This is a genomic window from Citrobacter sp. CK198 (genome assembly GCF_030333295.1).
Lineage (GTDB): Bacteria > Pseudomonadota > Gammaproteobacteria > Enterobacterales > Enterobacteriaceae > Citrobacter_B > Citrobacter_B koseri.
The window spans coordinates 288,017-345,687 of the sequence record NZ_JAOWGE010000030.1 but is presented as its reverse complement, the minus strand read 5'-3'; the positions used below and the strand labels follow the sequence as shown (position 1 = coordinate 345,687).

41 protein-coding genes and 1 riboswitch (2 of these 42 running past the window's edge) are annotated in these 57,671 nt (G+C 56.5%); of the genes, 15 read left to right on the top strand and 26 right to left on the bottom strand.

Annotation, left to right across the window (positions count from 1 at the left end):
* The 8 genes from OGY62_RS10415 to ybtA form a co-directional block, all read right to left on the bottom strand.
* On the bottom strand, positions 1-480 hold the beginning of the coding sequence (locus tag OGY62_RS10415) for a zinc-binding dehydrogenase (protein WP_115614277.1). The gene continues 636 nt to the left of window position 1, outside the view; the window shows 480 of its 1,116 coding nt (coding positions 1-480); the start codon lies at positions 478-480; the stop codon falls past the left edge of the window.
* 412 nt (positions 481-892) lie between these two features.
* The gene (fyuA, locus tag OGY62_RS10410; protein ID WP_286459745.1) at positions 893-2,914 is read right to left on the bottom strand and encodes a siderophore yersiniabactin receptor FyuA; all 2,022 of its coding nucleotides are present in this window, start codon (positions 2,912-2,914) and stop codon (positions 893-895) included.
* Between the two features lie 130 nt (positions 2,915-3,044).
* Positions 3,045-4,622 carry a yersiniabactin biosynthesis salycil-AMP ligase YbtE gene (gene ybtE, locus OGY62_RS10405; protein ID WP_286459744.1) on the bottom strand — a complete coding sequence of 526 codons (1,578 nt, stop codon included), beginning with the start codon at positions 4,620-4,622 and terminating at the stop codon, positions 3,045-3,047.
* Between the two features lie 3 nt (positions 4,623-4,625).
* Positions 4,626-5,429, bottom strand: a complete 804-nt coding sequence (gene ybtT, locus OGY62_RS10400) for a yersiniabactin biosynthesis thioesterase YbtT (protein ID WP_286459743.1) — start codon at positions 5,427-5,429, stop codon at positions 4,626-4,628.
* Entirely contained in the window at positions 5,426-6,526 is a 1,101-nt protein-coding gene (ybtU, locus tag OGY62_RS10395; RefSeq protein WP_286459742.1) for a yersiniabactin biosynthesis oxidoreductase YbtU, read from the bottom strand. Before ybtU ends, ybtT begins: the two co-directional genes overlap by 4 nt.
* On the bottom strand, positions 6,523-16,014 hold the full coding sequence (irp1, locus tag OGY62_RS10390; RefSeq protein ID WP_286459741.1) for a yersiniabactin polyketide synthase HMWP1: 9,492 nt from the start codon (positions 16,012-16,014) through the stop codon (positions 6,523-6,525). The genes ybtU and irp1 overlap by 4 nt, the downstream gene beginning before the upstream one ends.
* Positions 16,015-16,101: 87 nt before the next feature.
* On the bottom strand, positions 16,102-22,209 hold the full coding sequence (gene irp2, locus OGY62_RS10385) for a yersiniabactin non-ribosomal peptide synthetase HMWP2 (protein ID WP_286459739.1): 6,108 nt from the start codon (positions 22,207-22,209) through the stop codon (positions 16,102-16,104).
* Positions 22,210-22,399: 190 nt separating this feature from the next.
* The gene (gene ybtA / locus OGY62_RS10380; RefSeq protein ID WP_000140406.1) at positions 22,400-23,359 is read right to left on the bottom strand and encodes a yersiniabactin transcriptional regulator YbtA; all 960 of its coding nucleotides are present in this window, start codon (positions 23,357-23,359) and stop codon (positions 22,400-22,402) included.
* A 457-nt stretch (positions 23,360-23,816) separates the two neighbouring features.
* On the opposite strand from ybtA, the gene ybtP reads away from it, so the two are divergent.
* Genes ybtP through ybtS form a run of 4 tightly spaced genes read left to right on the top strand, consistent with a single transcriptional unit; the run spans position 23,817 to position 29,935 of the window.
* Complete coding sequence (gene ybtP / locus OGY62_RS10375; protein ID WP_286460000.1) at positions 23,817-25,529, top strand: yersiniabactin ABC transporter ATP-binding/permease protein YbtP; 1,713 nt, start codon at positions 23,817-23,819, stop codon at positions 25,527-25,529.
* Entirely contained in the window at positions 25,516-27,318 is a 1,803-nt protein-coding gene (gene ybtQ / locus OGY62_RS10370) for a yersiniabactin ABC transporter ATP-binding/permease protein YbtQ (protein ID WP_286459737.1), read from the top strand. Before ybtP ends, ybtQ begins: the two co-directional genes overlap by 14 nt.
* Positions 27,311-28,591, top strand: coding sequence for a yersiniabactin-associated zinc MFS transporter YbtX (gene ybtX / locus OGY62_RS10365; protein WP_200023422.1), 1,281 nt, complete (start codon positions 27,311-27,313; stop codon positions 28,589-28,591). The genes ybtQ and ybtX overlap by 8 nt, the downstream gene beginning before the upstream one ends.
* Before the next feature lie 27 nt (positions 28,592-28,618).
* Entirely contained in the window at positions 28,619-29,935 is a 1,317-nt protein-coding gene (gene ybtS / locus OGY62_RS10360; protein ID WP_286459734.1) for a yersiniabactin biosynthesis salicylate synthase Irp9/YbtS, read from the top strand.
* A 95-nt stretch (positions 29,936-30,030) separates the two neighbouring features.
* On the opposite strand, the gene ychF is transcribed toward ybtS, so the two are convergent.
* Positions 30,031-31,122, bottom strand: a complete 1,092-nt coding sequence (ychF, locus tag OGY62_RS10355) for a redox-regulated ATPase YchF (RefSeq protein ID WP_012132142.1) — start codon at positions 31,120-31,122, stop codon at positions 30,031-30,033.
* Positions 31,123-31,238: 116 nt separating this feature from the next.
* Positions 31,239-31,823, bottom strand: coding sequence for an aminoacyl-tRNA hydrolase (pth, locus tag OGY62_RS10350; protein ID WP_286459732.1), 585 nt, complete (start codon positions 31,821-31,823; stop codon positions 31,239-31,241).
* A gap of 275 nt (positions 31,824-32,098) precedes the next feature.
* On the opposite strand from pth, the gene ychH reads away from it, so the two are divergent.
* Positions 32,099-32,377: a stress-induced protein YchH gene (gene ychH / locus OGY62_RS10345; RefSeq protein WP_012132144.1), complete on the top strand. Its 279-nt coding sequence runs from the start codon at positions 32,099-32,101 to the stop codon at positions 32,375-32,377.
* Between the two features lie 51 nt (positions 32,378-32,428).
* Here ychH and OGY62_RS10340 read toward each other — a convergent pair whose 3' ends face one another.
* From OGY62_RS10340 to lolB, 12 genes are all read right to left on the bottom strand, one after another.
* Complete coding sequence (locus OGY62_RS10340) at positions 32,429-33,247, bottom strand: cytochrome c1 (RefSeq protein ID WP_286459730.1); 819 nt, start codon at positions 33,245-33,247, stop codon at positions 32,429-32,431.
* Between the two features lie 5 nt (positions 33,248-33,252).
* Positions 33,253-34,425: a cytochrome b gene (locus OGY62_RS10335; RefSeq protein ID WP_286459728.1), complete on the bottom strand. Its 1,173-nt coding sequence runs from the start codon at positions 34,423-34,425 to the stop codon at positions 33,253-33,255.
* Between the two features lies 1 nt (position 34,426).
* On the bottom strand, positions 34,427-34,978 hold the full coding sequence (petA, locus tag OGY62_RS10330) for a ubiquinol-cytochrome c reductase iron-sulfur subunit (RefSeq protein ID WP_071258452.1): 552 nt from the start codon (positions 34,976-34,978) through the stop codon (positions 34,427-34,429).
* A 32-nt stretch (positions 34,979-35,010) separates the two neighbouring features.
* Positions 35,011-35,451, bottom strand: a complete 441-nt coding sequence (locus OGY62_RS10325; RefSeq protein WP_047463413.1) for a pseudoazurin — start codon at positions 35,449-35,451, stop codon at positions 35,011-35,013.
* An 18-nt stretch (positions 35,452-35,469) separates the two neighbouring features.
* Positions 35,470-36,291, bottom strand: coding sequence for an ABC transporter ATP-binding protein (locus OGY62_RS10320; protein ID WP_286459726.1), 822 nt, complete (start codon positions 36,289-36,291; stop codon positions 35,470-35,472).
* Complete coding sequence (locus OGY62_RS10315) at positions 36,288-37,352, bottom strand: FecCD family ABC transporter permease (RefSeq protein WP_024130289.1); 1,065 nt, start codon at positions 37,350-37,352, stop codon at positions 36,288-36,290. The genes OGY62_RS10320 and OGY62_RS10315 overlap by 4 nt, the downstream gene beginning before the upstream one ends.
* A 66-nt stretch (positions 37,353-37,418) precedes the next feature.
* Positions 37,419-38,468 carry an ABC transporter substrate-binding protein gene (locus OGY62_RS10310; protein ID WP_286459723.1) on the bottom strand — a complete coding sequence of 350 codons (1,050 nt, stop codon included), beginning with the start codon at positions 38,466-38,468 and terminating at the stop codon, positions 37,419-37,421.
* 199 nt (positions 38,469-38,667) lie between these two features.
* Positions 38,668-38,893: riboswitch (cobalamin riboswitch) on the bottom strand.
* A gap of 200 nt (positions 38,894-39,093) precedes the next feature.
* Complete coding sequence (locus OGY62_RS10305; RefSeq protein WP_130028832.1) at positions 39,094-39,654, bottom strand: GNAT family N-acetyltransferase; 561 nt, start codon at positions 39,652-39,654, stop codon at positions 39,094-39,096.
* A gap of 113 nt (positions 39,655-39,767) precedes the next feature.
* Positions 39,768-41,447, bottom strand: coding sequence for a C4-dicarboxylic acid transporter DauA (gene dauA / locus OGY62_RS10300; RefSeq protein WP_286459721.1), 1,680 nt, complete (start codon positions 41,445-41,447; stop codon positions 39,768-39,770).
* Between the two features lie 124 nt (positions 41,448-41,571).
* Positions 41,572-42,519: a ribose-phosphate diphosphokinase gene (gene prs, locus OGY62_RS10295; protein WP_001518537.1), complete on the bottom strand. Its 948-nt coding sequence runs from the start codon at positions 42,517-42,519 to the stop codon at positions 41,572-41,574.
* Positions 42,520-42,669: 150 nt separating this feature from the next.
* Positions 42,670-43,521, bottom strand: coding sequence for a 4-(cytidine 5'-diphospho)-2-C-methyl-D-erythritol kinase (gene ispE, locus OGY62_RS10290; protein ID WP_286459719.1), 852 nt, complete (start codon positions 43,519-43,521; stop codon positions 42,670-42,672).
* Positions 43,518-44,141 carry a lipoprotein insertase outer membrane protein LolB gene (lolB, locus tag OGY62_RS10285; RefSeq protein WP_058669240.1) on the bottom strand — a complete coding sequence of 208 codons (624 nt, stop codon included), beginning with the start codon at positions 44,139-44,141 and terminating at the stop codon, positions 43,518-43,520. Before lolB ends, ispE begins: the two co-directional genes overlap by 4 nt.
* A gap of 262 nt (positions 44,142-44,403) precedes the next feature.
* Between lolB and hemA the strand changes: the two genes are divergently transcribed.
* From hemA to kdsA, 6 genes are read left to right on the top strand one after another with little or no spacing between them, the layout of a single operon-like run.
* Complete coding sequence (gene hemA, locus OGY62_RS10280; RefSeq protein ID WP_012132157.1) at positions 44,404-45,660, top strand: glutamyl-tRNA reductase; 1,257 nt, start codon at positions 44,404-44,406, stop codon at positions 45,658-45,660.
* Between the two features lie 40 nt (positions 45,661-45,700).
* Positions 45,701-46,783, top strand: a complete 1,083-nt coding sequence (gene prfA / locus OGY62_RS10275) for a peptide chain release factor 1 (protein ID WP_012132158.1) — start codon at positions 45,701-45,703, stop codon at positions 46,781-46,783.
* Positions 46,783-47,616: a peptide chain release factor N(5)-glutamine methyltransferase gene (prmC, locus tag OGY62_RS10270; protein ID WP_134769365.1), complete on the top strand. Its 834-nt coding sequence runs from the start codon at positions 46,783-46,785 to the stop codon at positions 47,614-47,616. Before prfA ends, prmC begins: the two co-directional genes overlap by 1 nt.
* Entirely contained in the window at positions 47,613-48,005 is a 393-nt protein-coding gene (gene sirB2, locus OGY62_RS10265; RefSeq protein ID WP_047463430.1) for an invasion regulator SirB2, read from the top strand. Before prmC ends, sirB2 begins: the two co-directional genes overlap by 4 nt.
* 3 nt (positions 48,006-48,008) lie before the next feature.
* Positions 48,009-48,818, top strand: a complete 810-nt coding sequence (gene sirB1 / locus OGY62_RS10260; RefSeq protein WP_012132161.1) for an invasion regulator SirB1 — start codon at positions 48,009-48,011, stop codon at positions 48,816-48,818.
* Between the two features lie 35 nt (positions 48,819-48,853).
* A complete protein-coding gene (kdsA, locus tag OGY62_RS10255; protein WP_012132162.1) occupies positions 48,854-49,708 on the top strand; it encodes a 3-deoxy-8-phosphooctulonate synthase in 855 nt (284 codons plus the stop codon).
* 105 nt (positions 49,709-49,813) lie between these two features.
* Here the strand turns inward: kdsA and chaA are convergent, their stop codons facing one another.
* Positions 49,814-50,914 carry a sodium-potassium/proton antiporter ChaA gene (gene chaA / locus OGY62_RS10250; RefSeq protein ID WP_012132163.1) on the bottom strand — a complete coding sequence of 367 codons (1,101 nt, stop codon included), beginning with the start codon at positions 50,912-50,914 and terminating at the stop codon, positions 49,814-49,816.
* Between the two features lie 271 nt (positions 50,915-51,185).
* On the opposite strand from chaA, the gene chaB reads away from it, so the two are divergent.
* Positions 51,186-51,416, top strand: coding sequence for a putative cation transport regulator ChaB (gene chaB / locus OGY62_RS10245; protein WP_012132165.1), 231 nt, complete (start codon positions 51,186-51,188; stop codon positions 51,414-51,416).
* Between the two features lie 168 nt (positions 51,417-51,584).
* Positions 51,585-52,280, top strand: a complete 696-nt coding sequence (locus OGY62_RS10240; RefSeq protein ID WP_049010648.1) for a gamma-glutamylcyclotransferase — start codon at positions 51,585-51,587, stop codon at positions 52,278-52,280.
* A gap of 30 nt (positions 52,281-52,310) precedes the next feature.
* Here OGY62_RS10240 and OGY62_RS10235 read toward each other — a convergent pair whose 3' ends face one another.
* From OGY62_RS10235 to OGY62_RS10225, 3 genes are all read right to left on the bottom strand, one after another.
* Positions 52,311-52,556 (bottom strand): DUF1883 domain-containing protein, encoded by a 246-nt coding sequence (locus tag OGY62_RS10235; protein ID WP_012132167.1) that lies wholly within the window; start codon positions 52,554-52,556, stop codon positions 52,311-52,313.
* Between the two features lie 210 nt (positions 52,557-52,766).
* Positions 52,767-54,551: a methyl-accepting chemotaxis protein gene (locus OGY62_RS10230; RefSeq protein WP_286459717.1), complete on the bottom strand. Its 1,785-nt coding sequence runs from the start codon at positions 54,549-54,551 to the stop codon at positions 52,767-52,769.
* 160 nt (positions 54,552-54,711) lie between these two features.
* Positions 54,712-55,065 carry a DsrE/DsrF/TusD sulfur relay family protein gene (locus tag OGY62_RS10225; RefSeq protein ID WP_049010651.1) on the bottom strand — a complete coding sequence of 118 codons (354 nt, stop codon included), beginning with the start codon at positions 55,063-55,065 and terminating at the stop codon, positions 54,712-54,714.
* 74 nt (positions 55,066-55,139) lie between these two features.
* Here OGY62_RS10225 and nasR point away from each other — a divergent pair, with 74 nt between their 5' ends.
* On the top strand, positions 55,140-56,336 hold the full coding sequence (gene nasR / locus OGY62_RS10220) for a nitrate regulatory protein NasR (RefSeq protein WP_286459715.1): 1,197 nt from the start codon (positions 55,140-55,142) through the stop codon (positions 56,334-56,336).
* 240 nt (positions 56,337-56,576) lie between these two features.
* Positions 56,577-57,671, top strand: partial view of a CmpA/NrtA family ABC transporter substrate-binding protein gene (locus OGY62_RS10215; protein WP_286459713.1) — the 5' portion only. 165 nt of this gene lie beyond the right edge of the window; only the first 1,095 of its 1,260 coding nucleotides appear in the window; the start codon lies at positions 56,577-56,579; its stop codon lies off the right edge, out of view.

The following is a 57,671-nucleotide window of genomic DNA, read 5'->3' as shown; positions in this document are numbered from 1 at the left end:
CGTCTCCACAAAACCGAGTGCGGTGAGTGGATTAATAAAAATAGAGGCGCCATCGGCTGCTTCCACGCCCTCGGGCAGCACAATCAGATTGTGCATATCTGTCCTGCGGTAATCGGCGTACATACCACCACCGGACATCCCGACACGTTTACCGATAAAGGCTTGTGCATTTTTCCCTGCGGCCACGACGGTACCCGCGCCTTCGTTTCCAACAGGCATGGGTTGTCCCAGGCGGCCAGCGATAGCCGCCAGACGTTCTGATGGGACAGTCATCGTGACACGGCTGTCGAATTCCCGAATATCAGATAGATCCGCCGGGCCTAACAGCATGCCGCTGTCGCTGGGGTTAACCGGGGTCGCCTCGATCCTGACGATCACCTCATCGTCGCCCGGTTCGGTCAGTTCGACCTGCTCCAGAGACAGCACAAGTTCACCGCTTTTATCAATCGTCGAGCGTATTGCACGTCCACTCCAGCTCATACTCATCTCCTGTCGTTATTTATCGAAAACGTTTTCGTAAAGAGTGTACACTTAAATTTAAGTAAAAGTGTAGTTTTTAGTCACCATAAGCGCACATTTAAGGAAATCGTTTTCGAAACAAGGAAAAGACATTGCCTGGTTTTACTGAGTAATCAGGTTTAGCTTGAATGGGTAAAGATCAATTGTTATTTGCATCGCAAATGAGGGGCGATAGACGGGATGTTCCAGGGATAACACCTTCCAATACTACCTTTTCAGGCGAAGATTTCTGTACACCCATAGCATCCTCTTAAACGTACATCATAGACAAAGAGGCAGGGGGGATGTGGCAATTGATAACCTGGGCGGAGCTGCCCTGGGCGGGATAAGCGCGTCAGGGATGCTGTGACGGCATCCCTGTTTATTTAAAGGATCAGAAGAAATCAATTCGCGTATTGATACCGACGGTGCGCCCCATATTGACCTGCGCGACGGCGCTGCTGCCGTTCATGTAGCCATAGGTACGGTAACGACGGTCAAACAGGTTATCGACATAGACGGAAATGTTCATCCGTTCAGTCGCCTGCCAGCCCAGGCTGCTGTCCAGGGTGGCATAGGTGCCTTGCCGCAACTGGTTGTCGCCATCGAAATAATGCGGCCCGACCAGATTAACCGCCAGTCGGGGCATCAGTGCGCCATAGCGCGTATCAATCACGCCGTTCACGCTGCTTCCCGCGCCATAACGTGGTACGAACGGCACCCGGTTGCCGTGATACAACTCACTGTCATTGGTGAATTCGGAACGGATCACGTTGCCATTGATATCCCATGACCAGCCCGGCGCAAACCGCCATTTCGCTTCAAGCTCAACGCCGGTGGCGTCGGCTTTACCTGCATTGCTTAATGTCTGCATCCCGACCGGGCCAGAGTAAAGCTGCATGTCTTTGGTGTGGGTATAAAACGTCGCGGCTTGCAGCGTGACGTCAGCGGTTTCGTAGCGGGTGCCAAGTTCATAGTTGATGGATTTCTCGGCGACGAACGGTTTGGCATCAAGACCCGCAGTAGGCACGATGTTGTACCCGGAAGGTTTATATCCCTGGGCTACACGGGTATACACTCTCCAGTCGTCGGTCAGCATATAGCCTGCCGATAGCTGTCCGAGCACCTGATCGTCATTGCTCTTACCCTGGTCGCCAAACGGGTTGCCGAGCATGCTGCCGTGATATTGTGTACTGGATTTATCATGCGAGAAGCGCACGCCGCCGCCGATATCAAAACGATCGGTTAAATGCCAGGTCAGGTCACTGTATGCGGCCAGCGTTTCAGCGGTGGTATAGCCGGTACTGCTTAAATAAGGCATTGTCGGCATGTCGTAGGCTGAATTTAACTTCTCGCGGGTGTTCTGCCGGTACAGCCCAAACACCATATCAACGGTACGCGCATCGCCCAGGGTTGCGGCGCGCAGCTCCTGCACATCCTGATTCCAGCGCTGAGGCATATTGACGATTAACGAACCGGAAGGGAAGGTGCGCGAATAATGCTGCTGCTGCCAGGCGCTGATCAGGTTGAAAACCCAGTCATCGGTGGTGTATTTCCCACTCAGGGTCTGGCTGTCAGTGCAGCGCCGCATGTACGGGTCTGGTGAACCATCGCTGATCGACAGCTTACGGCCCTTAATATCATTCCATCCCACATAGGCGTCCTGGGTGGCGCGGGTACATTCGCGTGAGGCGGCAAAGCCCATTTCCCAGGGCTGGTCGTCCGGCGCCAGACGCAGTTTCACATTCCCTATGCTGGCGCGGGTGCCGCCTAAATCATCGCTTCCCGTCGCGGGGTTAATCATGTCGCCGTCATCAACCTGACGTAACAGGGTGACGCTGCCGTACAGCAGTCCATCCTGAATGGGGCCGCTCAGGTTGAACTTACTTCGATAACTGTCGCGGCTGCTGACACCGCCTTCAATATAGCCGCGCGGCGTGCTGTCCGGCTGCTGGGTGACGATGTTGATGATCCCGCCCTGAGCGCTTTTGCCATATAACGTTCCCTGTGGGCCTCGCAGCAACTCCACGCTTTGCACATCGGTAAGCGCCTGGATGGTGTTGGTGGAAAGCTGAGGGACGCCATCGACATACAGGGTGACGGCGGGGTTATAGAAGTCCTGCGCCGAAGAGACGCCGCGTAGCGAGATCGTCGAAAAAAGCATGTTTCCGCTATTTTCAATATTAAGCCCGGGCAACACTCTGGGGAGTTTGTCGCTGGCGGTAACGCCGGCGTCGCTTAAATCCGGCGCGCTGACAACGGTAGACGAGACATTGTTGGCTGATGCCGAGCGGGAAGATTGTTTACTGGCGGTAACCACCAGCGTGCTTTCGTCTTGCTGTGAAGTCTGGGCATTAGCAATGGCGGGGAGCAATAATCCCCCCAAGGCCAGAGGATAAAGCCGTGTCATTTTCATTGTTGTGAGTCCCTGTAAGACGGCGAAACGCCAAAAATACCGACAATGGTGAATTGAAAATGATAACTATTTCTAATAGTGGTGCTACCCGAAACGGGTTTATTTCAACCTGTTTCGGGTCGGTTTGCGCTTATTGGGCTGAATGGCGATAACGGTCGACGGCGAGAGCCGTCAGGCGTTTTTTGTCTATCTTGCCGACGGCGGTGAGCGGCCAGTGGTCCAGATACTCGATTTGGTCAGGAATTTTCCACGCGCTGAGTCCCATACGGGTCAGTTGTTGACGCAGTTGTTGGTAGTCAGTTGGCATCTGCTGCGCGATGATAAACGCGCAAATCCGCTCGCCAAGCAGCGTGTCCGGCGCGGCGACCACCGCGCAATCTTGCACTTCCGCTAAACGCATCAGTGCCGATTCCACTTCAGCCGCGGCTATTTTTTCTCCGGCGCGGTTGATCTGCTCTTTTATGCGCCCCTCAACGTGCAGGTTCCCCGCCTCATCCAGCCTGACATTGTCGCCTGTGCGGTAAAACCCTTGCGCGGTAAAAGCCTGCGCGTTGTGGGCAGGGGCGCGGTAATAGCCCGAAATGGTATAAGGGCCGCGCGTTAACAATTGCCCGGTTTCGCCCGGCGCGACGTCGTTCTCGTCTTGATCAACGATGCGGATTTCATCCCGAGGGGATAACGGGCGCCCCTGGCTGTGGAGAATGGTGGTATGCGGATCGTCCAGCCGGGTAAAACAGAGCAGGCCTTCCGCCATACCGAAGACCTGTTGCAGGGTACAGTCAAAGGTGGCGATAACCTGCTCAGCAAGCGTCGGGTCGAGCCGGGCGCCGCCCGCCTGAATGACGCGCAGCGACGAAAGGTCGCTGTCTTCCCACTCCCTGGCCTGCACCCATAATTGCGCCAGCGCCGGAACCAGGGCGACGTGAGTCACGCCTTCCTGCGCGATTAAAGGCATCACCTCATCACAGCTGGCGCTGTCGGTCAGCACCACTTTTCCGCCGCAGGCAAGCGTTCCCAGAATGCCGGGGCAGGCCAGCGGAAAGTTATGCGCCACCGGGAGGACGGCGAGATACACGCTCTGTTGGCTGATGCCGCACAGTTCAGCAGAAGCGCTGAAGTTATAGCTATAGTCGGCATGTCGGCGCGGGATGAGTTTGGGTGTGCCGGTTGTGCCGCCTGAAAGCAGCAGCAACGCGGTGGTGGAAACATCAGGCTGCGGCCACGCCTGCCGCTCACCGTGAAGGGAGAAGAGCGGCGTAAAATCGTCGCTCACGGTCTCTCCAGCGACCAGAACATGACGCAAGCAGGCGTGTTTGTGCGCCATCTGTCGGGCCAGCTCTGCGTGGTTTTCCCCGTGAATAACGTAAGCGACGGGTTGCGCCAGCTCAATCAGCGCGTCGATATCCAGCGCCCGTTGCGAGGGCATCGCCAGCACGGGGATAACGCCCAGTCTTAACAAGGCGAACAGCAGGGTAACAAACGCGTTGTCGTTGGGAAGCTGCACAATTACATGCTCCCCCGAACGCAAACCCAGTGATGACAGACCTGCGGCAAGTTCGTCGACCCGTGCATCAAGCGCGCTGTAGGTTAACGACCCCTTTGCATCAACGACGGCAATTCGCGAGGCATAACGGGCCGCCCAGTGGCGCAATTGTTCGGCAATGGGTAAGGGATACTGTTCAATCAGAGATTCAAAGGAAGAATTCATGCGTCACCTTTCTGAAGTGCTGGGCTGTTTTTGCAAAGCGGTCATTGCAGAAAATGCGTGGGGAAAATGGCGGACAATCTGCGTAAAAAAGGACCGGGCTTGTTGAATGGGGTAGAAATGATCGCCGTCAATCACCACCGGGCCTGTAACGTGGCTCAGCCACTGACGCCAGGCATCGACCTGCTGCCAGGAGGCTTCGCGATCGTGGCTGCCGCACAATAACAGCGCAGGCGTGCGCAGCGGCGGACAGACGTCGGGCGAGTCGTAGTAATAGCTCTCGGTGGCGTAAAAATCAGCGCGCAGAAGAGGAAGAAACAGTGACATTAATTCCTGGTTTTCCCGCAGTTCAGGAGAACATCCGCCAATGTCTATCAGTTCAGCGATAAAGTCGGCATCATCGCGATGGCTGAGCTGGCGTTCAGAATGCAGATGCGGGGCATGGCACCCGGAAATAATCAGTCCTTGCGGCGCATGCCCCCGTTGCTCCAGAAGTCGGCAGGTTTCAAACGCCACCTGCGCTCCCATGCTGTGCCCGACGAGTAAAAGCGGCGTGTCAGGCGATACGGATGCTTCCAGTTCGTTCGCCAGCAGTGCCGCCAGTTGTGTAATGCTTCTGAGCGGTTCCAGATGGCGAAGGCGATCGCGCCCCGGCCAGGTCACCAGAGAAAGCGCGCAATCAGCCAGTTGCTCAGCTTGCCAGTGGCGAAACGCGCTACTGCTGCCGCCAGCGAAAGGGCACATGACCAGATGTGCAGTATTGCCGTTCCGGGCGGGCCATAGCGGGATGCACATTGCAGATTGCGTCACAGCGCCTCCTTATCATCATCGTTGTAGAAACCGGCTAACCGGTCGTGGTGTGGCGGCGTCAGGCGTCTGATCTCCGCATTGCCGGTCTTACGTAAAATCTGCTGCCATAAACGTGATAACGCGATCTGATGTACGCTTTGACAGGCCGCTGGTGGATGTTCGCCCGCCAGATGGCTGCGCAACTGGTGTAGCAACCAGCTGACGCCCTCCGGCCCGACGGTTTCGCAGCAGTCACGCCAGCTCAGGGGCGCCACGCTGCGCGTCAGACCCGGCGGATCGCGCAGGATCTCCGGTCTGCGGTAGAGACTGTGGACGTTCTCCTGATGGTCTGCGACAAACAGGCTGGATGACCAGATGACGGGGCCGTAGCTCGCCTCCAGCGAAAGATGACCTTCCGGCCAGCCCAGCAGCAGGCGGTGCATGATAAGGCTATGCATATCTGGATCGTCAGGATCGAGATAGCGCTGAAGCAGCAGACAGGCTTCTCCCTCCGGCCAGAAGAGTCTCAGGCAGTGGAAATCGCTAAAGCTGCCAACCACGTCGCACTCCACGGCGGCGGCATCAACGCCCAGAGCCAGCAACAACAAATCCAGCGTGGAGTAGAGCAACTGTCGGCTGGTGGTGACGTGGACTACCGGCGGCGTCTTAGCCAGGCAGCGACGCAGCTGCTGCGCATCGCGAAGCCATGCGCGTCCCGCGCGCGTATGCGGATAAAACGTGTTTACCCAATAGCAGCAGCCCTGTTCCTGCGCCAGCGTTTGTAAGGAACTGATGTCATCCGGGTGGAGGGGATGCTCCTGAATGACGTGTACGCCGCGCGTCAGAAAGTGTCTGGCAAGCTGCGTACCGGTTCCTCCGGCGACGGTCGAACGCACGACAATACAGGCGATATCCGGCATCCTGGTTATCTGTTCCGGCGAGGTATACAGCGGAATGCCAAACGCATGGGCCAGCTCTCTTGAGCGGGCGCTTCCCTGCGCCAGCAGGCCGACCAGTTCCAGCCCCTCCGGGGGCTGCATAAAGGCATTCAGGTACATTTCGCCAAATTTGGCGCCCACAATCAGTACGCGTTGTTTTGGGGAGGCGGACGGCATCATAACGTGTTCTCCGGTTGCGTTGAGGTTGCGCAAAGCCAGCGCGTAATGTGTTGCGCACAAGCCTGAACGTGGGGGGCTTCCATCATGATTTGCCAGTGGCTGGCTTCAATCACAGCGTCGTCGGCGTTGTTTATCCAGCCCTGCCACTCGGTTTCTGCTGGCGTCCAGCGCGCGGGTCTCCCGGCGGCATACACCATGAAACAGGGGACCGGAACGCTTTCGCCCAGCGTATGCTCAGTCAGTAAACGCAGCAGATGCGCGATGTTGTCGAGCCACGTTTCTGCCGCTTGCAGCGTCAGGTTTTGCGACACCATACCGGCCGTTTTAGCGAGGCTGATAAAGTCGGCAAGCTGGCTGTCGGGCGTCTGCTGGTCGAAATGTTCGGGCAATGCCAGAGGCGTTTGTCCTTCGGCTAACAGGCGCAGCAGGGCCGCCCGGTTTTCGCAACAGAAATCCTGTCGGCACACGGGATCGATTAACGCGATCCGAACCTGCTCGCCTTTGGCGTACAGGCGCTGTGCGGCGCCCGCCGCGAGAAACGCGCCATACGACCAACCCGCCAGCACATAAGGGCCGTGAGGCTGCTGGCGACGGATGCACCCGACATACTCATCGATCATCTGGTCGAGCGTGGCAAAGCGCTGCGGCGATTTTGCTTGCAGGCCGAAAACGCGCCTGTTCAGCGCGCTGGCGAGCGGCAGCCAGGCGCTGATATCGCCGTCCGAAGCGTGGAAGACGAACAGGGTTTCGTCGCCGTCGCCCTGGCAAAGGGGTATCGGGTTGTCCTCTCCTGACGTCGCCGCCTGTAGATGGGCGCAGAAGTCGCTCAGCGTCGAATGGCTGAACAGATCCTGAAGGTTAGCCCTGGCAATCCCTCTCCGGTTTAGCTGCGCGACCATCCTTGTCGCCATCAGGCTGTCGCCGCCCAGTTCGAAAAAGTCGTGATGCCTTGCCACGGGGCGAGACAGCAGCGATTGCCAGAGTTCAGCCATCTGTTTTTCCAGCGCCGGATTCCCCCCGGCAACTGGCGTGGGTTTGGCTGGCTCAATCAGCGCATCAGACGGGGCATGCAGCGGCGTAAATAACGCTTCTCTTTGCCGGATCTGTAAAACGGGCAGACCGGTGCCAAAGCGCTGCTGTAAATAGCGGCTCACGGCTTCTTTATCCGGGCGATTTACGCCAGGCGAACGCGCCACCAGCAGATGCTGGCGCAGCGGCGACGATTCCTGCGCGGGCCACGCCAGCTCGTTTGCAAACCCGGCCTGAACGAGAACTTCCTGCCATGCGGAGCGGGTGAGCATCGGTTTCTCATCCCGGCGGCGGAAATCGCGGTATCCGCTTAATCCCTCAATAAAGCCCACGCTCGCCAGCTGGAATACGCTGTTTCGCTCCGTCGCTTCAACGATCAGCAAACGTCCGCCGGCTTTCAGCAACAGTTTTAATCTGCGCAACGTCTGGACGACATGGCTGGCGTCGTGGAGCACATTGACGGCAACGATCAGGTCGTAACCCGCCTCCGGGTGGGCGGTGAAATCCAGCGGCTGGTTGATGTCGAACAAGGCATAAGACACCTGCGATTCATCATGGAAACGGGCTCTGGCGTCATTGAGGAACTGCGCGGAGACGTCCGTGAAGTGGTACGACTGCCGCGTGTTCCGCGTGGCCTTCAGCACCGGCGCGGTAGTGGCTGCGGTTCCGGCGCCAACCTCCAGAATCCGTTCTGCGCTGCACAAGGCGGCAATCTGCGCGGTATAGCGATTCAGACAGGCGCTGGCGGGGTTGTCGCGATACAGCGCGTCAGTCACGCGATGCTGCTCGTTGAACAGCAATTCCAGCGGTGAACACTGCCCGGAGAAGAGGGCGTCGTGCCGGGCGATGCAGGTTTCCAGATACTGCGCCAGCGCCTGGCTCCATTGGCTTGGCGGGCACGCTTCCTGAGGCTCAGGAATCTCGCTGAGCGGAACGCGGCAGCGCCAGCTTTCACCCTCGCGGATTAACCACGCTCTTTCCGTCAGACACTGTAGCCACTGGCGCAGCAGACGCTGGTGAGACGCTTGCGCGGACAGCGCCTGTACTATTGCGCTAAAGCGATGGGCGATCTCCGGCGTGGTAAACAGGCCGTGACGATTTAGCGTAGCCGCGATCCCCTGTAGCGCACGCGCCTCCAGCCAGCGCCAGGTCGCCTCCAGCTCATCAAGCTGCGCCTGCTCAGGCAACGACAGCGCCAGTTGGGTAAGTTCGTGCTCATCAGGCGTCGCCGCTGATGGCGACGGATCGTCGGCCATTACGATATCCAGCGTCAACGCGCCCTGTTCGGTCATTTCCGCTCTGGCCTGCCGGATGCCGGGGTATTCGAGCGTCGCCTGCTCAATATCCCGCAGGTCGTAGTCCGCCTGCGCGTTCAGCGGCCAGCGTCGGCGGGGAATGTGCCCGGCGATGCCGCTGGCGAGAGTCTTCAGGCTTTCAGGGGCGGCGATGACGGCTTGCAGGATGGCGCAGTAGTCATTAAACATCGCCCCGGCAGCGCCGGGTTCCAGCACGTTGTCCATGCAGTACCAGCTAAACATCAACTCGCCGTCGCTCTCCATGACCTGATGATCCAGCCAGACCTGCGGCGTTTGCGTGAACACATAGCAGGGTTCGCCGAACAGATGGCTCATCGCCTGATCGATAGTCATGCCTTCCAGCGTCATCCCCAGCATACTGGTAAACACTACCGGCATCAGCGGTTGACGTTGTGACCCGTGCAGGCGGCCCAGCTCACGGATCACCTCAACACCGTTCATTTCACTGTGCGCCATGTTTTGCCAGAGGCGCTGTTGGGTCTGCTGCATCTGCTCTTGCAACGTCACCGGCGTTGAGAAGTTAAAATCAACCAGCGTGACGGAGGTAAAATCACCAATCAACTGGTTGATTTGCGGATGGATCGGCTGGCGATTGAAGAACGTCAGGTTCAGCGTAAATGCCGTGGTGCGGCTCCAGCGCTCAAGGGTGGCGGCAAACAGCGTGAGCAGCGCGGCAGACGGTGTGACGCCTTGCTGCTGCCAGCGCTGTTTCACGGCCTGCCATTCTGTCTTGCCGATCGTCGATTTGAAGGTGGTGAAGTGTGGCGTTTCCGGGGGCGTCTCAACCACCGGCAGCTCTGGCGCTAAAGGCAGTTGCGGCAGTTTTTCCTGCCAGTAATCCCAGGCATCGTGCCATGCCGATGTCTGTCGGCGCGCCTGTTCAGCCATCACATAATCACGGAAGGTAATAGCGAGCGGCGCCAGCGTTTCACCGCGCCAGACCTGCGCCAGATCGTCCATCATGACTTTAAAACTCTGCACATCGAACTGCAAAAGGTCGAGGTTCATGTGCAGACGGTAATGGCAATCGTCGATTTCGCTGACCACCAGTTCAAAGAGAGGCCACTGGTCGGCAGGCAAAACACGATAGCTCAGTTCATGCCGCCGTTTTTCCAGCGCGATGCGCTGTTCTTCCGGGGAAAGCGCGCGCAGATCGTCACGCTGGATGTGATACTCCGGCGTTGTCGCCAGGATTCGCTGTTGCCCGTCGGCATCAACCACCATGCGCAACATATCGTGGCGTGCGATGAGCTGGTTCCATGCTTTCTCCAGTATGGCGAGATCGAACTCATCGTGGCGTTTATCCCACTCAAACAGGACGTGACAGGCGACGCCGCCATAGCCAATGAGGTGGGTTCGCCCCAGCCAGTAGGCGTGCTGAATGGGCGTCAAAGGGAAGGGCGCATAACGCTCGTCGGCGTCGTGCTGCAACACTTCCGGCTGCGAAGCGGCAGGCGTCGTCTCTGGCTTAGAACAGATAAGCTGCGTGATTCCATGAGGAGACAGATCCTGCCACGCCCGTTCCGCATTGATGCGTACGCCCAGGTAGTGCTGAATATCGCTACTGAGTTCAAGGAAGAGCAGCGAGTCCATGCCGAGTTGCAACAGATCCTGGTTTGGATGCAGTGACGCCGGATCGCTCAGCCTTAGCTGAATCGCAATCCGCTTTTTCAGCCATGCCATCACCGCCGTTTCATCGCTCAGGCTGCCGTTAAAGGCGTTGTCATCAGCAGGAGGAATGATCGGCGTTGCGGCTTTTTCTGTGGCGCTGATGTTAAACAGAGCCTGTTGTAATGGGGGCATTTTGTCGGTAAAAACGCGCATCGCCAGTCGCCACGGGGCACCGCGCATCACCGCCTGTTCCAGGTGCCAGCAGCCTTCGGCATCGCTTAACGCGCCCATACCACGGCTGGCGAGCGTCGCCAGCATTTCCGGCGTGGCCGCCCGACCGCTTTCTCCCCATGCGCCCCAGGCGACAGAGAGCGTTTTCGGCGCATCAAGGGTGGAAAACTGCTGGGCCAGCCCGTCCAGGTAGCCGCAGGCCAGCGCATGGGCGCTCTGACCCGGCGCGCCGAGGGTGGCGGCAGCGGAAGAGTAGAGAATAAGATAGCGTCCGTCGTGGTTGCGCAGGGTTTGCAACAGCTGGTTTGCCGCCTGCGCTTTTACCGCAAAAACGGTGGCCAGCTGGTGGTCATCAAGCTCCTGCAAGGGCGCGTCAGCCAATACGCCAGCGGCATGAATCGCTCCGGCAATGCCGCCGTTGGCCGCCAGATCGTCAAGAACCGTGGCCAGTTGCCCGGCATCGCCCACATCACAACGGCAGACGCGCGTCTGCCCGCCCTCCACATCGCGTAGCCATGACTCATCCACGCGCGGCGCCAGCAGGGCGATGCGTCGCGCCCCTTTTTCTCTGAGCCAGTTCACGGCAAGGCGGCCTAATCCGCCAAACGCTCCGGTCACCAGATGCCAGCGGTTATCGCCGGTAAACACGTTTGCCGGTAATTCGGCGGCGCATCCCGTATTGGGCGCCAGTGAAGGGAGCCAGAGGGTGTCACCCCGCGCGGCAAGCCAGCGCTGTGATAGTGAGACTGTGCTCAACCCTTGATGCAGCGTTTCCCACGGGGTGTTTTCGGCGAGATCGATGGCGGCAATCAACCGTTCCGGCTGTTCGTTGGCCGCGACGCGAAGCAAGGCCCATAGCGCGTGATGGGACGCAGAGAGTGCCTCATTTTCCTCGACTCGCCACGCGCGGCGGGTGACCACAATCAATCCGGTTGCGCTGGCGGTGAGCGCTGCTATCACTTTCTCCGCTAAGGCCAGCGTATCCTCGCTCTCCTCAACAATCATCAGTCGCGAAGAGGCGTGCGGATCGTGAATGATGCCGTATTGCGCCAGCTCGTCGCTGCGCGCAAGCGTACCGGCGCTGAAGCTGAAGGTAAGCGGATGGTCAACGCTGGCGATGCTGAGGGGCGTCCAGCGCCATTGATAATGCGTCTGCGGCGCAGGAAGAGGCGCGGCGGGCGATAGCGGCAGCCACTCGCCAGCAGGATGACGGGCTTCAACGCGCATCTGACCGCGGGAAAAGGCTTCGTTTTGCCAGCTTAAACGGACCTCCCCCAGCCACTCCGGGGCGACGACGGGGGGCGGTTCCACAGGCAGAGCGTCGCCATGACGCTGTGAGAGCAGACGCCAGGCCTCCTGCCAGCGGGCGTTAAACCGTTCGGGCTGACCTGCGCAATCAGACCAGTCGGCGAGATAATCACCGTTATCCGTCAGCGCCTGTCCCAACACGGGTTCTGATGGCGCGGTGAATGTTACGGCGCTAACCGCCTGACCGGGCAGCGTGGCGAGAATGATATGTTCGCTCATCCCGGCGGTCGGGCTGCCATCCTGTGGTAGCCACGCCACTTTGCTGAATCCGGCGTGGCGGCACTGTTGCTGCCACTGAGCGGTGGTGAGGAATAACTCACCTTCGCGGGCGTCGAGATCCTGTAGCGGAAGAACCAGCGGGCCGAAAACGAAGTCAAACAGACGCATTGGCTGGGTGATTTCGCGCATCAGCAGGCGCCCGCCCGGCTTGAGCAGGGGGCGCAGATTATCGAGCGTGCGGCCAATATGGCGGGTGGCGTGAATCACGTTCGCCGCCACGATAAGATCGTAAGACTGTGCCTGGAAGCCCTGAGACTGCGCCTCTTTTTCGAGATCCAGCTCGCTATACTTCACAAAATCATAGTCGGCGAATTTCTGCTGGGCGCGGCGGGTGAACAGCGCCGAGATATCGGTGAAGTGGTACTCCAGCGCCGGAACGCCGTTGAGTTCCGGCAGCAGCCACGCGGTGGTGCCGCCGGTGCCGCCGCCAACTTCAAGAATACGCAACGGCTGGCGGGGCTGACGCGTCTGGACAATGCCGCGTAATACCCCGGCGGCGATTTGGTTGAAATAGCGGCCAAAGCTGAATTCCTGATACAGCACCTCCACGCCGTCGGAGGCGCTTTGCGGGAAGATAATCGCCACCGGTTCTTCCGCGCCGCTCATCATGTCATATAACCGATCGCCGGCACGGGCGATGGTGTCGGGAATAGCCTGAAAACCTTCACAATAACCGGCAAGTTCCGTCAGCAGTGATTCCCGCTGTTGATGTTCAATGGGGCGGGCGCGAGCGTATCGCCCGTCGGTGCAGCGGTAATCGCCGTCGACCACGCAGTTATTCAGCAGGCGCTGGAGTAGCTGCTGGTAGCGGGGCAGCAGACGTCCACGGCGCATGATGGTCATGGCGTCCACGCCGTTCTCAATGGCATCGCCGGTACAGCGTTGTACCAGTTGATCGACGTAGATGGCGTGCAGTCGCGTGGCGCACTGTTTAAGCGCTTCCAGACGGGGGAGATCGAGCGCTGTCGCGGCGCGACTCGCCACCTCCAGCCCGGCAGACAGCGCTGCGTCGGCAGGCTCGCAGGCCGGGGAGACACGCTCTTTCCAGTAACGCTCAGTATCAAACGGATAACATGGCGCAGCGATACGTTGTCCATCGCCCGCCAGCAGGTCGGCCCACGGTAGGGCGACGCCGGCAGCGTAAAGCTGGAGCAGGGCCTGATTGAGGACATCGCTCGCCTCTTTGTTACGCCGGGCGCTGGCTATCCAGTATGCGTTATCGCGGTATTCGCGTTGCCCGGAAGCAACCAACTGGGCATCGGGCCCCATCTCCAGAAAAACGCGGGCGCCGAGCTGATGCGCCACCTGAATACTCTGGATAAAACGCACCGGCTGGCGCATGTGTCGGCGCCAGTAATCCGCCTGGTTGAGCGTTGACTCATCAATGACGTCGGCGGTGAGCGTGGAAATAATCGGTATTTTCCCCGGCTCCGCGTGCAGCCCCGCGCAGGCGTCCTGGAACCGATCGAGTATCGGCTCCAGTAAAGCGGAGTGCGCCGCGCCGGTTACGCTCAGGCGACGATAGTTAATGTCATGCTGCGAGAGCGTGGCGCAAAATACCGCGAGACGGGCTTCCGGCCCGGAAAATACCGTATGTTGCGTACCGTTGTTGGCGGCGAGATCCAGCTCAAACTGGCGAGCCAGCGGCATCAGCGTGTCTTCGTCTGCAAATACCGCTACCATCGCGCCGCTTGCGCACTGCTGCATTAGCGCGCCGCGTCGACAAACCAGTGGCATGACCTGTTCAATCGTATAGTGTCCGCAGACAACGGCAGCGGCAAATTCACCGACGGAATGCCCAATGGCGAAGTCTGGCTTCAGTCCTTCAGCGCGCCAGTGCGCCGCCATCGCGATTTCAAACGCGACAATCGCTGGCTGCGCCCAGGCCATATTGTCCAGCTGCGCCGAATCGGGGTTAAACATCGCTTCGCGCAGTGACGGCGTGAGCATTTCGCTACAGGCGGAAAAACAGCGATCCAGCGTGTCGGCAAACGCCGTTGAGTGCTGGTACATTGTCTGACCCATAGTGCGCCAGTGCGAGCCCTGGCCGGTAAACAGCCATACCTGCTTGCCGCTGGCGCCGTGGCCGCTGTAAACCAGCGCCCCCGATTTCTCACCGGCCCAGGCGCTGAGCGCCGCGGCGGTTTCACGGTTTAATGGCGCCGCCAGGCGGAAGGGAAGATCGAGACGGCGCGCGTGCAGGGCTGTGAAGGCCAGATTGCTGGCATCCGTATTCTCCCTCAGCGCCCCGGCATAATCCGTCGCCAGCCGCCGCAACGCGCTGTCGCTGGCGGCGCTGAGCAGCAGCGCGGTACTTTTTCTGCCGCCATCCGTATTGGGGAGGCGCGCGTTGAGCGCGTCGGGCAGCGAGGCGACGATCATATGGCAGTTGGTGCCGCCAATACCAAAGGAGGAGACGCCCGCATAGCGCATTTCGTCCTGCCACGCCTGCGCCGACACCGGTATGGTAAAGGGACTCTCTTCAAGTTTCAGCGCTGGGTTGGGGGTGTGAAAATTCAGTAAGGGTGGAATTTGCCCGCGGCTGACTGCCAGAACGGTTTTCAGCAGTCCGGCAATGCCCGCCGCGGTATCCAGATGGCCCATATTACTTTTCACGGAGCCGAGCGCACAGCGCTGATCCTGCGGGCGAGGCGCATAGACGTTGCGTAACGCTTCAATTTCAATCGCGTCGCCCAGCGGTGTGCCGGTGCCGTGGGTTTCAATGTAACCTACCTGCCTGTCGTCGATCGCCGCCAGCATTAACGCCTCTTCGATGACTGCCTGTTGCCCTGCGACGGAAGGGGCGGTATAGCCGACCTTTCTGTTGCCGTCGTTGTTGACCGCGCTGGAGAGGATCACCGAGATAATCGGATCGCCTGACAGCAGCGCGTCTCTCAGGCGACGCAGCACCACGCAGCCGAGACCGTTACCGGCCCAGGTGCCCTCAGCCGAGGTGTCAAAAGGACGACAGTGACCATCAGGAGAGAAAATCATTCCGGGCTGGTAGCGGTAGCCCGCTTGCTGGGGGAAAGAGAGCGCCACGCCGCCGGCAACCGCCATATCGGATTCGCCTGCGCGCAGGCTTTCACAGGCCAGATGCACGGCAACCAGCGAACTGGAGCAGGCGGTCTGTACCGATAACGCCGGGCCGTGCAGGTTGAGTTTGTACGCGGCGCGGGTGGCAATATAGTCTTTATCATTGCCCATCAGAGATTGCAGACCCTTTACCTGCGCGACTTCTGTCACGTTCAATGCTTCGCGACCGGGGTAGGTACTCATCCGGGAAGAGGCGAAAACGCCGGTCTTATGGGGGACGGCGCCGGGGGCATAACCGGCATGTTCCAGCGCATGCCAGACCGCCTGCAAAAACAGGCGCTGCTGCGGGTCCATCGACTCCGCTTCCTGTCGCGAATAGCCAAACAGGGTGGCGTCGAAGCAGTCGGCGTTGTCTAACACCGTACCGATATTGACATAATGAGGATCGTCAATGATGGCGGCATCCAGACCCACGGCCAGAAGCTCTTCGCGCGTAAAACGTCGGCTGCATTCACGACCTTCCAGCAGATTTTGCCAGAACGTTTCGCCATCCGGCGATTCAGGAAAATGGCAGGCGTAGCCGATAACCGCGACAGGTTCGCAGTCCGGGTAGTGTTGAGCGATCGATGCATCAATGGAATCTGCTGTCGGCGCAGAAGAGAAGCGCAAGTTATCCATAATCGGTCCCGTTTCCTAAGATTCACAAAGTCAATGGAACGCCATGCGTTCGCGATGGCGTTCCGGGGAAAATCAGTTTGCTTCGCGCTATATCCGCCGCTGACGACGGCGAACAGGGCGAGGACGTTTTGTTTTCTCCACCGTGGCGACGCCGGCCAGATAATCGGCCAGGGCGGCAGGAGAAGGGTGGGTGAAGAGGTCAAGCAACGTCAGGGTGGAAAATTCGTGACGTTGTAACAAAACGTGCAGTTGCACCAGATTCAGCGACGTTGCACCCGCCTCAAAGAAGTTTTCTGCGGGTGTGACAGACTCGCCAACCACCTCGCGGAAGGCGTCGCAAATCAGGCTGACGGTGCTCTCGTCCGCCGCAATGTGTGGCTGAGAGTGCTCAGGGCATACGCGCGGTGAGCGTTCTGCGCATTGCCCTGCGTGTTTAACGGGAGGCACCAGCGCGGCGAGCGGCAGTTGCCAGCCGCTTTCATCCTCGGCCATTCGGTTTAGCAATGCGCAATACTGTTCAAACTGGCGCTCCACCTGTCCGGCAGGAAACAGCGCGGCGACAAAATCCCAGTTAAAGCGCAGTTCGCCTTCGGATTCATAAACCTGGTGATCGAGCCAGACCTGCGGCGTCTGGGAGATGCCCCAGACCGGTTTGAGCAGATTACGCCGGGCGAGGAAGTTATCCTGCTCAAAGCCCAGCGCGCTGGTAAAGACGACGGGCATCGGAACGGCAGGCACGTTTTGCCGTTGCGCCAGTTGACGCATCACGCGGATGGCCGACACATCGCGGTGGTTGAGGTTCTGGCTCAGCCGCTGCTGTAGTGACTGCGCGCTGTGCAGCCAGCTTTCGCCGGGATGCCAGCTCAGCAACATCAGCGAGGTGAAATCGCCCAGAATCTGGTTGATTTGCGGGTGCAGCGGTCGCCTGTCGAAAAGCGTAAGGTTAAGCGTGAACTCAGGCTGCGCACTCCATGCAGAGAGAACCGTTGACCACACCGACAACAGCACGGTCGACGGGGTGAGATGGGCGTCAGCCGCCCGTTTTTTCAGCCGATGCCAGCGCGTGCTGTCCAGCGCGCCGTTCAGGCGGGCGAAGCGCGGTGTTTCAACCTCCTGAGGCAAGCAGCGCAGCGGCAACGCAGGCGCCGGAGGAATATCATCAAGCTGCGCCTGCCACCATGCCAGAGAATCTGGATTGGGCGACTGTAGCGAGGGCTGTTGCAGATAATCCCTGAAGGTGACGGGCAGAGGCGGAAGCAGCTGTTGCGGGTAGCGGTAGCCGTGCTCCAGCTCCGCCAGCAGGATCTGCATGCTCAGACCGTCAAGCAACAGGTTATCCAGACACAGCCACAGGCGGGCAGGCATCCCGTCCACGTATCCGACCTGGAGATCGAATACCGGCCACACTTCGGGGTTGAGTACCTGATGCGCCAGTTTTTCGCGCACCCGCAACGCCTCTTCAGGCGTATGGAGGGTGTGTGCGGGTATCACCCAGGGGGGCGTCTGTTCGAGCACCTGTTGCTGTCCATCACGCACGATGGCGCGCAGCATATCGTGGCGGGCGATTAATCGGTTCCAGACCGTCTCCAGCCGGGTGAGGTCCAGATCGGCAATTTCAAATTCAACAAAGAAATGTGAGCCGACGCCGCCCAGGGCAAAGCCCGGCTGACGCCCCACCAGGTAAGCCTGCTGCACGTCGGTAAGCGCAAAGGGCTGGTAGCGATCTTCAGGGGAGTGGACGAATGGTTGTTCGACCGGGACGTCGGTTTTCCGCAGCGTGGCGGCAAAATCCGCCAGCCGGGGATGATTAAACAGGTCGCTTAATTGCGCTTCATAACCTGCCTGATGAAGTTGCCCGGTCAGACGGGTCGCCAGCAGGCTATCGCCGCCTTGCTGGAAGAAGTCGGTTTCTCTGGTGACATTGCCAGTTGATAAGAGTTGCTGCCAGAGGGCGGCAACCTGTTTTTCAATGTCGCCCTGGGGTAAATCCGCTTCGGCCGGGTTTTCCGCTTCAGGGGTATGACGACGCTTCAGCGCCTGGTAGTCAATTTTCCCGTTAGCCGTCAGCGGTAAGGCGTCGAGGAAGACGATCCGTTGCGGCACCATCCACCCCGGCAGACGCCCGGCGAGGGCGGCCTGAAGTTGACGGGGATCGCGGCGCACCTGCCTGTCAGGACATTGTACGAGGAAGCGTTGTAACCCCGCGACCTCATCGCCATGCTGACAGTTGAAGGCGGCTGCGCTAAATAATGCCGCCCAGTCGGCACTGTTATGCAGCAAGGCCTCCGGCTGCCCATCGGTTAACAGAAGCGTGCTGAGCAAGGCGGACGGCGTTAACTGGCGAAACTCCATCACGTAGAGCAGCGCGCCGGGAACGGCAAGCTGTTGTAATGTTGCAAGGAGCCCGGGATCTTCCGGCAGCAGACGATGCAGGGCGTTATTAAGCCAGATAATGTCCGCCGAGTGAGCGTGCGCCGCCAGCGTGTCTGCATTCCAGGGGGACAGACGAGCGCCAGGCCAGGGGGCAAGCCTCTGCCGGGCGCTCAGCAGCATCTCCTGGCTCTGCTCAAGCCCGACATATTCAATCTGTCCGGCGTTGAGCTGTGCCAACAGCGATTCTGCGGCGCGGCCGGTGCGGGTTCCCACCTCAAGCAGGCGTACCGGGCGCTGTAAGCGCTGTGCAAGCTGTTGGCAAATTGTCGCCAGTTCCTGAATATACGGGGCGCTGGCCGGATGGTTGAAGGCCAGGCTTTCCGGCGACCACTGCGCGTCGTTCAGTAACGACAGTTCGTCACGGGCGCCGCGAAGAATTTGCGATAAGGTTAAGTCATGTCCGCTGAAGTGCGGGTGCTCATCCTCGCGTTCTTCACCAGCGCAGACCTGATAACCTTCAGCAGCGGGCTTCAGTCGCCGTTGCGTCACCAGAAATGCTAACCAGCGTTCCACCACGGCCTGCCAGCGCGGCTGGATAGCGAGTGAGTTCATCAGGGGGAGAGAATCGGCGTCAGCGGTGTGACCCGGCTTCAGTTTTAACAGGCGATGCTGAAGGAAATCGGCTACCTGTTCTGCGGAGATCTCTGGCGAGATGGCGCAACAGGGCAACGTTCCCGCAAGCGTGTGCCACGCCTGCGGCAGTGCCGGGTTCCGATGATCGGTAACGCAAAAAGCCTCGCCCTGAGGAACCACGTATGCCGCCAGCGTTTTTTCTTTTTCGCCGATCGCCAGAACGGTTGCTTGTTTCACCCCCGCCAGCTGGCTGAGCGCGCTTTCGATTTCGCCCAGCTCGATGCGATATCCTCCGACTTTGACCTGCTTGTCGCGACGACCGAGGAACTCGATTGTGCCATCTGGCCAGTAGCAGCCGAGATCGCCGGTGCGATACCAGCGCTCGTCCGGGAGCGTCAAAAATTGCTGCTCGCTGCGCAGGGGATCGTTGAAATAGCCTTCCGCGACCCCAATGCCGCCAATCCATAATTCACCCGGCACCCAGTCAGGGCAGTCCCGGCCCTGTTCATCCACCACCCGGTAGCGTTGGTTGGTTAGCGGAAAACCGTAAGGGATGGAACGCCAGTGGGCGGGGACGTCGTGAATTTCGCAGGCGTTAGACCAGATAGACGCCTCGGTGGCGCCGCCCATCGCGATAAATTGTCCTTGTGGCCGGAAGGCCCGATAACGGGCGGGGAGGTCAAGCCCGATCCAGTCGCCGGAAAGCATCACTGCGCGCAGGTTTTCCGGCGTGGCGTCGGCGAAACCTTCACACCAGGTCAGCAGCATATCGAACAGCGCCGGGACGCTGTTCCAGAGCGTGACCTGATGGCGCTGGATCAGCTCACACCATGCGTGAGGATCGCGCCGTTGATTTTCCATCACCATTACCAGCGCGCCGCCCGCGCGCAGTACGCCAAAAATGTCGTAAACCGATAAATCAAAATGCAGGGCGGAGAGGGCCAGCACCCTGTCATGTGGGCCAACCTGATAGCGGGTATTGATATCGCAACAGGTGTTGAGCGCTCCCCGGTGAGAAATGACTACCCCTTTCGGCGTGCCGGTAGAGCCGGAGGTGTAGATAATGTAGGCCGGTTGCGTGGGGGCGCGTACCACCGGGTTGACGATCGGCTCCGCCTCAATGGCCTGCTGCCAGGCAAGGACGGGAATATCGTCTGACCCGGCGCTGGCGTCGTGCTGACAAATGAGCACCAGCCGGACGCTGGCGTCAGCGTAGATTTTCTCGCGCCGTGCGGCAGGCTGGTCCAGCGAAACCGGAACGTAAACCGCCCCGGCCAGCAGGACGGCCAGAACTGCAACAAGTTGTCCTGCGCCTTTCGACATCGTGATAGCCACATTATCGCCGGGCTGAACCCCGCACTCGATTAACCTGCCTGCGCAACGGCGGGCATAGTCTGTCAGCTCATGATAATTCCACTGATAACGCATGTCCGTTACCGCCAGCGCCTGCGGTTGTTGCAGAGCGATACGGAAAATGCCTTCATGCAGCAAGCCTTCGGGAATGGGGGCGCCGGTGGCGTTGACCCGTTCGCGTATCGCGCGCTGGCTGGCGGGCATCATATCTGCGAACGGCTTTTGCCAGGCGCTTTCGTCATCGCAGAGTTGGTTAATCAACTGGCAGTAGGCGTCGAACAATGTTTCGACTAACGCCGGAGGGAACAGCGCGTCGTTGCTGTCCCATTGCAGCCAGACCTCGCCGTGATGCTCGAACGCCAGATGATCTATCCAGACCTGCGGCGTTTGCGAGATGCCCCATTCCGGCTCGCCCAACGGTGATTCTGCGCGGCTGCTGTAGAGGGAACGCCCCAGATTGCTGGTAAATACCACCGGGGCGCCGTGGGGGTAGCGCTGCTGGCGTTTGAGTTCACGGAGTAATTCGACGCCGGACCAGTGGCGATGCTCCCAGTCCTCCGTAAACGTGAGCTGGTTTTTACGCGCCAGGTTGCTGACGGTATCGCCATCGCAGGCGGTATCCAGCAGAAGAATATTGGTGAAGTCGGCAAGCATCGCGCCAACCGCCGGGTGCAGCGGCTGGCGGTCGAATAAGGTGATGTTAAGCAGCAAACGCGTCAGGCCGCCCCAGCGAGCCAGCACGGCAGAAAAGCAGGTCGCCAGCGCCATTGTTGGCGTCACGCCATACTCGCCGGCCCGGTTGCTAAAGGCGTGCCAGCGTGTTGCCGGGACAATCATGCGGCGTCGGGTATTACGGACTTCACGTAGCGTGGCGGGTTCGCAGGCCAGCGGCAAGACGGGCGCGGGGGGAAGCGTCGATGCTTTCGCCAGCCAGTAAGCGCGCGCGTCGTCTCTCAGTGGTTGATTGATCTTCTGCTGGTGCAGCAAATACGAACGGAAATCATAGCGGGTGTCGATAGCCGGCAGCGATTCTCCGGCCAGCAGGGCGTTAAGCTCATCGAAGAAAAGCGTAAAGCTGGAGGCATCCATAATCAGCAGGTCAATATTGACATGGAGGCGGTGGCGATTGTCCGGCAAGAGCGTCAGCTGAAAATCAAACGTTTCGCCGATCTCCACGCGTAAAAGACGGTGGCTCAGGCGCTGGCGCAGTGCGTCCAGATAGGCCTGGCGGCTTTCAGCGTCGTTATGGCGTAAATCATGAACGGTGACGCCGTTCCAGTAAGGTTGCGGTAGCCAGACCTGCTGCCCGTCGGGGCGAAAGGCGATATGCAGCATTGGGTGGCGTTGCAGCAAGGTCGTGATGGCCTGCTCCAGCTGCGACGCCGTCAGACAATGGCCTTCAAACTCCTGATACAGGTGGCAACCCACGCCGCCAAGCGTCTGCCCCGGCATGCGGCCCGTCAGGTAGGCGTGCTGTACCGGCGTCAATGGGAAGGGGGTACTTTCGGTCATGTTCGGCCAGGATGATTCGTCGGGCAGCGTTTCTTCTTCCGCGTTCTCCGGCGACCGGCTGAGCATTAACTGGTTCCATGCCGCCAGCGTGGGGGCGGCATACAGCTCGCGAAGGGTAAGGCGGTAGCCATTTTTACGAAACCAGTGTAACCATCTCATCAATCTTATTGAATCCAGGCCGGCCTGGATCAGATTGCTCTCTTCATGTAACTGCTGCGGCGTTAAATTCAGTTCCTGTATAAGCCGCTCGCGTAATTGTTGGTAATCAGCCGCGTGGCGGTTGTCCGGTAACAGCGAATCCTGAGATGGTGCGCCAGAAATCATTCTTCCTCCTGATGGCACGTCTTACCGAAAAGCATTGCTCATATGAGAATAATAATTATTAACAATTGGATGCTACCCGAAACGGGTTTATTTATGCCCGTTTCGGGTTGGTAACAGGCGGAAAGAACAGAGGCCCGGATGGGGTATCCGGGCCTCTGTCAGGGAGGAATCTAGGGGGGCGCGACCCCGGTTACATCACGCGTTTAAAGGTCGAAGGGGTTACGCCAAACTGTTTCTGGAAGGCGGCAGAAAAATGGCTGGCGTTGGCATAGCCCAGATCGGCCGCCACCGTCATGACGGAGGTATTGCCGTTGGCCAGGCGTCTTCTGGCTTCCTGCATTCGTTCAGCCTGAAACAGGCCATAGACGCTGTTGTTGAACAGAACGCGGAAGCCTCGCTTAATTTTGAGAACGCTCAGACCGGACTCTCTGGCCAGCTCCGCGACGCCCGGCGCTTGCGTCAGATCAGCCAGCAGCAGATCCTTCGCCCGCAGCAGTTTCTGACGTTCCATCGGGTTGAAGTGGCAGGAGAGGCAACTGGCGTCTTCGCGATGTTCATCCAGCACCAGACTGAGCATGACCAGACTTTGCCCCTGCAACCATAGCGTCGACGGCTTTTGTTCATGGCTGAAGCCGCCGTGCATGCGCATCAGCGCGTGACGCAAGGCCTGAGCCGTTAAGTGGGTTTCAGCATTACAACGCTGCTGCTGGCAACAGCAGTGGGAATCGATCTTATTCTTAATGACCGCGCTAATATCCGGCACCCACAGCGCGAGGGTTTCAGGGCTGAAGGAGAGGGTAATACTCTCGAATCGGCCACAATAGGAGGCGCTGCCACGGCAGTCTGGCGTATGGGTAATGTAATGGCGATTGCGCGCAAGCTCCCAGTCGGTGTGGCGCCGGAGTCCCTGAATCGCAAAGCGCGATGTGCCTTCCAGGATGCACGAGAAGTTAATCCTGCCCAGATCGTCGTGTAGCTGCAACGTCTCAGGCCGCGCAAAATGGCCCCTCCAGAGCAAAATATCCATACCTTCCTGCAACGAACAGCGCAGCAGTTCACACTGAGCAGGAATATTGCCATCGTTTGCAGGTTTCCCGACCACCAACTGGTGAATAGAGATTTCAGATTGCGTTTGCGGTGACTCCGTCATGACCTGGTTATCTCCCTGTGGCTTAGACCAATGCGGGCATATACCCGTCATATTTCAAGTTGCATGTGCGTTGGCTACGGGTTACTCGGCCCATCCCTGGGCCTCGCCCTTACGGGCCGCCGCAAGCGGCGTTCAAATCTGTTCCAGACAGATTTGTCACTCACCCCAGTCACTTACTTCTGTAAGCTCCTGGGGCTTCCCTCGCTTGCCGCCTTCCTGCAACTCGAACTATTTAGGGTATAAATAGAACCGAATGGGGTAGATGAGTTATTGATAATGGTTATTATTCACATTAATTCTCAGAACGCCACCCTGAATTGTCGTTTTTGGCGTCCGTAAAAATTCATCAGGAAATTCAGTTACTCCCATGTCATCTCAATCATCCAATACTGAATCGCTGTCCCGATTTCCTCTCTGGCAGGTGATTACACCGGTTCGCAGGAAGGTTATTTTAGCTATGGCGCTGGCGGGGCTGGCGGCATTAACCAGCCTGGGGGCGCTCCTTTTTCTGGCGTGGAGCCTGCGTGACATTCGCGCGACGCCTGACGCTATTCCGGCCTGGCCGCTGGGCGGCGTGATCGGCTGCGTGGTCTTAACTTTTGTTCTGCGCTTGCAGGCGTTCAACACCTCTCATTACGCGGCTTTTCATCTGGAGAACATTCTGCGCAGCAGGTTAGCCCGTAAAGCATTGCAGCTTCCGCCTGGCGTGTTACAGCAAATGGGCAGCGGGTCAGTAGCGAAAGTGATGCTGGATGACGTGAAGTCGTTACATATTTTTGTGGCCGACAGCACGCCGCTCTATGCCCGCGCGATCATCATGCCGCTGGCGACAATCGTTATCTTGTTCTGGCTGGACTGGCGGCTGGCAATCGCGACGCTGGGGGTACTGGCGTTTGGATCGGTTGTTCTCGTGCTTGCCCGCCAGCGTTCGGAAGATATGGCTCAGCGTTATCATAAGGCGCGCGAGCAGGTCAGTGCGGCGGTTATTGAGTTCGTGCAGGCCATGCCCGTGGTGAGAACGTTTGATAGCGGCAGCACCAGTTTTTTGCGCTATCAACGCGCCCTTGAAGAGTGGGTCGATGTGCTCAAAACCTGGTATCGCAAAGCCGGTTTTTCAGCGCGTTTTTCCTTCTCGATTCTGAATCCTCTCCCGACCCTGTTTGTCCTGATCTGGTCGGGATACGGCCTGTTGCACTATGGCAGTCTCGATTTTATCGCGTGGGTGGCCGTTTTACTGCTGGGCAGTGGAATGGCCGAAGCCGTAATGCCAATGATGATGCTCAATAACCTGGTCGCGCAAACGCGTTTAAGCATTCAGCGTATTTATCAGGTTCTCGCGATGCCGGAGTTATCGCTGCCGCAGTCTGACCAGCAGCCGCAAGAGGCGAGCATCACCTTTGAGCAGGTGAGCTTTCATTATCCGCAAGCGCGTACTGGCGCCGCGTTGCAGGAGGTGAGCTTTCATGTGCCTGCCGGGCAAATTGTGGCGCTGGTCGGGCCAAGCGGCGCCGGAAAAAGCACCGTGGCGCGCTTGCTGCTGCGTTACGCCGACCCGGACAAAGGCCATATCCGTATTGGCGGCGTGGATCTGCGCGATATGCAGACGGACACCCTGATGAAGCAACTTTCGTTTGTGTTTCAGGACAACTTCCTTTTTGCCGACACGATAGCCAATAACATTCGTCTGGGCGCGCCGGATACGCCGCTGGAGGCGGTAATAGCGGCGGCCAGAGTGGCGCAGGCCCATGATTTTATTAGCGCGCTGCCAGAAGGTTACAACACGCGAGTCGGGGAACGCGGGGTATTTCTCTCCGGCGGCCAGCGGCAGCGCATCACTATCGCCAGGGCGATTTTGCAGGATCGCCCCATCCTGGTGCTTGATGAGGCGACGGCGTTTGCTGACCCGGAAAACGAAGCGGCGCTTATCAAGGCGCTCGCGGCGGCCATGCGCGGCCGGACGGTCATCATGGTCGCGCATCGTCTCTCAATGGTGACTCAGGCCGATGTGATATTGCTGTTTTCCGACGGACAGCTCAGGGAAATGGGGAACCATACGCAACTGTTGGCGCAGGGCGGCCTGTATCAACGGCTCTGGCAACACTATCAGCAGGCGCAGCATTGGGTGCCGGGTGGAACACAGGAAGAGGTGGTGGAAAATGAAAGACAATAATCCTGCGGATAACCTGGCCTGGCGCGTCATCTGGCGCCAGCTTATCTCCAGCGTTGGCAGTCAGGCCAGGATGCTGAGGCGCAGTATGCTGGCGCTGTTGCTGGCGGCATTCATGCAGGGGATCGCCTTTGCCTGTCTTTATCCGATCATTGATGCGCTGTTACGGGGAGACGCGCCGCAACTTCTCAACTGGGCTGTGGCCTTCAGCGTTGCCGCGATTGTGACACTGGCGCTACGCTGGTATGGCCTGGGCTTTGAATACCGTGGTCATCTGGCGCAGGCCACCCATGAGTTGCGCCTGCGACTTGGCGAGCAGTTACGCCGCGTGCCGCTGGAGAAGCTCCAGCGCGGCAGGGCGGGCGAGATGAACGCCTTGCTGCTGGGCAGCGTGGATGAAAACCTCAATTATGTTATCGCGATAGCCAATATTTTGCTGCTCACCATTGTCACGCCGCTAACGGCGTCGCTGGCGACATTGTGGATAGACTGGCGGCTGGGGCTGGTGATGTTGCTGATCTTCCCTCTGCTGGTGCCGTTTTATTACTGGCGCCGCCCGGCGATGCGGCGACAAATGCAGACGCTGGGGGAAGCGCACCAGCGGCTGAGCGGCGATATCGTTGAATTTGCTCAGGGGATGATGGTATTGCGCACCTGCGGCAGCGATGCCGATAAAAGCCGGGCGCTGCTGGCGCATTTCAATGCGCTGGAAAACTTACAAACCCGCACTCACCGTCAGGGCGCTGGCGCGACGATGCTGATCGCCAGCGTCGTGGAGTTGGGCCTACAGGTGGTGGTGTTATCCGGGATCGTCTGGGTGGTGACGGGCACTCTGAACCTCGCCTTTTTGATTGCCGCCGTCGCGATGATTATGCGCTTCGCAGAACCGATGGCGATGTTTATCAGCTACACCTCGGTTGTGGAACTGATCGCCAGTGCCCTGCAACGGATTGAGCAGTTTATGGCGATAGCACCGCTTCCCGTCGCAGAGCAAAGCGAGATGCCGGAACGTTACGATATCCGCTTTGACAACGTCAGCTATCGCTACGAAGAAGGCGACGGCCACGCGCTTAATCATGTTTCTTTGACGTTCCCGGCAGCCAGTATGAGCGCGCTGGTGGGTGCCTCCGGCGCAGGCAAAACCACGGTCACCAAACTGTTAATGCGCTATGCCGATCCGCAGCAAGGGCAGATTTCTATTGGCGGCGTCGATATTCGCCGCCTGACGCCGGAACAGCTCAATAGCCTGATTTCTGTTGTTTTCCAGGATGTCTGGCTGTTTGATGACACGCTGCTGGCGAATATCCGTATCGCGCGCCCACAGGCGACGCGACAGGAGGTGGAAGAGGCTGCCCGCGCGGCGCAGTGCCTTGAGTTTATTTCCCGTCTTCCGCAAGGCTGGCTGACGCCAATGGGAGAGATGGGCGGCCAGCTATCGGGCGGCGAGCGCCAGCGGATTTCCATTGCCAGAGCGTTATTGAAAAACGCGCCGGTCGTCATTCTCGATGAACCGACCGCCGCGCTGGATATTGAAAGCGAGCTGGCGGTGCAAAAAGCGATCGATAACCTGATCCACAACCGGACGGTGATTATCATCGCTCACCGTTTATCCACCATCGCCGGGGCCGGAAACATTCTGGTGATGGAAGAGGGACAGGTGGTTGAGCAGGGTACTCATGCGCAATTGATCTCCCGTCATGGACGTTATCAGGCGCTGTGGCAGGCGCAAATGGCCGCGCGCGTGTGGCGCGACGACGGGGTTTCCGCGTCTGGAGTGTGGGAACATGAGTGATGTTCAGTCGAATGTGAAACTGCTGACGTTGACGACCGGGCGGGTGATTTTTGCTATTGCCGGCGTCTATGTGACGCAGAGCCTGGTATCGGCGCTGTCTATGCAGTCCTTACCCGCGCTGGTGCGCGCTGCTGGCGGTTCGCTGGCGCTTGCCGGTGCGACAACCCTGTTCATGCTGCCCTGGGCGCTGAAGTTTATTTGGGCGCCGTGGATCGAGCGCTGGCGGCTTCCGCCCGGTAGCCAGGAACGCCGTTCGCGGATGTTAATCCTGCGTGGTCAGGTCGCGTTAGCGGCGATCCTGATGATTGCCGCAGCGATTGGCTGGTTTGGGCGAGAAGGGGGATTTCCTGATACGCAAATCGTCGCGTTATTTGTTCTGTTTATGGTGGCAGGCACGGTCGCCTCCACCATTGATATCGCCAGCGACGGCTTTTGCGTCGATCAACTGACCCGCGCGGGTTACGGCTGGGGAAACAGCGTGCAGGTCGGCGGCAGCTATCTGGGAATGATGTGCGGCGGCGGGGTGTTTCTGATGCTGTCGGCGGCATCCGGCTGGCCTGTCGCCATGCTGATGATGGCGGTGCTGATTATGGCGCTGTCATTCCCGCTGTGGCGCATTACGGAGCCGACGCGAACAGCAACTATCCCGCATGTTCCGGCGTTAGGTTATGCGCTACGGAGGAAACAGGCGCGCCTGGGTTTACTGCTGGTATTGATGCTGAATTCAGGCATGCGGTTTGTGCTGCCTCTTCTGGCGCCGCTGTTGTTGGATCATGGGTTGAGCATGTCCGCGTTGGGCGCGCTGTTTAGCGGCGGCAATATTGCAGCGGGCATAGCAGGAACGCTGGCTGGCGGATTGCTGATGAAATACACCTCACCCGGCAGAGCGCTGTTGACGGCTTATGGCGTCCAGGGGATCGCGCTGCTGGCGGTGGTGATGACGCTCATGATGGCGCCGGGTCATCTGCTGCTGCCGATTCTCCAGTGTCTGGTCATTGTCCAGTCCATTTCGCTGGCCTGCGCGCTGGTCTGTCTTTACGCCACGCTGATGTCGCTTTCATCGCCTTTGCAGGCCGGTGTCGACTTCACCCTCTTTCAATGTACTGACGCGGCAATCGCCATTCTGGCTGGCGTTATCGGCGGCGTTGTTGCTCAACATTTTGGCTATGCGGCCTGCTTCCTGTTTGCCGGGGCATTCACGTTGCTGGCGGCGTGGGTTGCTTATATCCGGCTGCATTCGGCAAGAGAACTGATGACCAGCGCAATTGATTGATCCGGGAATAACACAGAGAGGTAAGGGATGAAAATCAGTGAATTTCTACACCTGGCGTTACCAGAGGAACAATGGCTACCGACGATTTCTGGCGTCTTACGCCAGTTCGCAGAAGAAGAGTGTTATGTCTATGAGCGCCAACCCTGTTGGTATTTAGGCAAAGGGTGCCAGGCACGGTTGCACATTAATGCCGACGGAACGCAGGCGACATTTATTGATGATGCCGGGGAGCAAAAATGGGCGGTGGATTCCATTGCCGACTGCGCACGTCGTTTTATGGCACATCCTCAGGTGAAAGGACGTCGGGTTTATGGACAGGTTGGGTTCAACTTTGCGGCGCATGCGCGGGGGATTGCCTTTAACGCCGGGGAGTGGCCGCTGCTGACGTTAACCGTTCCCCGTGAAGAACTTATTTTTGAAAAGGGAAATGTCACCGTTTATGCGGACTCCGCCGACGGGTGCCGACGTCTGTGCGAGTGGGTAAAAGAGGCCGGTACAACGACGCAGAACGCACCACTGGCGGTGGATACCGCCCTCAATGGTGAGGCGTATAAACAACAGGTTGCGCGCGCCGTTGCGGAGATCCGCCGTGGCGAGTACGTCAAAGTGATTGTCTCGCGCGCCATTCTCCTGCCATCGCGGATTGATATGCCCGCCACGCTGTTATACGGTCGGCAGGCAAACACGCCTGTGCGCTCGTTTATGTTCCGTCAGGAAGGACGCGAAGCGCTGGGCTTTAGCCCGGAACTGGTGATGTCAGTGACGGGCAATAAAGTGGTCACTGAACCGCTTGCGGGCACCCGCGATCGCATGGGAAACCCGGAGCATAATAAGGCGAAAGAGGCAGAACTGCTGCACGACAGTAAAGAGGTGCTTGAGCATATCCTTTCTGTCAAAGAAGCGATTGCTGAACTGGAGGCCGTTTGCCTGCCGGGCAGCGTGGTGGTTGAAGATTTAATGTCGGTTCGCCAGCGCGGCAGCGTTCAGCATCTGGGGTCCGGCGTGAGCGGTCAGCTTGCGGAAAACAAGGATGCCTGGGATGCGTTTACCGTGCTGTTTCCGTCGATTACCGCCTCAGGTATCCCTAAAAACGCTGCCCTGAACGCGATTATGCAAATTGAGAAGACGCCGCGAGAGCTCTATTCCGGCGCAATCCTGCTGCTGGACGATACGCGCTTTGATGCGGCGCTAGTCCTGCGTTCCGTATTTCAGGACAGCCAGCGCAGCTGGATACAGGCGGGGGCGGGGATCATCGCGCAATCTACGCCGGAACGCGAACTGACGGAAACCCGGGAGAAATTAGCGAGCATTGCGCCCTATTTAATAGCGGCAGAGCAGGGGTAACGGAGCGAAAAAAAATCCACGCAATTGCGTGGATTTTATAGGGTTTTGTGATTTTCATGAGATTCGATGAAACCTCACGAGACAACAAATTTTATTTAGACGTTGAACAAGAAGTTCATCACATCGCCGTCTTTAACGATGTAGTCTTTGCCTTCCGCACGCATCTTACCAGCTTCTTTCGCGCCTTGTTCACCTTTGTACGTGATGAAGTCGTCGAAAGCGATGGTCTGCGCACGAATAAAGCCTTTCTCAAAATCGGTGTGAATTTTACCCGCAGCCTGCGGTGCGGTTGCGCCGACAGGAATCGTCCATGCGCGTACTTCTTTCACGCCAGCGGTAAAATAAGTTTGCAGATTCAGCAGCTTGTAGCCAGCGCGAATAACGCGGTTGAGACCCGGTTCTTCAATACCCAGCTCAGCCATAAACTCGTCACGGTCAGCATCGTCGAGTTCTGCGATGTCGGCCTCGATAGCGGCACAAACCGGAACCACGACAGAGCCTTCTGCATCGGCAATGGCGCGAACCTGATCCAGGTACGGGTTATTTTCGAAGCCATCTTCGTTGACGTTAGCGATATACATGGTCGGCTTCAGCGTCAGGAAGCTCAGATAGCGGATCGCCGCTTTATCTTCGTCTGTCAGATCCAGTGAGCGCAGCATGCCGGCGTTTTCCAGGTGCGGCAGACATTTTTCCAGCGCGGCCAGCTCAGCTTTCGCGTCTTTATCGCCGCCTTTGGCTTTCTTCTGCACGCGGTGAATGGCGCGTTCACAGGTATCAAGGTCGGACAGCGCCAGCTCGGTGTTGATAACGTCAATATCTTCCGCCGGGTTTACTTTCCCCGCAACGTGGATGATGTTGTCGTTTTCAAAGCAGCGTACTACGTGACCAATCGCTTCGGTTTCACGGATGTTTGTCAGGAACTGGTTACCCAGGCCTTCGCCTTTCGACGCGCCTTTTACCAGACCGGCAATGTCGACGAACTCCATAGTGGTAGGGAGAATGCGCTGCGGCTTGACAATCTCAGCCAGTTTGTCCAGACGCGGATCGGGCATCGGCACTACACCGGTATTTGGCTCGATGGTGCAGAACGGGAAGTTTGCCGCTTCAATACCGGCTTTAGTCAGGGCGTTGAACAGGGTGGATTTCCCGACGTTGGGCAAACCAACGATACCGCATTTGAATCCCATGATTTAAATCACCTTAATATCTTGATAATCAACCTGTTGCAGAAAACAGATTGTAGAAAAGTAAACAACTTTGCCTATTATACACAGCGCGCGGCAAAAATGCCGCACATCACTGCTTATTGTGCTTTAAAGGCATGTAATCGGTTCGTCGCTTTGGTTAACCCTTCTTTGAACCAGACTTCAGTACAACGTGCCGCTTCGTCAATGGCGTCATCAATTAACTTTTGTTCTGACACCGGCGGTTTACCCAGAACAAAACCGACAACTTTATTTTTATCGCCCGGATGACCAATTCCGACACGTAAGCGATGAAAGTTAGGGTTATTACCCAGTTTGTTGATGATGTCTTTCAGGCCATTATGACCACCGTGTCCGCCGCCTAACTTAAATTTCGCGACGCCAGGGGGGAGATCCAGTTCGTCGTGGGCAACCAGAATCTCATTGGGCATGATGCGGTAAAAACTGGCCATCGCGCCGACGGCTTTACCGCTCAGATTCATAAACGTGGTCGGTACCAGCAGGCGAACATCTTCCCCTTCGAGGGTCACTCTGGAGGTGTAACCGAAGAATTTCGGCTCTTCACGCAGAGGCGCGCGTAGTCGCTCTGCCAGTAAATCGACGTACCATGCGCCCGCATTATGGCGTGTCGCCGCGTATTCTGCGCCGGGGTTCGCCAGGCCGACAATCAATTTAATCGTCACGTTTTTTGTCCTGAGTGTGTCCATAACTGGCGCGTAGTTTACTGTCTGCGGCCGCGCTTGACAAAAAACAGCGTGGATTGCGCCGGAATCTGAATAATTGCCTGTTTGAACTATTGGAAAGTCAAGCTGTTCAGAGGGTTATTTGTAAAGTTTTGTTGAATAACAGGTTGTAATTGTGATCGCCCACGCACTCATAAAGCACAGTGTTGTCTATACTTTACACATAAGGATTAGGGGTATTCCCTGAAACAACCCAAAAGTTCCGGAGGTGACATATGAAACGCAAAAACGCTTCGTTACTCGGTAACGTGCTCATGGGGTTGGGGTTAGTGGTCATGGTGGTTGGTGTTGGTTATTCTATTTTAAACCAGTTACCGCAGTTTAACCTGCCACAATTTTTTGCACATGGTGCGGTGCTGAGCATCTTTGTCGGTGCCATTCTCTGGCTGGCAGGCGCCCGCGTTGGTGGGCATGAACAGGTGAGCGATCGTTACTGGTGGGTTCGCCACTACGACAAACGTTGCCGCCGTAACGACAATCGCCGTCACAGCTAAGGTATCGCGTCGGTTTAAGACCAGTCAGCGTTGGACTGACTGGTCATTGTCTTAACCATTCTCACTCGTTTTTTCTGACGAGCGTCTCTTTAATCGGCGCAAAATCAGCAGCAATGCCAGCATAATGGCCAGATAACTCATTACGTAATGGCCCTGATGCTTTCGCTGTTCAAGCGTCGGATCGGCAGCCCATGCCAGAAAAGCCGTAACGTCTCGTGCGTACTGCTCTTCGGTTTCTGGTATATCGTCCTTTTCTGACCTGTTGATCTCCCCATCAGACAACGGCTTCGGCATGTTAATTATGCCGCCGGGAGCGTATCGGTTTGCCTTCATTTCCGGGTCGTCAGGCAGATAACCGGTCAACAAGGCATAGACGTAATCCGCCCCCTGATCGGTATAGGGCAAGAAGGCATCGAACAGAAATTGCGGGAACCCCCGGTCGTACGTTCTGGCGCGAACGATATAGGTTAAATCGACGGGAAGGGCGCCATTATTAAGATATCTTGCTTCCTGATCGTTAAGGTAGGGCGAGACAAACGTATCATTGAGATTGCCTTCCCGCTCGCCGGTTTGACCATCATCCTGAATGTCGGGAAAGACGTAGCCGCTGGCAAGACGCTTTGCCTCTGTGAGCGAGAGTTCGGGCCCGCCTGGCTTTGTCAGGGTGCGAAAATTAAGATGAACCATCCCGTGGCAGGCGCGGCATTTCTCTTCGTAGACCTGTAAGCCGCGCCGCAGTTGTTCTTTATCATAGTGGCCCGTTATGCCGCTAAAACTCCACGCCTGGCGAGGTGGCGTCTCTTGCGCACAGACAGCGCTGGCGCCCAGAATGCACAGCCATAAAACGCTATATCTCACTAATCCCTTCATGGCGGTTAATCCTGCTTTTCCAGAAAACGTCGGCAGGGCAGTACGATGACAAACCATCCGAAGTAAACCAGCGTTGAAAGTTGCGATGCCGCGCGTATCCAGCCCTCTTCATTACTGAAACCGTCAGGCAGGTCGGGGCCGACCAGCGCTTTTGAACCCAGCCATCCTAAAAAGAATGCATTAGCAACCCAGAGCCAAAAACCACATTTAACGAGCTTGCTGTAATTGCGAAAGCGGGCGCGTGAAGTGTCGAGCCAGGGGAGAAAATAAAAAATCAGCACTGAAGCACACATGGCGGCTATCCCGAGAAGTTCGTTTGGGAAGCAGCGCAAAATGGAAAAGAACGGCAAAAAATACCACTCAGGCGCCACGACAGCGGGCGTTACGGTGGGATCTGCCGGGATAAAATTGTCGGCGCTGCTGAGATAGTGCGGGGCAAAGAATAAAAACCAGGCGAACAGCATCATGAAAAGAGTGAGCTTGATGGCATCACTGTCGGTGATTTTATAATCGAAAAACAGTTTCCGGGACTCGCTCTGCGTAAATGTCTTTTTCATTGCCTGCGCAAATGCGGACTGCACGGTGCGGATATGCCATATCGTTCCCCCGACAATGACGAAGGGGATAATAAAATGAAGCACATAAAACCGGCCTAATGTGGGTGTTCCTGGAGCATACCCGCCGACTAAAAACGAATACAACGTATCTCCCACCCACGGGATCGCACGAGTGAATCCGGTAATAACGGTGGCGGCCCAGTAGCTTTTTTGCCCCCAAATCAGGCTATATCCCAGAAATGCGGTGATCATCAGTAACACGTATAACGTCACGCTTATCATCCACATTTTGAGATAAGGCTTTCGGTACACGTTGTAATACATGGCGCGGAAGATGTGCAGGTAACAGGCGAAGAAAAATAGCGATGCGCCAATAGAATGCGCGTTGCGCACCAGTTCGCCGTGTCTCACGGATCGCATAATATGAATGATTGAATCAAAGGCCAGCCCTTCCGTGGGTACATAAAACATCGCCAGAACGAGACCAGAAAGAATTTGTACTCCGAGCATCACCAGCAGAATGATCCCGACGGCAAAAAACCAGACGCCTGCGACCGTACGAGGGAAGGGAATACGCCACACTCGCTCTCGTCGGGGTATGGATAGATGTTCTGCCGCCATTTCAGACTTCCTTCGCGCCAATACGCACCGTCAGGCCATCGGGATGAAACGCGTAATCGGGGATTGCGAGATTCGCCGTAGCGGGCCCCCGCGTGACGCGCCCTGAAGTGTCAAACTCCGAGCCATGACAAGGGCATACCCAGCCTTGCCCACCGGGTTTGGCATTGGGCACACAGCCTGCGTGGGGGCAGTAACCTTGAATGACCAGCCACTGCGGATACTCTGTCTTGATACGTTCGCCGTCAGCCTGCGGATCGATAAAACGATGGACATCCGCCTGCTGCGCTGAGCGAATTTCCTCCGGGGTACGGTGATGAATAAGGATAAGTTTTCCCTGCCAGACTCTTTTCACCGTCTGGCCGACGGCAACCCCGGCGAGAGAGACATCGACAGGTTCGTTTTCCGCTACGGTTTTATCATCCGGCCCCAGTGCGGTGATGAGCGGCCAGACGGCGGCGGTGACACCCGCAGCCCCGACAAATTTTGTGAGTTTACACAGGCATTCTCGCCGCTGTACCTGAACGTCTTCATTGCTCTGTTTTTTATCCGCCACCGTGCGCCCCTCACCATTTTCGCGTATCTGGATTACTGTTTCTCAATGCGTGTATAAATGTCCTGGAAACGCTTATCCGCGATCCCCGGCGCCTTAAAGGTTCGATAGCTGTCAGGCAGGGTTGCATCACCCACTTTAATGAGCATCACCATCCCTTGCGCGTAATGCGGGGTGCATTTAATACCGTAAAATCCAGGTTTGTCGTACCTGACCTCAATTTCCTCATCAATCTTGCCGACAAATCCGGGGTAGCCTGCTGGCGAAAGCTCTGCGATTGACGCAGCGTTATGGCTCTTATGCTTGCGAATAAACTTCACGGTGTCGCCTGGCTGAATCGCCAGATAATCAGGTTCATATACCATCGGGCCGCCCGCGCCTCTGTTTTTCATCAGCACTTCGTGGGTCTGAGCGAAAGCCGTGGTGGTCAGCGCTAACAGACATAACATGCTCAGGCTTTGCTTAATCAATTTCATGGGTTCTCCCTTAGGTGTTTATTCCGGTCGTTGGTAGCGGATGAAGCAGCTCAATCCATCCGGCGCCTGCTCAACGATGGCATTAATGCCAAACCACTGGCTGAGGTTTTCAGGCGTAAAAATGGTTGCAGGGCTGCCCTGCATCACCAGTTGACCCGCTTTCATTACGAGAATGCGGTCGCAGAACATGGCGGCATGGTTCAGGTCGTGCAGAGCCGCAATGACGGTGAGCTTCTGGCGTTTCACCAGATTAAGCAGACCTATCTGATGTTGAATGTCGAGATGGTTCGTGGGTTCATCCATCAGCAGCACTTTCGGTTGCTGCGCCAGGGCCCGGGCGATATGCAGACGCTGTTTTTCCCCGCCAGAAAAGGTATTCCAGCAGCGATTTTGTACGCGCTGTAGATCTACCTTCTCCAGCATGGTCTGGACAATATCGTCATCTTGTTTAGACCAGGGCGAGAGCAGACTCAACCACGGGGTGCGCCCCAGAGAGACAGCCTGCAATGCGGTGAGACGTTCACTGGTTTCCGCTTGTTGTTCCACCAGCGCCACTTTTTGCGCTAAATGGCGGCGCGAGTAATGGCGGATATTTTTATTCTCCAGCGTTACGCTGCCAGACGAGGGTTTCAGTAAACCGGCAAGCAATGAGATCAGTGATGTTTTGCCTGAGCCATTGGGGCCGATAATGCCGACAAACTCACCGGGCGCGACGTGAAAAGAGACGTCGCTGACGATGGCTTTGCCTTTCACTTCCCAGTACAGTTGCTGCGCCTGCACCAGGCTTCGGACTGTTGCAGAAGGATAGCGTGGAGCGGTGAGAGCAGAATTTACCGTCATTTTGTCTGGTTTCCTCTGATCAAAATGATGGAAAACGCAGGTGCGCCTACAAGCGCCGTAATCACCCCGATGGGTAACACCTGCCCGGGAAGTAATGTTCTGGAGATTACGTCGGCGATAATGAGAAAAATGGCGCCGATCATGGCGCTGACCGGCAGCAATCGATGGTGTTGATTACCCACCAGCAGGCGGGCGGCATGAGGGATCACCAGGCCGACAAAACCAATCGCCCCGACAATGGAGACCATAATTGCCGTCATCCCGGTAACGGCGGCAATCAGGACTCCGCGCGTGCGTTTTACCGGGATGCCAAGTGACGCTGCGGACTCTGCGCCAAACGAAAACGCATCCAGATGACGGGCGTAACAAAAACATAACGCCACACCGACCAGCGCGGTAGGGACGGCCAAAACGACATCTGGCCAGCGAACGCCGCTCAGATTGCCCAGCAGCCAGAACATAATCCCACGGGCCTGTTCTGCATTCGCTGAGCGAGTGATGATTAGCGAGGTGAGGGCATTAAACAACTGTGAACTGGCGATCCCGGCCAGGATGATTTGTGTGGTGGCGCTTCCCTGTCTCCCCCCGGCGGCGATCGCCAGTAACGCCACGAAAAGAAAAGCCGTTAACGCCCCAATAAAAGCCCCGAGCGACATGCTGACGATCCCAGCGCCAAGCCCTGTTAAGGCGATCAGAACAGCGCCGGTCGAGGCGCCGGCAGAGATCCCCAGTAGATAAGGCTCTGCCAGCGCGTTTCGTAGCAATGACTGCAATACGACGCCGGAAACCGCCAGACATGCGCCACAACAGGCAGAAACCAACGCCCGCGTCAGGCGATAGTTCCAGATAATGCCCGCATCCAGCGCATCAACGGCATAGCGCGTATCAAAGAACTGGTTAGAAAGCGTATGGATGACATGCTGCCAGGGGATAAACGTCTCGCCAATGGAGATCCCCGCCAGTAGAACGCAGCACATCAGCACGCTGACCCAAAGGGCGTGTCCCCCGATTCTTATCGTTAACTGGCCGACAGCGCGACGCGTCCTGCGAGTTTCGCTCATCATCTACCTGCAATCCTGAATACCAGAGGCGCGCTATGCCCGGTAAGACATAGCGCGACATAACGATTATTGAGCCGTTTTCGGATGCGCCAGACTGTATTCAACCAACGCATCGGCGAGTTTTTCGACGCCATCTATCGTTCTGATGCCGGCGTTCATTGTTTGCACATCCACCACTGGCAGATGGTTCTCCTTCACGGCGGGGATGAGTTTAGTCACGGGATCGGACTTGAGATATTCCAGTTTGACCTGCCAGTCATCTGCCGGGAAACGACGGCGGCTCATTTCACCGAGAACAATGACGGACGGGCTGGCTTTCGCGATGGTTTCCCAGCCAACGGTTGGCCACTCTTCAGCAGAATCAATCACATTTTTCACCCCCAGCGTCTGGGCGATCCATGCGGCAGGGCCAAATTTCCCGGCCACATAGGGGTCCAGTTGCAGGTCGGCGCTGGAAAACCAGAATACGGCGGAGACGTTCTTATCCATTCCGGCAATTTTGTCTTTGGCGGCAGCTTCACGGGCCTTCAGACTGGCGATCAATTCATCGCCTTTGTCCTGCACGTCAAAAATTTTCGCCAGATCGGAGACTTCCTGATAAACCATAGCAATATCAAACATGCCTTTACGTACACCGTCGCCACCGTCTTCGTTGTCTTTAGCGCAGTCCGCAGGCGCGGTATATACCGGCACGTTCAACTCGCTAAACTGCTCGTAAGAGGCGACGGTTCCGGCAGGCCCAATTTGCCATTCAAACTGACTGGCGACCAAATCCGGTTTTTTGGCAATAATGCCTTCAAAGCTGGGGATGTTCTGCGCAATCACGGCCACTTTTTCATTTGCCGCTTTGTAAGCATCCGGGACGGGGCCGAACCACAGCGATGTGCCGACAACGCGCTCGGCCAGTCCCAGGGAATAAAGAATTTCAGTGCTGTTTTGCCCGACCGTGGCAACGCGTTCCGGGGCTTTATTGAAGGTAATATCACGGCCGCAGTTTTTAATCGTCAACGGATAGACTGTTTTTGCTGCATGAGTCAATCCTGATGTGAATAATAACGCTGCGCCAGCCACAGCCAGAAGGTATTTTTTATGAGGTAAAGTAAAGTCTGCGTACATTGTTATCGTCCTGTACATGCCAGAATCTGAACGTCTGGTCATGGTTTATTTGGTTCCATATATCGGGACAGGTACATGACGATAGATGACATTGAATGATGAAATTATGAGAATGCAAAATCTCAGCAGGAATAGGCTCATCAATTCATAATGGTATTTATGCCAAATAAATCATCCCATGGACCATCCCGTCCACTCAATGTGTACAACCCTGACAGCAGGTCTCCTGGCTCGCGGTAATCAGAATATCGGCCTTCCCATAAAGCAAATCTTTACAGTGACCGGTGGTTACAATAACCACACGCAGATATTCGGTATCCGCCTACAGTTGCGGGGGCAGCTATGGAATGAGATTAAAATAATCCGCACCATATTCCTTTCAAAACAACGGCTGTGTTATGAATACTGTCACTGGCGACTGTATCGGCAATCAATAACCTCGTCAACCGTATGAAAAAAGAGCAAAAACATCATACTTTATGGCGATTTTTATATTAATTAATTTAAATTCAAATGGTTGTGTTTTTGTTGGGGTGGTGATTATTGCAACCGCAAGTAATAACGGAAAGGCAAATGAGAATTGATTGACGTTGATCAATTAATCGCGATGAGAAAGAAGGCGTTATTATAAACAGTGAATGTTATCAATACTGTCGCTGGTAACAATATATTTACACGGTTTTTCCATATGCACGATCTGCCATTCGTCGCCCACATCCATGAAGACGTTAAACAGATTTCGCCGCCAGAATTGATACCCGCCGGGTAAAAAATGGTGGGTGTGCAAATATAATATTTTATAGCGTTGCTGCTCGCAAAATTGTTCAGCCAGCGAGACCAGTTGGCTGCCAATACCTTGCCTGCGATAACGTTGATCGACATAGCAGCGACAAATCTCAGCTGTCTCCGATAAATTATAACGACCGTGCAACATCTCTATTCTGTCATTGTACTGACATATCGCCAGCGTTCCAATTATCTGCTGTTGTTCATTCCAGACGCCGAACAATTGGTTTCTTTCCCGCTCAAGATAATTTCCCTGGAGGTCGAATACGTCGTCACTCGCAGTGGGTAATGCTCTTCCGGCATTAAAATAAAGATTAAGATGCCGAATAATAAAGGACTGTACGGCAGGAATATCGTCCCGCGTTATTTCACGAAAAACAAACGGAGAGGTTGGTTTCATATCGGTTATCGCTAACAAATATCAGGAAAACGATAATAACAAGCCAGACGCAGAAAACCAGTTTTCAATAAGAAAACTTGCCGGTCTGTTGAGATACAGACCGGCAGTCGGGATTAGATATCCGCCAGCGCGGCATCTTTGTTCGGGAAGAATGCCAGACGACCCGGAATGGGTTTGATACCGGCGCGGGCCATGGTACGCAGCGGCTGGAATTCCACGTTACTGACGCGCAGTTCACAGCCTTCCGGCAAACGCTTCACAAAGCGCTGGAAGGCGTCCAGACCACCGGCATCCAGCACCGGAACGGCGTCCCACTTCAGCACCACGATGCGTTTACCCTCAATGCGTGATTCGAGGTCGGTAAATAACCCTTCCGCGGCGGCGAAAAAGAGCGGCCCGATAACGCGTAATACCAGCACATCATCGGGAACCGTGATGTTTACCGCCGCGAGGCGCGTCATACGGGCAATACGGCGCATAAACAGCAGGGAAGCCAGGACAATCCCGACGCTGATCGCAATCACCATATCGAAAAGCACCGTCAGCGACATACACATCATCATCACGATGATGTCATCTTTGGGCGCATGTCGCAGTAAATCGACCACCTTATGGGCTTCACTCATGTTCCACGCAACCATCAGCAGCAGCGCGGCCATGGCGGAAAGCGGCAGCCATGACAGCAGGGGAGCCAGCGCGAGGAGGGCGAGGATGACCAGAATTGCGTGGATAACGGCGGAAATGGGCGAGGTCGCGCCTGCGCGCACGTTTGCCGCAGAACGGGCGATCGCCGCCGTCGCGGTGATCCCGCCAAAGAACGGCGCCACGATATTCCCCAGTCCCTGGCCGATCAGTTCGCTGTTTGCTTTGTGTTTGGTGCCCGTCATGCCGTCGAGCACGACCGCACACAGCAGGGATTCAATCGCCCCCAGCATCGCCATCGAGAAAGCGGCTGGCAATAACGCCCGCAATGAATCCCAGCTTAGCGTGAAATCTGAATCCGGGAGATTCCACGGCAATACCAGCTGCGGCAACAACTGAGGAATGCCGTTGCCCTGCGAACCATCGGTCAGCACATAGTGGAACTGTGAACCAATCGTCGCCACATGACCACCCAGCAGATTAACCACGGCCATAACGGCGCAGCCCGCCAGCAGCGCCGGAAGATGGCCCGGCAGACGAATCCCCAGACGCGGCCAGAACATCAGCATACCGAGCGTCACCACGCCAATAGCGGCATCGCCCGGATTAATGGTCGGCAGCGCCATAACCAGCGCCCCGACTTTTTGTAGGTAATGCTCCGGCACATGGGCCATTTGCAGACCGAGAAAATCTTTAATCTGCATTGTCCCGATGGTGATGCCGATCCCTGATGTAAAACCTAACGTGACCGATACGGGAATGTATTCGATCAGACGGCCAAAACGCGCGAGGCCGAAGAGGATCAGGAACACCCCGGACATGAGGGTGGCGACCAGCAGACCTGCCAGCCCGAATTGTTGCGACACCGGGTAGAGAATAACGACAAATGCGGCGGTCGGGCCGGAGACGCTGAAGCGTGACCCGCCGGTTAAGGCAATAACAATCCCCGCCACAGCGGACGTATAAAGACCGTACTGCGGTGCAACACCACTGCCAATTGCCAGCGCCATCGCCAGCGGGATAGCGATGATCCCGACGGTTACCCCGGCAATCACATCACGGGTGAACCGTGAGGCGGTATATTTTTCTTTCCAGCAAGCGTCGATGAGGGCGCGGAAAGGCATCACATGTGAGGAAAATATTCTGTTCACAATAATGTTTCATCCATGAGCGCATCATCTGTCAACTAAATGGCAGGTGAAGGAGGCATTGGTCATACAAATAAGAGTTACAGACAAAAAAACCCGCCGCAGCGGGTTTTTTAGCCGGGTTCGATTAATGTTCGAACATAGCTGAAATGGATTCTTCGTTGCTGATACGACGAATCGCTTCGGCCAGCATACCCGACAGTGTCAACGTGCGCACGTTCGGCAGTGCTTTAATTTCGTCGGTCAGTGGAATGGTGTCACAGACAACGACTTCATCAATCACAGAATTACGCAGGTTGTTTGCCGCATTGCCTGAGAAAATCGGGTGAGTTGCGTAGGCGAATACGCGTTTGGCACCACGTTCTTTCAGTGCTTCTGCTGCTTTGCACAGCGTACCACCGGTATCGATCATATCATCAACCAGTACGCAGTCACGACCGGCAACGTCACCGATGATGTGCATCACCTGAGAAACGTTAGCGCGCGGACGACGTTTGTCGATGATCGCCATATCGGTATCGTTCAGCAGCTTAGCGATAGCGCGGGCACGCACAACGCCACCGATATCTGGAGAAACCACAATCGGGTTATCCAGGTTCAGTTGCAGCATATCTTCTAACAGAATTGGGCTACCGAATACGTTATCAACCGGAACGTCAAAGAAGCCCTGGATCTGTTCAGCATGCAGGTCAACGGTGAGAACGCGGTCAACGCCAACGCTGGACAGGAAGTCAGCGACGACTTTTGCGGTAATCGGTACACGAGCGGAACGTACACGACGGTCCTGACGCGCATAGCCAAAGTAAGGGATAACGGCGGTGATACGGCCTGCGGAAGCACGGCGCAGCGCATCGACCATAACAACCAATTCCATCAGGTTGTCGTTAGTAGGGGCACAAGTGGACTGGATGATGAAAATATCACCACCGCGTACATTTTCGTTAATTTGTACGCTGACTTCGCCGTCGCTAAAGCGACCTACAGCGGCGTCGCCGAGAGAAGTGTACAGGCGGTTGGCAATACGTTGTGCTAGTTCCGGGGTGGCGTTACCAGCAAAAAGCTTCATATCAGGCACGAGAAGAACCTCAGGCATGCGTCCATTGGTGGATAGAATCTGCCGAAAACTGTGCGGGCCAGGCAATATCCTATCCAGGCGGTGTATTAAAGAGCGCGATGCAACGTCTGGAACAGGGTGACGTTGTCACCGAAACTCAGCTTGCCCGGCTTAAAGCATGGCTTTTTGCAATGGAGAGAGGTTGACACCCTTCGCCACAAACGCATTGAGCCATTCCGGGGCTTGCTTAAGCACCTGACGAGCAGCGGATTCTGTATCGAATTCAGCAAAGACACAGGCCCCTGTACCAGTCAGGCGCGACGGCGCGTATTCTAACAGCCAGGAAAGCGCCGCATCAACCTCGCGAAAACGTTTTCTTGCGATAACCTCGCAATCATTGCCGAATTCACATTTTAATAACGTTTCTATTGACCTTTTTGGCGTGTTGCGCGGTAATTCGGGGTCCTTGAAAATAACCGGCGTGGGGATGCTTACCCTTGGGTGGGCAACCAGATACCACTTCTCCGGCGGGTCTACCGGCGTCAGGATTTCACCCACGCCCTCGGCGAAGGCCGCATGTCCACGGACAAACACCGGGACGTCCGCGCCCAGCGTTAAGCCTGTTTCCGCCAGTTCATCGACCGATAATCCGCACTGCCAGAGATGATTCAGCGCCACCAGAACGGTCGCCGCATTGGACGAGCCGCCACCCAGACCGCCGCCCATGGGCAAACGTTTCTCGATGCTGATATCCGCGCCGCTGCCTGCGGGCAAACGCCCGTGGGCGGACGCTGTCTTCATCAGCAACCGCGCCGCGCGGACGATCAGATTGTCGTCATTTTCGACGCCCTCGACAGGCGTCAAAAGATGAATTTCGCCGTCGCCGCGCGGCGTAATGCCGATCGTGTCGCCGTAATCAAGAAACTGGAACAGCGTTTGCAATGTGTGATAACCGTCCGCACGCTGTCCGGTGATGTATAAAAACAGATTCAGTTTTGCCGGAGATGGCCAGTGGGTCATCATTTTACAATCCAGTTATCCATCTTCAGTTTGATGCGCTGACTGCCGTCAGAGAGTTCCATATTTGCCGGCATGGCGGGCTGCGTTTTACTGTCGTATCCGCTGTATACCACTTTCCAGTTTTTACCGTCCTGGCGGTAGTTCACTTCGCTCAGGCGGTACTGGTCGTCGAGGGTGTAATCGGTGGCGTCGCCCGGCAGACCGAGGATCCACTGGCGTAAGCTGTTAAGCGGAATGGGCATTCCGGTCAGCTTGCCGATCATCTCTTCGGCGTCGTCGGCGGTGTAACGCTGCCCTTTGTTGTCGACCAGTTGCACATTGCCCGGCTGGGCGTTCAGCTCCAGTTCGGTGCTGCCCAGCGGATTGGTCAACAGCAGACGGTAGCGATCCTGACCGGTTTGCTGCCAGAAGAAGCGGGCATACACTTTCTGATCGTCGGAGATATAAGCAAACGCGCCACGCGTCTGATACTGATTCAACTTGCGCACATCCTGCTGATGCTGACGCCACTGAGGGGAGTCGGGACTTTTGCCAGGACCTTTCGGCGCATTGATCGTACAGGCGGTGAGGACCAGGCTAGCCAGCGGGAGCAGGCGGATCAGGCGAAAATCAGGCAGGGTCATAGTGATGACGAATCCTTGTAATACGATGCGATAATTGCCTGATGGCGCTATGCTTATCAGGCCGACAAACTGAACCCGTCGGTTGGTTGCAGTTATAACCCTTAATGCTAGCGCTGACCGGGTACATCGTCTACGTTCACGTTATCTTAATTTAAACGGTAAGCTATTACTCCAAAAGGAGGCTGTCTCTTTTATTGACCACGAGCATCCTGTATGATGCACCCAGTCTAACCTTATCAACGCTGGTACTATTCCCGCACACATGACCCTTTTAGCGCTCGGTATTAACCATAAAACGGCACCTGTATCGCTGCGAGAACGCGTAACGTTTTCGCCAGATACGCTCGATCAGGCGTTGGACAGCCTGCTTGCGCAGCCGATGGTGCAGGGCGGCGTGGTGTTGTCGACGTGCAACCGTACGGAGTTGTATCTCAGCGTTGAAGAACAGGATAACCTGCAAGAGGCGCTGATTCGTTGGTTATGTGATTACCATAATCTCAATGAAGACGACCTGCGCAATAGCCTCTACTGGCACCAGGACAACGACGCCGTCAGCCACCTGATGCGCGTCGCCAGCGGGCTGGACTCGCTGGTGCTGGGCGAACCGCAAATTCTCGGTCAGGTGAAAAAAGCGTTTGCGGATTCGCAAAAAGGTCATCTGCATGCCAGCGCGCTGGAACGCATGTTCCAGAAATCGTTTTCCGTCGCCAAACGCGTACGCACCGAAACAGACATCGGCGCCAGCGCCGTGTCCGTTGCTTTTGCCGCCTGTACGCTGGCGCGTCAGATTTTCGAATCCCTCTCCACGGTGACGGTGTTGCTGGTCGGGGCGGGTGAAACCATTGAACTGGTCGCGCGCCATCTGCGTGAACATAAAGTACAGAAAATGATCATCGCCAACCGCACCCGCGAACGCGCGCAAGTGCTGGCGGATGAAGTGGGAGCTGAGGTTATTTCGTTGAGCGACATCGACGAACGTCTGCGGGAAGCCGATATTATTATCAGCTCAACCGCCAGTCCGCTGCCGATTATCGGCAAAGGGATGGTGGAGCGCGCGTTAAAAAGCCGTCGTAACCAGCCGATGCTGTTGGTGGACATTGCCGTGCCGCGCGACGTGGAGCCGGAAGTCGGGAAACTGGCGAATGCCTATCTGTACAGCGTTGATGACCTGCAAAGCATCATTTCGCATAACCTGGCGCAGCGTAAAGCGGCGGCAGTGGAGGCCGAAACGATTGTCGCGCAGGAAGCCAGCGAATTTATGGCCTGGCTGCGCTCGCAAAGCGCCAGCGAGACCATCCGCGAATACCGTAGTCAATCAGAGCATGTACGCGATGAACTGACAGTTAAAGCGTTGGCAGCCCTTGAACAGGGCGGCGACGCGCAAGCCATTTTGCAGGATCTGGCATGGAAACTGACCAACCGCCTGATCCATGCGCCAACTAAATCTCTTCAACAGGCCGCCCGTGACGGGGATGACGAACGCCTGAATATTCTGCGCGACAGCCTCGGGCTGGAGTAGCAGCACACCAATCTATTTTTTACAGGGTGCATTTACGCCTATGAAGCCTTCTATCGTTGCCAAACTGGAAGCCCTGCACGAACGCCATGAAGAAGTTCAGGCGCTGTTGGGTGATGCGGGAACCATCGCAGACCAGGAACGCTTTCGCGCGCTGTCGCGTGAGTATGCGCAATTAAGCGATGTTTCTCGCTGTTTTACGGACTGGCAACAGGTTCAGGATGATATCGAAACGGCACAGATGATGCTCGACGATCCTGAAATGCGCGAGATGGCGCAGGATGAACTGCGCGAAGCCAAAGAAAAAGGTGAACAACTGGAGCAACAGTTGCAGGTTCTGCTGCTGCCAAAAGATCCCGATGACGAACGTAACGCTTTCCTCGAAGTGCGCGCCGGAACGGGCGGCGATGAAGCCGCGCTGTTCGCAGGCGATCTGTTCCGCATGTACAGCCGTTACGCTGAAGCGCGTCGCTGGCGGGTAGAGATCATGAGCGCCAGTGAAGGCGAGCATGGCGGCTATAAAGAGATCATCGCCAAAATCAGCGGCGATGGCGTTTACGGGCGACTCAAGTTTGAGTCCGGCGGCCATCGCGTTCAGCGCGTCCCGGCGACCGAATCGCAGGGGCGTATCCACACGTCCGCCTGTACCGTCGCCGTTATGCCGGAACTGCCGGAGGCTGAACTGCCGGATATTAACCCGGCTGATTTACGTATCGACACCTTCCGCTCTTCGGGCGCGGGCGGTCAGCACGTTAACACCACCGACTCCGCAATTCGTATTACGCACTTGCCGACCGGTATCGTGGTGGAGTGCCAGGACGAACGTTCACAGCATAAAAACAAAGCGAAGGCGCTGTCGGTGCTGGGGGCGCGCATCCATGCCGCAGAAACGGCGAAGCGTCAGCAGGCTGAAGCCTCAACCCGGCGTAACCTGTTAGGCAGCGGCGACCGCAGCGATCGCAACCGTACCTATAACTTCCCGCAGGGTCGCGTGACGGATCATCGTATTAACCTGACCCTCTACCGTCTGGATGAGGCGATGGAGGGGAAACTGGACATGCTCATTGAGCCGATTGTTCAGGAACATCAGGCCGACCAACTGGCGGCGTTGTCCGAGCAGGAATAATGGATTACCAGCACTGGTTGCGTGAGGCGATAAGCCGCTTACAGGAGAGTGAAAGCCCCCGACGTGATGCCGAGATTTTGCTGGGCCACGTTACCGGTAAGGCGCGCACCTTTATTCTGGCATTTGGCGAAACGGCGCTGACCGACACGCAGCGTGAGCAACTGGCGCAGTTGCTGGCGCGTCGTCAGCGCGGCGAACCGGTCGCACACCTGACTGGCATGCGCGAGTTCTGGTCACTGCCGCTGTTTGTCTCGCCCGCCACGCTGATTCCGCGCCCGGACACCGAATGTCTGGTCGAGCAGGCGCTGGCACGTCTGCCTGATTCGCCGTGTCGGATTCTCGACCTCGGCACCGGAACCGGCGCGATTGCGCTGGCGCTGGCGACAGAGCGACCGGACTGCGAGGTCACGGCGGTAGACCGTATGCCAGACGCCGTGGCGCTGGCTGGCCGTAATGCGCAACATCTGGCGATTCACAATGTTCGCATATTGCAAAGCGACTGGTTCGCGGCGTTGCCGGGGCAGCAATTTGACATGATCGTCAGCAACCCTCCGTATATTGATGCGCATGATCCCCATCTCGCGCAGGGCGATGTGCGTTTTGAACCGCTGTCGGCGCTGGTCGCAGACGATAACGGCATGGCGGATATCACGCACATTATCGCGCAGGCGCGCCATGCGCTGGCGCCGGGGGGGTATCTGTTGCTGGAGCACGGCTGGCAGCAAGGGGCGGCGGTCAGAACCGCGTTGACGCAGGCGGGGTACGTTCAGGTTGAGACCTGCCGTGATTATGGCGACAACGAACGAATCACGCTTGGGCGGATCGCGCCATGAATACATTTACGCTGCTGCTGGGCGTCCATCTGACCAGCGTTACGCTTTCCGTTAGCCTGTTCGTGCTGCGTTTCTGGTGGCGCTATACCCGCCATGCGCTGGCATCCGCACGCTGGACGCGGGTTGTCCCGCCGATTATTGACACCGTTTTGCTGCTTAGCGGAGCGGGGTTGATCATAAAAACGCACATCCTGCCATTCACCGAACAGGGGACATGGCTGACTGAGAAGTTGTTTGGCGTTATCATCTACATCGTTTTGGGTTTTATTGCGCTTGATTATCGTCAGGCGCGCAGTCAGCAGGCGCGCGTTATCGCCTTCCCGCTGGCGCTGGTGGTGCTGTACATCATCATTAAACTCGCCACCACAAAAATACCGTTACTGGGGTAAGTCATGAGGTCGTTAGCTGATTTCGAATTTAATAAAGCGCCACTGTGCGATGGGATGATCCTGGCATCGGAATCGATCCGCCTGGATTTTCCGACGCAAGCGGTCTATGACGAACTGGAACGTCTGGCCAGTCTGGCGCATGAAGAAATTAGCCAGCTCCTGTCTCAGGATGAGCAACTGGAAAAATTGCTGGCACTTTTTTATGGCGAGTGGGGGTTCAGAGATACCCACGGCGTCTACCGTCTTTCTGATGCATTATGGCTCGATCAGGTTCTGAAAAACCGCCAGGGGAGCGCGGTATCGTTAGGCGCAATCTTATTGTGGCTGGCTCACCGGCTGGGTCTCCCATTGGTGCCGGTCATTTTCCCGACCCAGTTGATTCTGCGTATTGAATCGCTGGAGGGGGAAATGTGGCTGATCAACCCATTTAACGGCGAAACGCTCGATGAGCATACGCTGGAAGTCTGGCTGAAGGGCAATATTAGCCCGGTCGCTGAGCTGTTTAACGAAGATCTGGATGAGGCGGATAACGCTGAGGTCATTCGCAAATTGCTGGATACGCTGAAATCTTCCTTGATGGAAGAGCGGCAAATGGAACTGGCGTTGCGCGCCAGCGAAGCGTTACTGCAATTTAACCCGGAAGACCCTTACGAGATCCGCGACCGGGGGCTGATTTATGCGCAACTGGAGTGTGAACATGTTGCGTTGACGGATTTAAGTTATTTTGTTGAACAGTGTCCAGAAGACCCGATCAGCGAAATGATTCGTGCGCAGATTAATACCATTGCGCACAAGCAAATTGTTTTGCATTAATTAATCGACATTTTACCCATGGTTAAGGCGATCTTATGAAACAAAAAGTGGTTAGCATTGGCGACATCAACGTGGCAAATGACCTGCCATTCGTGCTGTTTGGCGGTATGAACGTGCTGGAATCACGCGATCTGGCGATGCGTATCTGTGAACACTACGTAACCGTAACCCAGAAGCTGGGTATTCCTTATGTGTTCAAAGCCTCTTTTGATAAAGCCAACCGTTCCTCTATTCACTCTTACCGTGGCCCGGGTCTGGAAGAAGGGATGAAGATTTTCCAGGAACTGAAACAAACGTTTGGTGTGAAAGTGATCACCGACGTTCATGAAGCCAGTCAGGCGCAGCCTGTCGCTGACGTGGTGGATGTCATTCAGCTTCCGGCATTCCTCGCTCGCCAGACCGACCTGGTGGAAGCGATGGCAAAAACCGGCGCGGTCATTAACGTGAAAAAACCGCAGTTCGTCAGCCCTGGTCAGATGGGCAATATCGTGGACAAATTCCACGAAGGCGGCAACGATAAAGTGATCCTGTGCGATCGTGGTGCGAACTTCGGCTACGACAACCTGGTTGTTGATATGCTGGGCTTTAGCGTGATGAAGAAAGTTTCTGGTAACTCGCCCGTTATTTTTGACGTCACCCATGCGTTGCAGTGCCGTGACCCGTTTGGCGCCGCGTCTGGCGGTCGTCGCGCGCAGGTTACCGAACTGGCGCGCGCCGGTATGGCGGTAGGTCTGGCCGGTTTGTTCATTGAAGCGCACCCGGACCCGGAGCATGCGAAATGTGACGGTCCGTCCGCGCTGCCGTTAGCGAAGCTGGAACCGTTCCTGAAGCAAATTAAAGCGATTGACGATCTGGTGAAAAGCTTCGGCGAGCTGGATACCGAACACTAAGCGGGGATGATGTGTGCCGGAGGGCGTCTGACGCCGTATCCGGCCTACAATAAACGCGGTTTCGTAAGCCCGGTAAGCGTAAGCGCTACCGGGCTTTTTTGTCCGTCAGGCAAAAATGGTCATCAGGTAAGCGATAAACAGAGCCAGATGCGCCGCGCCGTTCAACACATTGGTTCGCCCGGTCGAGAAGGAAATGTGGCACAGCACCAGTGAGGCTACCATCACCACCATCTCCGGGGCGCCCAAACCGAAGAGCAGGTCATTTCCGGTAGCCCATGCAATCAGCGTCACCACTGGTACGGTCAGGGAGATGGTTGCCAGTACCGAACCAAAGAACAGGTTCATGGCTCGCTGTACCTGGTTATTCAACACCGCTTTCAGCGCGCCCAGTCCTTCAGGGGAGAGGATCAGCAAGGCCACGAGGAAACCGGTAAATGCCACTGGCGCATTCAGTTCGGTTAACAGTGTCTCCAGCGGATTGGCGTTCATTTTCGTCACGGCGATAACGGCAATCAGATGTACGATCAGCCATACAGCGTGCCAGATGTTGCTGTGCGCGGACGGCTTGCCGTGGTGCGGGTCATCGTCATCACTTTCATCTTCATGCTCGTAAACGAATAAACTCTGGTGCGTTTTCGTCTGAATCAGCAGGAAAACGCCGTACATCGCGGCGGAAATAAGCGCCACTAACAGCGCCTGAGCCGTAGTAAAATTCGCCCCTGGCAACGCCATAGGGAAGACCAGTACGATAATCGCCAGTGGAAACAGGGCAATTAAATACTGTTTAATGCCAAACAGGTTCATATATTGCGTGGCGAATTTACGACCGCCAAGCAGCAGAGAAAAACCGACCAGTCCGCCAGTTACAATCATGATGATTGAATAGAGCGTGTCGCGCATCAGCGTTGGCGCGGCGTCGCCGGTGGCCATCAATGCGGAAATTAAACTCACTTCCAGAATAACGACAGAAAGACTTAAGATCAGGGAACCGTAGGGTTCGCCGAGTCGGTGCGCTAATACATCCGCATGGCGGACAACGCTGAAAGCGCTGCTTAAAATACCAATAAGGGCAAGTATATTAATACCGATGACCACTGGTAGTGACTGACTGCTTCCCCATAAGAACAGCACCACCAGTGCCAGAACCGGGAAAATAAGCGAGGTCTCCTTGTGGCGGGTTTTCACCGCCTCATGTGCGTGTGTCATTATGATTCTCCATCTCCGCAGGTGTTTTTAATTATAAATGTATTAAAGATTGTAAAAAATAACAGAAATCGCGGCTTCATCATTGTGTTTTTACGTAATTTTACGGCATGGGCTATTTTTCCCCGCAGAGTGAATAAAAAAGTACGTCTTGTTTAGAGAGTATATGAATAACAGTGGGTTAGTGACAAATAAAAAGTAAAATCCCCCCCGACTGGCGAGACAAAACATTGTTGACCACACTAAAGGTTTACAGCAAAAAGAGGAGTCAGCAATGCCTTATAAAACGAAAAGCGATTTGCCGGAAAGCGTTCAGAATGTGCTGCCTGCGCACGCGCAGGATATCTATAAAGAGGCGTTTAATAGCGCCTGGGAACAATATAAAGATAAAGCGGACAGACGTGACGACGCCAGCCGGGAGGAGACCGCGCATAAGGTTGCCTGGGCTGCCGTCAAAAATGATTACCAAAAAGGGGACGATGATAAGTGGCATAAAAAGCGCTGATTGTCTTCGTGCCAGACCAGGCAAATGATGCGCGTTGAGCGTCTGTTGCCTTGCAAGCGGCGATTGAATTGCATATTGTCCTGTTAGTGGTTTCAAAATGAGCAGTTAAAATGCCCGGAAGGCGTCAAAAAAGTGTTGCAGGGAAGTTTGCAGTGGCGGAGGTGTAAGGTGTTAACGCGTGATTTTTTACTGAATGCCGATTGTAAAACGGCGTTTGGCGCTATTGAAGAATCACTACTTTGGTCAGCAGAACAACGGGCCGCTTCACTGGCGGCGACGCTTGCCTGTAGGCCCGATGATGGGCCGGTGTGGATCTTCGGTTATGGATCGTTGATGTGGAATCCGGCGTTAGAATTTGACGAGTCCTGTACCGGTACGCTGGTCGGCTGGCATCGGGCGTTTTGTTTGCGTCTGACGGCAGGGCGTGGAACGGCGTGCCAGCCCGGACGGATGCTGGCGCTGAAAGAGGGCGGGCGAACGACTGGCGTGGCTTATAAACTGCCGGAGAACGCGCTGGAGCAGGAGCTGACGCTGCTGTGGAAGCGGGAAATGATTACCGGCTGCTATCTTCCCACCTGGTGCCAGCTGGCGCTGGATGATGGTCGGACGGTCAATGCGCTGGTGTTTATTATGGACCCGCGACACCCGCTGTATGAGTCGGATACTCGCGCTCAGATTATCGCGCCGCTGATCGCTGCTGCCAGTGGGCCGTTGGGCACCAACGCGCAATATCTGTTCTCGCTGGAACAGGAGCTTGCCAGACTGGGGATGCGGGACGATTGCCTGAACGATCTGGTGGCGAAAGTCAGAGGCTTGTTAGGCGAGAATCAGCCGGAAAGGGGATTCAACCCCGGATTTGCCTGAGCGTTGCCCCTGAATCCAGGGGCAAAAAAATCAGGCTGCGATATAACTGATGGAGTGTTCCAGTGACTGGCTGTGGCTGTCGATCAGCACGTTCCAGACACCGGTGTACGGTACGGTCAGCCAGGCATTATCACGGTTCTGCACGCTTAAAATATCGGTCTGCGTGTCTTTGACGTGTTTTTTCTCGCTCATTAAATGGATGTGGCAGCGTTCAGAACAACGCACTATCACCGTATCCCCACCAAACAATTTCAAACTTGCTTTCACTAATGCCATTTTTCACCCCGTTCTTGAAAACAACGTACTCCCTTGCGGAAGTGCTGCGTGATGTTGTTCACATTTCACTCACTGCATAACACCAAAGGGTGAGCTCACGGATGCTGATTTTGATCAAAAAATGGCATAACCATTAAACAAAAATGACAAAATGCCTGAAAATCATTGAAAGGGCGTGGTAACTTTCGACAAAAACACGCCCTTATAAGATTAAATTCGGAAATGCCCGGCAGTTTCAGCCAGCTCGCCTGCCTGGCTCTGCAAGGCGCCTGCGGCGGCGGCAGACTGCACCACCAGTTCAGCGTTCTGTTGCACCATGCGATCAAGGTGGTTCACGGAGTGATTTATTTCCTGAATGCCTTTCATCTGTTCACTGGTGGCTATGCTGATTTCATGCATGATGCCGGAGACATGGCCGATGCTGGACAGGATCTCCTGCATACTTTCTCCGGCCAGATGAACATAACGTGAACCTGTCGCGACGCTGGTGGTTGTGGAGTCGATCAGCGATTTAATCTCTTTTGCCGCCTGTGCGCTGCGGCTGGCAAGGTTGCGCACTTCACCCGCGACAACGGCAAACCCGCGGCCTTGCTCTCCCGCCCGGGCGGCTTCGACCGAAGCATTCAGCGCCAGAATATTGGTCTGGAACGCAATGCCGTCGATCACGCTGGTGATATCGCCGATTTTCGCCGATGCCCCTTCAATAGATTGCATTGTCGTGATTGCCTGCGAGACCACGTCGCCGCCGCGCGTGGCGGCCTGTGAGGCTTTTTGCGCCTGATCGTTGGCTTCGGCGGCAGATTCCGTGGACTGGGCGACCGATGCGGTGATTTGCTCAACGGCGCTGGCGGTTTCACGCAGGCTGGAGGCGGCCTGCTCGGTACGGCCTGAAAGGTCGCGGTTACCGGCGGCAATCTCCTGCGCGGCCATTTTCACTGAGGCGCTGGCATCGCGTAGCTGTACCATCACCACGGACAATTTATCGCTAAAACCGTTAAACGCCCTGGCGATTTGCGCGACCTCGTCCGTGCCGCTGTCCGGCAAACGCTGAGACAAATCGTTCGTCCCGTTGGCAATGGCATGCATCGCGTCGCGGATCGTGGACAGACGCTTCATCAGGCGAGCCACCAGAAGGTGCATCACTGCGCCGCCCGCGAGAACCAACAGTAGCAGAGACAGGGTGGACGCCTTCAGCAGCGCCAGCATGCCGGAGGTTGCCTCTTTTTCGTCTAACGCCACGACCAGCCACCAGTGGGTTCCTTGCACCGGCGTTGCCAGCAGCGTTTTACTGCTCTCGCCGATCAGCGCCTGAACAGGGTGTCCGCTTTTTACCTGATTGAAATCCACGCCGCTGACGACCTGCGCGAAAGGTTTCATCGTCAGCGCCGGATCGTTGGCGGCGATGAGCGTTCCGTTTTGGTCGAGCAACATACCGCTGCTGGCGGGCGTCGGTCGAATACCGTGTACATTCGCCACGACGGCATCCATCGCGACATCACCGGCGACTACCGCTTTCAGTTCGCCGTTCTCTTTCACCGGAACGGCGAACGTTACCACCAGCTTACCGGTTCCGGCATCAACATAGGGGGCCGTAACGACGGCGGCGTCAGCGCTGACAACCTGTTGATACCAGGGACGTGACGTCGGATCAAAATCTGGCGGTATGCCTGCCGGATCGGAAAATTTTGCTGTTTTGCTGACATACCCGACATAGATATTCGTAAAGCCGCCGCCCAGCGCCATTTGACGAAATACCGGCACCGGATCGTCGGTTAGTGCCGCCTGCTGCAATGAGGAAATCATATTCATTTTGCTGCTAACCCAGTCGGCAATCGCCAGACTGTGGCTGGCGCTGGTACTGGTGAGCGTATCCTGCTGCGCTTGTCGGTTATCGAGACGCGTTACCTGAAGGTTAATCAGCGTGTTAAGGAGGAGGGCGACAACCAGACATCCCGTTGTCGCCGCAATAATACGGGCGCGAATTGAGCTGAACATAGTATTTCCTTCAGTGTGGTATTGGAAATCCTATCGGCTACCGGGCGGCGAATCTTGAGGCTGCAACCGCGTCCATAAGAAAATAGTATCAGCAGGGCTAAACGCGCGTTAAGCGCTAATGAAGGTGCGCGGAAACCAGGGGCAATTCCCGCGCCGGGGATCAGAAGGTCAGAACTTTATCCGCCGCCAGCGTCCACTGGGCCAGTTCGACCAGCGTACCGACTTCCACGCCGTCAATGAGCGGCAATGTGGTGATTCCCCGCCCGTCGGTACAGGTTTTACACAGTTTCACCGGGACGTTCTGCGCGGTCAGGATCTCCAGCATTTGCTGGATATTGTAACCTTCCGCAGGCTTCTGTCCGCGTAATCCTGCGGTGACGGCATCCGACATTAGAAATAAACGCAGGTCGAGGTCGCCGGCCTGTTCACGTAGCGCAATGGCCAGACGCAGGCTGTTAAATAACGCTTCGCTACCGTATGCCGCACCGTTTGCGACGATCACTATCTTTTGCATTTTGACTCCTGTTGTCAGGGGGGCATGGATATTGCTTGTAGTTACGGGTAGACCTGTTACCCGGGAGAGCAACGATGATGACGAATATGGAAAGCCGCCCCGGCGCCACCCAATGGTTTCATTATGCGCGCCAGCTTGAGAATACGCAGCTTCGCCAACTGGCGCAGTCAGGGAAACTGGTGTCCCGGATTAGCCATCTGGTGCATATGCTACAGTGCGAACGCGGCGCATCCAACATCTGGTTGTGTTCCGCAGGGCAACTTTATGGGCCGGAGATACGCGCCAGCCGCGCGCTGGTGGACGAAGAACACGCCCGGTTGCAGTCCCTGTTGCAGGAGATGAGGCCGATGGCGAACAGCGCGCTCTGTCATCGCATCGCCGGGGCTGTCTGGTGTCTGGAGCAGTTGCCGCAGCTGCGCGAAGCGGTCAGTGGACGGCATAGCGATGCGCCACAGGCGATGGATCAGTACAGCCGCACGCTGCGCCACCTGTTAAGCATTGTGCCGCAGCTTAACGACAACATCGACCATCCCCACATCGCCGGAGGGATGGTCGCGCTGTACAGCTTTATGCAGGGTAAGGAGCTGGTGGGGCAAGAGCGGGCGCTGGGGGCGATAGGGTTTACGCAAGGGGTGTTCAGCCACGAGATGCGACAGGAACTGGTGGATCGCATTGACGGACAGCAGCTCTGCTTTGACACCTTTATATCGCTGGCGTCTCCGACGGTGGTTCACGCATTTCGCCAGCAGTGCGAAGCGGAAGCCGCTATCGAACAGTGGCGCCGTCTGGCCTGTACGCGCCAGCCTGCGCCCGATAAGGGCGAAAGCGCTTTACGCTGGTTCACGCTCCAGACGCAACGGCTGGAGCAACTGCGCAGCATCGAGGAGATGCTGATCGCCGAGTTAATGTCTGCGGTGGAGCGCCGTCTGGCGCAGGATGAGACAACGTTGCCGCTCGCCAGCTGGCTGGATGATGCCACCGACGATACGTTCTCATTGCGCCGGGATAAGCAGTTGCTGCTGGTTGTGCGGCAACAGGCGCGGGAGCTGGAGCAGCTCAGCGGGCAACTGGCGTCGCTACAGGATGCGCTGGAGGAGCGAAAGGTTATTGATAAGGCCAAATATGTGCTGATGCATCACCAGAATCTGTCTGAAGAGCAGGCCTGGCAGTCGCTGCGCAAAATGGCGATGGATAAGAACCAGCGGATGGTGGACATCGCGCGTGCGCTGCTCACGGTGAAATCGCTCTGGCAGGTGACAACCAAAGGGTAGTTGCACAACGGCTGGGCATCGTGTGCCAGATTCGGGTGCAAGCGCGTTCGCGTACCGCCTGAAAAGCGGCGGGATAAGGGCATGTTGATGTTGGCATCTGAATTGCAATACTGAAATGGTAAAAGAGTTCTGAAAACAGTTTAGCGGCAAACCAACGACGGTTTGCGCGCGTTTGGGATAAAGGCGTCCTGCAATGCTTCGGCATTGCCGGGCGCTTTTTTTTTGCAATGGGGAGCATGTATGGGTGACAGGTCTGTTTCATTGACGCGACGTCGATTATTGCAGGCAGGGGCCGCGATGGGCGGGGCGCTGCTGGTGCCCGGTTTGATGCAGTCCGTGTGGGCGGCAGGGTCGGACAAACCCGAACTTGAAACTGTCAGAGTCGGCTTTATTCCGCTCACCGACTGCGCGCCGCTGATCATCGCCGCGTTGAAAGGGTTTGATAAGAAATACGGCATTACCCTTGTGCCGACCAAAGAGGCCAGTTGGGCGGCGGTGCGCGACAAACTCGTTTCCGGTGAACTGGACGCGGCGCATGTGCTGTATGGACTGCTCTATGGTCTTGAGCTTGGTATTGCCAGTAAGCCGCAGCCGATGGCGAACCTGATGACGTTAAATCAGAACGGACAGGCAATCACGCTGTCGACGGAGATCCAGGAAAAAGGCATTACCGACGCTGGCGGATTGAAAAACATGATCGCCGGACAAGCGCCCGGCACTTACACCTTTGCGCATACATTTCCGACCGGAACGCATGCGATGTGGCTCTATTACTGGCTGGCCAGCGCGGGTATTAACCCGTTCTCTGATGTCCGAATGGTCGTCGTGCCGCCGCCGCAAATGGTGATGAACATGCGTATTGGCAACATGGTGGGTTTTTGCGTCGGTGAACCGTGGAATGCCCGTGCGATTAATGATCGCATTGGTTTTACCGCCACGACCTCACAGGCCATCTGGCCCGATCACCCGGAAAAAATCCTGGGAACGCGCCGTGACTGGGTCGAACAGCATCCAAACACCGCCAGAGCGCTGGTCAGCGCGGTACTGGAGGCGGCGCGCTGGATCGACGCCTCAGTGGAAAACCGACGCGAAACCGCACAAATACTGGCCCGTCGCGCCTGGCTCAACACTAAAGAGCAGTACCTGACCGGACGTATGTTGGGCGAGTACGACAACGGCGCAGGGCATCGCTGGCAGGACGCGCACGCCATTCGTTTTTATCACGATGCGGAAGTGAGTTTTCCGTGGCATTCCGACGGGATGTGGTTCCTGACGCAGTTTCGTCGCTGGGGGCTGCTCAAGGACGCGCCGGATTATAACGCCATCGCCGCCCGG

Bases quoted from the DNA above. Each gene is read 5' to 3' on its own strand.
- fyuA (WP_286459745.1), bottom strand. From the start codon at position 2,914: ATGAAAATGACACGGCTTTATCCTCTGGCCTTGGGGGGATTATTGCTC.
- ybtE (WP_286459744.1), bottom strand. From the start codon at position 4,622: ATGAATTCTTCCTTTGAATCTCTGATTGAACAGTATCCCTTACCCATT.
- ybtU (WP_286459742.1), bottom strand. From the start codon at position 6,526: ATGATGCCGTCCGCCTCCCCAAAACAACGCGTACTGATTGTGGGCGCC.
- irp1 (WP_286459741.1), bottom strand. From the start codon at position 16,014: ATGGATAACTTGCGCTTCTCTTCTGCGCCGACAGCAGATTCCATTGAT.
- irp2 (WP_286459739.1), bottom strand. From the start codon at position 22,209: ATGATTTCTGGCGCACCATCTCAGGATTCGCTGTTACCGGACAACCGC.
- ybtA (WP_000140406.1), bottom strand. From the start codon at position 23,359: ATGACGGAGTCACCGCAAACGCAATCTGAAATCTCTATTCACCAGTTG.
- ybtP (WP_286460000.1), top strand. From the start codon at position 23,817: ATGGCGCTGGCGGGGCTGGCGGCATTAACCAGCCTGGGGGCGCTCCTT.
- ybtQ (WP_286459737.1), top strand. From the start codon at position 25,516: ATGAAAGACAATAATCCTGCGGATAACCTGGCCTGGCGCGTCATCTGG.
- ybtX (WP_200023422.1), top strand. From the start codon at position 27,311: ATGAGTGATGTTCAGTCGAATGTGAAACTGCTGACGTTGACGACCGGG.
- ybtS (WP_286459734.1), top strand. From the start codon at position 28,619: ATGAAAATCAGTGAATTTCTACACCTGGCGTTACCAGAGGAACAATGG.
- ychF (WP_012132142.1), bottom strand. From the start codon at position 31,122: ATGGGATTCAAATGCGGTATCGTTGGTTTGCCCAACGTCGGGAAATCC.
- ychH (WP_012132144.1), top strand. From the start codon at position 32,099: ATGAAACGCAAAAACGCTTCGTTACTCGGTAACGTGCTCATGGGGTTG.
- OGY62_RS10340 (WP_286459730.1), bottom strand. From the start codon at position 33,247: ATGAAGGGATTAGTGAGATATAGCGTTTTATGGCTGTGCATTCTGGGC.
- OGY62_RS10335 (WP_286459728.1), bottom strand. From the start codon at position 34,425: ATGGCGGCAGAACATCTATCCATACCCCGACGAGAGCGAGTGTGGCGT.
- OGY62_RS10325 (WP_047463413.1), bottom strand. From the start codon at position 35,451: ATGAAATTGATTAAGCAAAGCCTGAGCATGTTATGTCTGTTAGCGCTG.
- OGY62_RS10320 (WP_286459726.1), bottom strand. From the start codon at position 36,291: ATGACGGTAAATTCTGCTCTCACCGCTCCACGCTATCCTTCTGCAACA.
- OGY62_RS10315 (WP_024130289.1), bottom strand. From the start codon at position 37,352: ATGAGCGAAACTCGCAGGACGCGTCGCGCTGTCGGCCAGTTAACGATA.
- OGY62_RS10310 (WP_286459723.1), bottom strand. From the start codon at position 38,468: ATGTACGCAGACTTTACTTTACCTCATAAAAAATACCTTCTGGCTGTG.
- OGY62_RS10305 (WP_130028832.1), bottom strand. From the start codon at position 39,654: ATGAAACCAACCTCTCCGTTTGTTTTTCGTGAAATAACGCGGGACGAT.
- ispE (WP_286459719.1), bottom strand. From the start codon at position 43,521: ATGATGACCCACTGGCCATCTCCGGCAAAACTGAATCTGTTTTTATAC.
- lolB (WP_058669240.1), bottom strand. From the start codon at position 44,141: ATGACCCTGCCTGATTTTCGCCTGATCCGCCTGCTCCCGCTGGCTAGC.
- hemA (WP_012132157.1), top strand. From the start codon at position 44,404: ATGACCCTTTTAGCGCTCGGTATTAACCATAAAACGGCACCTGTATCG.
- prfA (WP_012132158.1), top strand. From the start codon at position 45,701: ATGAAGCCTTCTATCGTTGCCAAACTGGAAGCCCTGCACGAACGCCAT.
- prmC (WP_134769365.1), top strand. From the start codon at position 46,783: ATGGATTACCAGCACTGGTTGCGTGAGGCGATAAGCCGCTTACAGGAG.
- sirB2 (WP_047463430.1), top strand. From the start codon at position 47,613: ATGAATACATTTACGCTGCTGCTGGGCGTCCATCTGACCAGCGTTACG.
- sirB1 (WP_012132161.1), top strand. From the start codon at position 48,009: ATGAGGTCGTTAGCTGATTTCGAATTTAATAAAGCGCCACTGTGCGAT.
- kdsA (WP_012132162.1), top strand. From the start codon at position 48,854: ATGAAACAAAAAGTGGTTAGCATTGGCGACATCAACGTGGCAAATGAC.
- chaA (WP_012132163.1), bottom strand. From the start codon at position 50,914: ATGACACACGCACATGAGGCGGTGAAAACCCGCCACAAGGAGACCTCG.
- chaB (WP_012132165.1), top strand. From the start codon at position 51,186: ATGCCTTATAAAACGAAAAGCGATTTGCCGGAAAGCGTTCAGAATGTG.
- OGY62_RS10235 (WP_012132167.1), bottom strand. From the start codon at position 52,556: ATGGCATTAGTGAAAGCAAGTTTGAAATTGTTTGGTGGGGATACGGTG.
- OGY62_RS10230 (WP_286459717.1), bottom strand. From the start codon at position 54,551: ATGTTCAGCTCAATTCGCGCCCGTATTATTGCGGCGACAACGGGATGT.
- OGY62_RS10225 (WP_049010651.1), bottom strand. From the start codon at position 55,065: ATGCAAAAGATAGTGATCGTCGCAAACGGTGCGGCATACGGTAGCGAA.
- nasR (WP_286459715.1), top strand. From the start codon at position 55,140: ATGATGACGAATATGGAAAGCCGCCCCGGCGCCACCCAATGGTTTCAT.